47 protein-coding genes are annotated in these 48917 nt (G+C 64.0%); 24 read left to right on the forward strand and 23 right to left on the reverse strand.

Annotation, left to right across the window (positions count from 1 at the left end; translation table 11 throughout):
- From Q0Y42_RS05875 to Q0Y42_RS05925, 11 genes are all read right to left on the reverse strand, one after another.
- On the reverse strand, positions 1-219 hold a 219-nt coding region (locus Q0Y42_RS05875; protein ID WP_297801174.1), incomplete at its 3' end, for a hypothetical protein.
- A complete protein-coding gene (locus Q0Y42_RS05880; protein WP_297801176.1) occupies positions 216-1163 on the reverse strand; it encodes a nitronate monooxygenase in 948 nt (315 codons plus the stop codon). The genes Q0Y42_RS05880 and Q0Y42_RS05875, both read right to left, overlap by 4 nt.
- Entirely contained in the window at positions 1163-2878 is a 1716-nt protein-coding gene (locus Q0Y42_RS05885) for a class I adenylate-forming enzyme family protein (RefSeq protein ID WP_297801178.1), read from the reverse strand. Before Q0Y42_RS05885 ends, Q0Y42_RS05880 begins: the two co-directional genes overlap by 1 nt.
- 37 nt (positions 2879-2915) lie before the next feature.
- The gene (locus Q0Y42_RS05890) at positions 2916-4385 is read right to left on the reverse strand and encodes an AMP-binding protein (RefSeq protein WP_297801181.1); all 1470 of its coding nucleotides are present in this window, start codon (positions 4383-4385) and stop codon (positions 2916-2918) included.
- Positions 4382-5608, reverse strand: coding sequence for a thiolase family protein (locus tag Q0Y42_RS05895; RefSeq protein ID WP_297801183.1), 1227 nt, complete (start codon positions 5606-5608; stop codon positions 4382-4384). Before Q0Y42_RS05895 ends, Q0Y42_RS05890 begins: the two co-directional genes overlap by 4 nt.
- Positions 5605-7263 (reverse strand): aldehyde dehydrogenase family protein, encoded by a 1659-nt coding sequence (locus Q0Y42_RS05900; RefSeq protein WP_297801185.1) that lies wholly within the window; start codon positions 7261-7263, stop codon positions 5605-5607. Before Q0Y42_RS05900 ends, Q0Y42_RS05895 begins: the two co-directional genes overlap by 4 nt.
- A 1-nt stretch (position 7264) precedes the next feature.
- Positions 7265-8413 (reverse strand): acetyl-CoA C-acyltransferase, encoded by a 1149-nt coding sequence (locus tag Q0Y42_RS05905; RefSeq protein ID WP_297801187.1) that lies wholly within the window; start codon positions 8411-8413, stop codon positions 7265-7267.
- 9 nt (positions 8414-8422) lie between these two features.
- On the reverse strand, positions 8423-9883 hold the full coding sequence (locus tag Q0Y42_RS05910; RefSeq protein WP_297801189.1) for a carotenoid oxygenase family protein: 1461 nt from the start codon (positions 9881-9883) through the stop codon (positions 8423-8425).
- Between the two features lie 90 nt (positions 9884-9973).
- Positions 9974-10864, reverse strand: a complete 891-nt coding sequence (locus Q0Y42_RS05915; RefSeq protein ID WP_297801191.1) for an SDR family NAD(P)-dependent oxidoreductase — start codon at positions 10862-10864, stop codon at positions 9974-9976.
- Positions 10861-11592, reverse strand: a complete 732-nt coding sequence (locus Q0Y42_RS05920; protein WP_297801193.1) for a DUF1295 domain-containing protein — start codon at positions 11590-11592, stop codon at positions 10861-10863. Before Q0Y42_RS05920 ends, Q0Y42_RS05915 begins: the two co-directional genes overlap by 4 nt.
- Positions 11582-11914: a hypothetical protein gene (locus Q0Y42_RS05925; protein ID WP_297801195.1), complete on the reverse strand. Its 333-nt coding sequence runs from the start codon at positions 11912-11914 to the stop codon at positions 11582-11584. Before Q0Y42_RS05925 ends, Q0Y42_RS05920 begins: the two co-directional genes overlap by 11 nt.
- A gap of 43 nt (positions 11915-11957) precedes the next feature.
- Between Q0Y42_RS05925 and Q0Y42_RS05930 the strand changes: the two genes are divergently transcribed.
- Complete coding sequence (locus Q0Y42_RS05930; RefSeq protein WP_297801197.1) at positions 11958-14153, forward strand: TonB-dependent receptor; 2196 nt, start codon at positions 11958-11960, stop codon at positions 14151-14153.
- Positions 14154-14219: 66 nt separating this feature from the next.
- On the opposite strand, the gene Q0Y42_RS05935 is transcribed toward Q0Y42_RS05930, so the two are convergent.
- The 8 genes from Q0Y42_RS05935 to Q0Y42_RS05970 form a co-directional block, all read right to left on the reverse strand.
- A complete protein-coding gene (locus Q0Y42_RS05935; protein WP_297801199.1) occupies positions 14220-15155 on the reverse strand; it encodes a helix-turn-helix domain-containing protein in 936 nt (311 codons plus the stop codon).
- 130 nt (positions 15156-15285) lie between these two features.
- Entirely contained in the window at positions 15286-15957 is a 672-nt protein-coding gene (locus tag Q0Y42_RS05940; RefSeq protein WP_297801201.1) for a TetR family transcriptional regulator, read from the reverse strand.
- A complete protein-coding gene (locus tag Q0Y42_RS05945) occupies positions 15957-17051 on the reverse strand; it encodes a CaiB/BaiF CoA-transferase family protein (RefSeq protein ID WP_297801203.1) in 1095 nt (364 codons plus the stop codon). The genes Q0Y42_RS05940 and Q0Y42_RS05945 overlap by 1 nt, the downstream gene beginning before the upstream one ends.
- Entirely contained in the window at positions 17048-17842 is a 795-nt protein-coding gene (locus Q0Y42_RS05950; protein ID WP_297801205.1) for an SDR family oxidoreductase, read from the reverse strand. The genes Q0Y42_RS05945 and Q0Y42_RS05950 overlap by 4 nt, the downstream gene beginning before the upstream one ends.
- Before the next feature lie 73 nt (positions 17843-17915).
- Positions 17916-19106: an acyl-CoA dehydrogenase gene (locus Q0Y42_RS05955; protein WP_297801207.1), complete on the reverse strand. Its 1191-nt coding sequence runs from the start codon at positions 19104-19106 to the stop codon at positions 17916-17918.
- A complete protein-coding gene (locus Q0Y42_RS05960; RefSeq protein ID WP_297801209.1) occupies positions 19103-20164 on the reverse strand; it encodes a phosphotransferase in 1062 nt (353 codons plus the stop codon). Before Q0Y42_RS05960 ends, Q0Y42_RS05955 begins: the two co-directional genes overlap by 4 nt.
- Positions 20165-20288: 124 nt before the next feature.
- A complete protein-coding gene (locus Q0Y42_RS05965) occupies positions 20289-20714 on the reverse strand; it encodes a GreA/GreB family elongation factor (RefSeq protein WP_297801211.1) in 426 nt (141 codons plus the stop codon).
- A 27-nt stretch (positions 20715-20741) separates the two neighbouring features.
- Positions 20742-20921 carry a hypothetical protein gene (locus Q0Y42_RS05970; RefSeq protein ID WP_297801212.1) on the reverse strand — a complete coding sequence of 60 codons (180 nt, stop codon included), beginning with the start codon at positions 20919-20921 and terminating at the stop codon, positions 20742-20744.
- A gap of 322 nt (positions 20922-21243) precedes the next feature.
- On the opposite strand from Q0Y42_RS05970, the gene folP reads away from it, so the two are divergent.
- The 5 genes from folP to Q0Y42_RS05995 all read left to right on the forward strand — a co-directional run bounded on the left by folP (position 21244) and on the right by Q0Y42_RS05995 (position 24281).
- A complete protein-coding gene (folP, locus tag Q0Y42_RS05975; RefSeq protein ID WP_297801214.1) occupies positions 21244-22086 on the forward strand; it encodes a dihydropteroate synthase in 843 nt (280 codons plus the stop codon).
- Entirely contained in the window at positions 22086-22445 is a 360-nt protein-coding gene (locus tag Q0Y42_RS05980) for a DMT family protein (protein ID WP_297801216.1), read from the forward strand. The genes folP and Q0Y42_RS05980 overlap by 1 nt, the downstream gene beginning before the upstream one ends.
- Before the next feature lie 68 nt (positions 22446-22513).
- Positions 22514-22858, forward strand: a complete 345-nt coding sequence (locus Q0Y42_RS05985; protein ID WP_297801218.1) for an SMR family transporter — start codon at positions 22514-22516, stop codon at positions 22856-22858.
- Between the two features lie 65 nt (positions 22859-22923).
- The gene (gene thiD / locus Q0Y42_RS05990) at positions 22924-23709 is read left to right on the forward strand and encodes a bifunctional hydroxymethylpyrimidine kinase/phosphomethylpyrimidine kinase (RefSeq protein WP_297801220.1); all 786 of its coding nucleotides are present in this window, start codon (positions 22924-22926) and stop codon (positions 23707-23709) included.
- Positions 23691-24281 (forward strand): nucleotidyltransferase family protein, encoded by a 591-nt coding sequence (locus Q0Y42_RS05995; RefSeq protein WP_297801222.1) that lies wholly within the window; start codon positions 23691-23693, stop codon positions 24279-24281. Before thiD ends, Q0Y42_RS05995 begins: the two co-directional genes overlap by 19 nt.
- A gap of 101 nt (positions 24282-24382) precedes the next feature.
- On the opposite strand, the gene Q0Y42_RS06000 is transcribed toward Q0Y42_RS05995, so the two are convergent.
- Positions 24383-24763: a hypothetical protein gene (locus Q0Y42_RS06000; protein ID WP_297801224.1), complete on the reverse strand. Its 381-nt coding sequence runs from the start codon at positions 24761-24763 to the stop codon at positions 24383-24385.
- 311 nt (positions 24764-25074) lie between these two features.
- Between Q0Y42_RS06000 and Q0Y42_RS06005 the strand changes: the two genes are divergently transcribed.
- From Q0Y42_RS06005 to Q0Y42_RS06075, 15 genes are all read left to right on the forward strand, one after another.
- On the forward strand, positions 25075-25434 hold the full coding sequence (locus Q0Y42_RS06005) for a hypothetical protein (protein ID WP_297801226.1): 360 nt from the start codon (positions 25075-25077) through the stop codon (positions 25432-25434).
- A gap of 27 nt (positions 25435-25461) precedes the next feature.
- Complete coding sequence (locus Q0Y42_RS06010; protein ID WP_297801228.1) at positions 25462-26142, forward strand: response regulator transcription factor; 681 nt, start codon at positions 25462-25464, stop codon at positions 26140-26142.
- 5 nt (positions 26143-26147) lie between these two features.
- Positions 26148-27587, forward strand: a complete 1440-nt coding sequence (locus Q0Y42_RS06015) for a sensor histidine kinase (RefSeq protein WP_366108101.1) — start codon at positions 26148-26150, stop codon at positions 27585-27587.
- Positions 27588-27670: 83 nt separating this feature from the next.
- Positions 27671-29011, forward strand: coding sequence for a hypothetical protein (locus Q0Y42_RS06020; RefSeq protein ID WP_297801230.1), 1341 nt, complete (start codon positions 27671-27673; stop codon positions 29009-29011).
- 36 nt (positions 29012-29047) lie between these two features.
- A complete protein-coding gene (ccmI, locus tag Q0Y42_RS06025) occupies positions 29048-29875 on the forward strand; it encodes a c-type cytochrome biogenesis protein CcmI (RefSeq protein ID WP_297801232.1) in 828 nt (275 codons plus the stop codon).
- A gap of 63 nt (positions 29876-29938) precedes the next feature.
- Entirely contained in the window at positions 29939-30418 is a 480-nt protein-coding gene (ccmE, locus tag Q0Y42_RS06030; protein ID WP_297801234.1) for a cytochrome c maturation protein CcmE, read from the forward strand.
- A gap of 4 nt (positions 30419-30422) precedes the next feature.
- A complete protein-coding gene (locus Q0Y42_RS06035) occupies positions 30423-32414 on the forward strand; it encodes a heme lyase CcmF/NrfE family subunit (RefSeq protein WP_297801236.1) in 1992 nt (663 codons plus the stop codon).
- Positions 32411-32941: a cytochrome c-type biogenesis protein gene (locus Q0Y42_RS06040; RefSeq protein WP_297801239.1), complete on the forward strand. Its 531-nt coding sequence runs from the start codon at positions 32411-32413 to the stop codon at positions 32939-32941. The genes Q0Y42_RS06035 and Q0Y42_RS06040 overlap by 4 nt, the downstream gene beginning before the upstream one ends.
- A gap of 151 nt (positions 32942-33092) precedes the next feature.
- On the forward strand, positions 33093-34628 hold the full coding sequence (locus Q0Y42_RS06045) for a Do family serine endopeptidase (protein WP_297801242.1): 1536 nt from the start codon (positions 33093-33095) through the stop codon (positions 34626-34628).
- Between the two features lie 104 nt (positions 34629-34732).
- A complete protein-coding gene (locus tag Q0Y42_RS06050; RefSeq protein ID WP_297801245.1) occupies positions 34733-35404 on the forward strand; it encodes a response regulator transcription factor in 672 nt (223 codons plus the stop codon).
- A gap of 9 nt (positions 35405-35413) precedes the next feature.
- Positions 35414-36835 carry a HAMP domain-containing sensor histidine kinase gene (locus tag Q0Y42_RS06055; RefSeq protein ID WP_297801248.1) on the forward strand — a complete coding sequence of 474 codons (1422 nt, stop codon included), beginning with the start codon at positions 35414-35416 and terminating at the stop codon, positions 36833-36835.
- On the forward strand, positions 36832-39738 hold the full coding sequence (locus Q0Y42_RS06060) for a bifunctional [glutamine synthetase] adenylyltransferase/[glutamine synthetase]-adenylyl-L-tyrosine phosphorylase (protein WP_297801250.1): 2907 nt from the start codon (positions 36832-36834) through the stop codon (positions 39736-39738). Before Q0Y42_RS06055 ends, Q0Y42_RS06060 begins: the two co-directional genes overlap by 4 nt.
- Positions 39739-39955: 217 nt before the next feature.
- A complete protein-coding gene (locus Q0Y42_RS06065) occupies positions 39956-40519 on the forward strand; it encodes an RNA polymerase sigma factor (RefSeq protein WP_297801253.1) in 564 nt (187 codons plus the stop codon).
- Positions 40520-40526: 7 nt separating this feature from the next.
- Complete coding sequence (locus Q0Y42_RS06070) at positions 40527-40970, forward strand: hypothetical protein (protein ID WP_297801256.1); 444 nt, start codon at positions 40527-40529, stop codon at positions 40968-40970.
- A complete protein-coding gene (locus tag Q0Y42_RS06075; protein ID WP_297801259.1) occupies positions 40970-41461 on the forward strand; it encodes a periplasmic heavy metal sensor in 492 nt (163 codons plus the stop codon). The genes Q0Y42_RS06070 and Q0Y42_RS06075 overlap by 1 nt, the downstream gene beginning before the upstream one ends.
- On the opposite strand, the gene Q0Y42_RS06080 is transcribed toward Q0Y42_RS06075, so the two are convergent.
- The 3 genes from Q0Y42_RS06080 to Q0Y42_RS06090 all read right to left on the reverse strand — a co-directional run bounded on the left by Q0Y42_RS06080 (position 41458) and on the right by Q0Y42_RS06090 (position 45124).
- Positions 41458-43881 (reverse strand): ATP-binding protein, encoded by a 2424-nt coding sequence (locus tag Q0Y42_RS06080; RefSeq protein ID WP_297801262.1) that lies wholly within the window; start codon positions 43879-43881, stop codon positions 41458-41460. The two genes, Q0Y42_RS06075 and Q0Y42_RS06080, sit on opposite strands and share 4 nt — an antisense overlap.
- A gap of 95 nt (positions 43882-43976) precedes the next feature.
- On the reverse strand, positions 43977-44597 hold the full coding sequence (locus Q0Y42_RS06085; RefSeq protein WP_297801264.1) for a hypothetical protein: 621 nt from the start codon (positions 44595-44597) through the stop codon (positions 43977-43979).
- A 116-nt stretch (positions 44598-44713) separates the two neighbouring features.
- Positions 44714-45124, reverse strand: a complete 411-nt coding sequence (locus Q0Y42_RS06090) for a CBS domain-containing protein (RefSeq protein WP_297801267.1) — start codon at positions 45122-45124, stop codon at positions 44714-44716.
- A 169-nt stretch (positions 45125-45293) separates the two neighbouring features.
- Between Q0Y42_RS06090 and Q0Y42_RS06095 the strand changes: the two genes are divergently transcribed.
- The 3 genes from Q0Y42_RS06095 to Q0Y42_RS06105 all read left to right on the forward strand — a co-directional run bounded on the left by Q0Y42_RS06095 (position 45294) and on the right by Q0Y42_RS06105 (position 48913).
- Positions 45294-47138 carry a monovalent cation:proton antiporter-2 (CPA2) family protein gene (locus Q0Y42_RS06095; RefSeq protein WP_297801269.1) on the forward strand — a complete coding sequence of 615 codons (1845 nt, stop codon included), beginning with the start codon at positions 45294-45296 and terminating at the stop codon, positions 47136-47138.
- A 6-nt stretch (positions 47139-47144) separates the two neighbouring features.
- The gene (locus Q0Y42_RS06100; protein ID WP_297801271.1) at positions 47145-48455 is read left to right on the forward strand and encodes a nicotinate phosphoribosyltransferase; all 1311 of its coding nucleotides are present in this window, start codon (positions 47145-47147) and stop codon (positions 48453-48455) included.
- 86 nt (positions 48456-48541) lie between these two features.
- Positions 48542-48913, forward strand: coding sequence for an NADPH-dependent FMN reductase (locus Q0Y42_RS06105; RefSeq protein WP_297801275.1), 372 nt, complete (start codon positions 48542-48544; stop codon positions 48911-48913).
- Positions 48914-48917 lie beyond the last annotated feature (4 nt).

A 48917-nucleotide genomic window follows, 5' to 3' on the forward strand; every position in this document is an offset into this window, starting at 1 on the left:
CGACAGCCCGCCATGCACCAATCCCACAAAGTTCGAGTGACCCGCGTCTACGTCGCAGACCATCCGCATGAAGCCTCGATCCGCCTCAACGGGGTGGGCGGCTATGCGCTCTACAAACCCGCCGGGCGTCTTGGTGGCTATCCACTTACGAGCGAGCTCCAAACCGCTTTTGCTGGTGTCCAGCTGGAACGAGGGCGGGGTGATGATGGGCGCGGTCACGAAGTCATCTCCATTGCGCGGCTGTGGGCAGCGAAACGGTCGATAGCGGTCCAGTATTCGGCCTCGAGGCGATCGACAATCTGGGCGGTTGGCAGCACTGCGTCGATAGACTGAAGCCCCTGACCTGCAGCCCAGATATCTTGCCAGCGCTTGTGGGCGGCGTCCCCCGAATAGTCACGGGTGACGGGGGCGCTGAGCTCCTTCGGGTCCAGTCCTGCGGCGACCAGACTGGGGATCAGCCACGAGGCATTGGTGCCGGTGATGGCTGGTGACACCAGCAGGTCATCGGGACCGCTGTCGACCACCATGGCCTTATAGCCGTCTTGCGCGCGGCTCTCGGTCGCCGCAAGAAAGCGGGTACCCATATAGACGAGGTCCGCTCCCGCCGCGATGGCACCGGCCACGCCAGCGCCGTCGGCAATCCCACCACCCACAGCGATATAGCCGTCGAAGAAGTCACGGATGGCAGAGATGAAGGCGAACGGATTGAGGTGTCCGGTGTGGCCACCTGCGCCCGCGCTGATACAGGCCATGCCGTCAACGCCTGCCGCCGCCGCCTTGCGCGCAAGGGCCATGTTCACGACATCGGCAAACACCAGCCCGCCATAGCTCTTTACCGTTTCCATCACCGGCTTGGGGGAGCCCAGCGCCGTGATGACGATCTGCGGCTTGTATTCCGCCACGAGGGCGAGATCATCGGCCAGTCGGGCATTGGTGGAATGGGTAATCAGATTGGCGACCCACGGCCCGTTATCGGGTGACAGGGCATCGGTAATCTGGCCCATCCATGCGTCTAGCTCTGCGGATGTGCGGCAGTTGGGCGTGGGAAAGGCCCCGCCAATGCCGGCCTTCGCTGCCGCGATAACCAGTTCGGGCCCACTGACAAGAAACATGGGAGCAGAGATGACCGGAAGGCGCATCTTGAATGGGAAGGGCGCAGTCATCATTTTGCTCCCGTCTCGGTCAACTGAAGGCGCAGATCGCGTTTCAGCACCTTGCCGACTGGATTGCGCGGAAGGACGTCGATCACCTCTAGCCGCTCTATCTGCTTATAGACCGCCACTTGTTTCTCTTGCGTCAGATAGCGGTTGATCTCGACCATGTCGGCGACGTGGTCCGGTTTGAACACGACGAAGGCGCACAGGCGTTCGCCCAAATTTTGATCGGGTGCGCCCACGACGGCGACATCGGCGATCGCGGGGTGACCTTGCAGGTGGCCCTCGATCTCTTCGGAGGAGATGTTCATTCCGCCGCGAATGATCACGTCCTTCAGCCGCCCGACAAAGCGATAGAACTGTTTGCGATCGCCAGCGATCTCGAATAGGTCGCCGGTCTTGAACCAGCCATCTTCATCGAAGGCGCGGGCGTTGATGTCAGGGGCACGCCAATAGCCGGAAAACACGGTGGCCCCCTTCACCCGCAATTCGCCGGGGATACCGGCGTCGGTAATCTCGGCCTCAGTCTCGGGATCGACCAGTCGTGTGGCTAGGCGATCGTGCAGGATGGCTTTCCACTTAAAGTCTGGCCCTAGTCGCGGGAACAGGGCGGCGCGTTCGGCGGCGTCCGGCACATCCTTCTGGGCGCTGGGAAAGGAAGCCCCTTCGTTGGAGCCGAAATAGTTGACGATCTGGACCCCGTATTTCTCGTAGAAGGTCCGCACCATCCATTCCGACAGTGGGGCCGAGCCGGAACCGATCGAGCGCAGACGCTCGAAGTCGATGCCCCCTAACAGCCGCTCATTCTGGAGCAGAAGGTTGAGGACGGCGGGCGGTGCCACCGTATAGTCGATCTTCTCCTCGCGGATTTGCTGCAGGAAGACCGGCAGGTCGAACGGCTGGTGCTGGATCAGGCGTCCCCCGAGGATCAGCCATGATACATAGCTGGTGGAAATACCCGCCATATTCACCATCGGGAACGGGTTCAGCAGAACGGCCCCGTCCTGCAGGTCTGCGGCATCGCTAACGCCTAGACCCATGATAATCCATTCATTGTGACTGCGTGGTACGCCCTTGGGCTGCGCCTCCGTGCCGGAGGTCCAGCAGATGGTCACCACATCGTCGGCACAGATGTCAGCCGCGGTGGCGGCCTTCTGCCCGTTGGCCAGAGCCTCGCTGTCCTGATCATCGGCCAGCCGGTCAAGATCGAGCGTTCCGTCAGGGGCATTGCCGCCTATGACGAGCACATGCTCAAGGGTAGGAGCCGCAGCCTTTACGCCCATCATCATGGCCGCGTGCTCGTGCTTGCCGATACGGGCAGCCGTGATGATCGCCTTGGCATCGGTACGGGTAACAATCGAGGTCAGCTCATGCTCGCGATACTGGACCGGCGCGGGGGTGATGATGATGCCCAGCCGGATACAGGCGGCGTAAAGCAGGCACAGCTCGGCCACATTGGGTAACTGGAAGGCCACGATATCGTCCTTGCCCAGACCCAAAGCCGTCAGGGCGGCGACGTAGCGATCGACCCGGCTGTCAGCCTGAGCCCATGTCAGACGGGCCGGGGCCCCCCCTAAGATTGCGTCACGGTTGACGGGATCGACTACGGCGATCTCTTCGGGTTTGGCTGCCACGTGCTTCCGGAACAGATCGTCCAGCGTGGTGTCGCCCCACCATCCTTTGGCCTTGAATGCGTTGATCCGCTCTTCCGGCACAATAATCATCGCTGCCTCCTCCCTTGTACGAAATTTTGCCCAGCGGTCATTGGATTGCCGTCTGGATCATCTTGAGCACGTCGCTCCGCACCACCTTACCGACAGGGTTGCGAGGCAGGGCGGCCACGACATGGATGACTTTCGGTGTGCGGACCGCACCCACGCGATGTCGCACAAAGTCGCAGAGCGTGGCCGTATCGGCCTCCTCTTTGAGCGCAACCACGGCCTCCAGCCGCTCGCCCCACAACCCGTCTTCCAGTCCGAGTGCACAGGCTTCCTTCACGGCGGGATGGGCGCACAGGGCCGCTTCCACCTCTGCGGGATAGATGTTGTAGCCGCCCGAGATGATTATCTCCTTGGCGCGGCCCAGTAGATACAGATGCCCGTCGGCACCGCGCCTTCCCACATCGCCTGTACGCAACCAGCCGTTGATGCGTGCGGCTGCGGTCTGTTCGGGATCATCCAGATAGACAGTGGCACACAGATCGCCGCGCACCAGAATCTCGCCCTGACCGGTTTGACTTTGGATCACGCCGTCGTCGCTAAGGAAGGCGATGTCGAGGCCGGAAAATACCTTGCCCACACTGGACCGAAGGACTTCGTTCTGCATGTCGGCGGGCGACAGTCCGGCAATGGCCATTGGCGCTTCGGTCTGGCCGTAGAGGGTAGACAGCACCGGGCCGAAACGCGTGATGGCCTGTGCGATGCGCGGCGGCGGCATGGGGGCGGCGGAATAGGTCAGATGCCGAAGGCCGGGGAAGTCGGAAGGGGTAAACGCCGCCTCTTCCATCAGCAGATAGATCAGCGTCGGCGGCATGAAGGCACAGGTAACGCCCGCTTTCAGCGCCTGCAGAATGTCTGCCCGATCCGGCTTGCCCAGCAGGTGGTGACAGCCCCCCGCCGCCAGCACCGGCAGGATATAGTGGGAAGCGCCATGCGTCAGGGGCGCGACCGCCAGATTGAGGTCGTCTGCGCCAAACCGATAGAAAGCCTGCAAGGAGGCTAGCGCCGCGGCCGCGCTGCGAACGGTCTGCACTACGCCCTTGGGAACACCGGTTGATCCGCCGGTGAATTTGATGGCGAAAACGGCGTCGGGATAATCCTCTATGTCCGGGAGAACCGCAGCGCCCGCCGCCTGCCAGTCGTCCAGACAGAGGGACGAGCCAGACAGGCCCACCTGCTGGATCGAGGCGCGATCATGGAGCGTCAGTACCAGCTCCGCCCGTGCATGAAACTGTTGGTTCAGCGATAGTCCGTTGCGCGGATTGAGCGGAACCCACACCGCTCCGGCACGCAGTATCGCTAGATAGGCGCAGAAGTGGTCGATGCTGTTGTGGGCACACAGGCCGATGCGGTCCCCTGCCTGGATACCCCGCGCCATAAGGTCGGCGGCACGCTGCTCGACTGCGGCGACCAATTCAGCGTGGCTTAGAGTGCGTTCGCCGTTCGTCACAGCAGGGCGCGCGGCCTTTTGCTGCAGGTTGTCGTAAAGGGCGCGGACCGGATGGCGGATCATGGCGCGCGCTCTAGTACTGTCACGACCGTGGCGGCTTCTTCAACGCCGAGGAAGCCTCCGCCGTTTTCCGCTACGCCGATGCGGGCGTTTTCGACCTGTCGCTCGCCAGCCTCGCCGCGCAGGTGCTGGATGAGTTCATAGAGTTGGGCCAATCCGGTCGCACCGACGGGGTGCCCCTTGGCCACCAGCCCGCCGGAAGGATTGACCGGCGTGCCCCCGCCAAGAGCAAAATCGCCCCGTTTCAGTCGCCCGCTGACCGTGCCGGCCACCGCCAGGCCGAGGTTTTCTATCTGTTGGAGTTCGGCATAGCTGGTCGCGTCATGCACCTCGGCCAGATCGATATCGACAGGACCGACGGAGGCCTGTTCATAGGCCTTTAGCGCGGCGCGGCGGCCGATGTGGTTTTCGAAATCTTCCGGCGCACGCTGGCTGGCACTTACAAGGGCACAACTACGGACCCGCACGGCCCGCGATGCCGCCCCCAGTTTCGCCAGTCCCTTGGCGGTGCAGACGATGATAGCCGCCGCCCCGTCGCTGATCGGCGCGCACATGGCGCGGGTAAAGGGATGGACAATGGGTTTGTCGGCCAATACCTGCTCCACGGTCATCGGGGTGCGGTACTGGGACTTGGGGTTCAGGCGCGCCGCCGTGTGGTTCTTGGCGGCGATGCGGGCGAGGTCTTCCTGCGTCGAGCCATATCTTTCGGCATGGGCACGGGCCTGCGCGGCATAGAGGTCCATGAACAGGCTGCGCCCGTCACCGGGGGCTTCGCCTCCCATTGTAGCAATATAGTCAAGCACTGACTGACGGTTATGGATATCGGTCCCGCCCGCAAAGGCTGCGGCCACACGCTCGGGACGGTCGGGAAAGATCATCTTCTCCGCACCGACCACCAGGGCGATATCGCCCGCGCCCGCCTTCAGCCAGTTCATCGCCTGCCATAGGGCGGTCGAGCCGGACGCACAGGCATTCTCGACATTGGTCACCGGAAAGCCCGTCAGACCCAGGGGGCGCAGGGCGATCTGGCCGCGCACGGTGTTCTGGCCTTCCAGCATGGGCTGGCGGGTGTTGGAAAACCACGCCGCCTCGATGTGCGAAATCTCCGCGCCCGCATCGGCCAAGGCGTCACGCACGGCTTCGGCAGTCAGTGACTTCACGCTGTCGCCCAACCGCTTGCCCAGTGCCGTCATCGACGCTCCGGCGATGAAGACCCCGGTGCTCATGCGCCGGGCCGTCTGCGCTGGACGATGCGGAAGCGCGAGGCGACAAAGGCCAGATCGGCCAGACAGGCATTGCCTGCGGGGTTCAGTCCCGTGACGTGATAGTCGCTATAGGCGGCGGCAAAGTTGATCCACATCGCCCCCGTCAGATTGATCGTCAGATTGGCACCCGCCATTTCGTAAAGCGGGGCCGAGCGGGCGATGAAATCCTCGTCCGTCGAATACATGTAGGACGAGATGGAGCCACGGGTCTTGGCCAGTGTGGTGGCCTCTTTCACGGCCTCATCGCCGTCCATCGACACGACAAACAGAACCGGCCCGAAATGCTCCTCGGCATAGAGATCGGCTGCCGAGCCCTTGCTGGCGATGACCAGCGGCGTCAGGGTGCGTGCATCCGGAAACTGGGGGTGGTCATAGGGCGCGGCCTCGCGCAGCACCTGCACGCCGTCGCGGCCCTCGATGGCGCGGCGCACATCGGCCACAGCCTTCAGGCTGACCTCGCCCTGGATGGCCCCCATGATGCCGGCGGCCTGTGCGGGATCATCGGCGATGGCATCGATCTGGCGGACCAGTGCCTGTCCGAACGCCTCGGTAAGGGCAGGGGCCACATAGATGACCTGTGGACTGGTGCACATCTGGGCCGAGAACAGCGACGAGGCGCGGGCGATGGCGCGGGCGGTGTCCTCCAGATCGGCGACCGAATGGACTACCACGGTGTTGACGCCCGCTGTCTCGGTGAACAGCAGCTTGCCCGTCACCGTGCGTTCCAGATGGCCGCCGTAACGGGGGCTGCCCGTAAAGTCGATGATCTGGATGGCCGGATGGTCCACCAGCACCTGCGCGACGGGCTCCTCCAGCGTATCGGCGGCAAGGGTGATCAGGTTGGCATCAAACCCGTAATCCATCAGAACCTTGCGGCATTCGCGTACCACAATGGCCATCGGCAGGATGGCTATGGGGTGGGGTTTGACGATGACCGGATTGCCCGTCGCCAAAGAGGCGAACATGGCGGGATAGGCGTTCCACGTCGGGAAACTGGCGCAACAGATAACCAGACCGATACCACGCGGCACCAAGCTATAGGTCTTGTCCAACGCCACGCGTTCGGCCCCGAACAAACGCTCGTACCGTCCTGTGCGGGCCACGTCGCGTATGGCCTTGGCGGCGTAGGCCAGCGCCTCGATCCCCCGATCCAGCGCATTGGGACCGGACCCGCTGAAGGACTGGGTATAGCTCTGACCCGCCACATGCATGACGGCCTGCGCCATTTCGAAATTGGCGTCATACAGGCGCTCGGCCATCTCGACACACAGGGCAAGGCGCAGTTCGGGATCGGCCTCGCGCCACGCGGGCCACGCGTCCTCTGCTGCCGCGATCACGGTGTCGGGCGAACAGCGCGGATAGGTGATGCCCAGCGGCTTTTGCGTATAGGGCGACACCTCTGCCCCGACCCGGTCCACCACGCCGGGCTGGTCCAGATCGAAGGGCTTGCCCAGCTGGTTCTCGAACGCCGCCTTGCCCGCCACCGGCTTGTCCGGTCCGTGGATCTTGGTCGAGGGCGAGTCCTTGAAGGGCGACCAAGCGATGCGTGTCTCGACCGCCGCGATGGCTTTTTCGATCAGATCGGCATGACGGGCGACCAGAGCGTCACGGTCCATCTCAGCGCTCCAGACGCTCGACGATCATGGCTGCGCCCACGCCCTGAGCGCCCGCAGCCACCACCAGACCATAGCGCCCGCCGGATTCATCCAGCGCATCCAGCAGCGAGGACAGAAGTATGGCCCCCGTGGCTCCCATCGGGTGGCCTTTGGCCAGATGGCCGCCACCCACATTCACCTTGTCCGCATCGACTTCATAGTCGCGCAGGAATTTGGCGATGACGACGGCAAAGGCCTCCATGAACTCGATCCGGTCCATGTCGGCCAGCGTCAGTCCGGCCTTGGCCAGCACCCTGTCCATCGCATCGAAGCCTGCTGTCAGCGAGGCCGCCGGATCGCCGCCCACATCGACCGAGGCGATTATGCGGGCGCGCGCCCCCTCGGGCGATGCCGACACCAGTGCCAGTGCGGCACCGTCCGTCATGGGCGGAGCATGGGCGATGGTATGTCGAAAGTCGATTTTGCGGCCTTCCAGCGCATCGGCATAGGGCTCGGCCAAAGGCTCGAAAGCGGGCGGAAGGCTGGCGAGGAAGTCGGCATTGGTCCGGGGGCGGGCTGGCTCTTCCTTGGTCAGTCCATTCACGGCAATCCGCGACGCCACCAGCGGCGTACCCTCGGCGGCGGCGGTGCGCTGTTGCGAGGTCAGGGCCACAGCATCCAATTCCTCACGGCTGATACCGACATCCTCGGCCAGGCGGTCGGCGGCCACCGCCACCGGAATGAAGCGGGCGCGCGGCTCCAGTTCATTGTCCCGGTAATAGTCGGCCTTGTCGGCCATGAAGGCGACACGCGACATCATCTCGACTCCGCCCGCGAGGACCGATTTGGCACTACCGGACGAGACCATCTGTCCGGCCTGGGCGATGGCGGTCAGTCCCGAGACGCAATAGTTGTTCAGGCTGATGGCAAAGGCGCTGTCGTCCAGCTTGGCATGGAGTTTGGCTACCAGAGCGATATGGCCACCTTGTGCGCCCACCTGACCCACGCTGCCTAGTAGCAGCCCCTCGGCCTCGCGCGGGGTATGGCCACGGGCTTCCATGGCATCGATCAGGGCGGTCACCAGCTGCTGCGGCTTCAGCGCGGCCAGAGCGCCTTCGGGGCGGGCCTTGCCACGCGGCGTACGGACAGCATCAACGATATAGGCGGTCATACTTGCGGCTCAGCTCCGGGCAATCTGGTCGCCGCGTGCCCATGTGCCGTGGAAACCGGCAGGGACGCGTGCAGGCAGGAGGACGCGGGCGACCGGCCCGTCCTCGAAGTTCTTCGCATCGATGATCTGGACTTCGGATCGACCGGTATTCTCGTCGGTGGCAAAGGCGATGACATAGCCGTCGTCCTCGTCCCTGGCGTCGATGCGCGGGGCAAAGGCGGGCTCGGAGCCGAACATCTGCGGCTCATAGTCATAGGTCTTGGCCGCGCCGGTGGTCAGGTCATACTTGATCAGACCCTTGAACCGCTGAAGCTCCGTATTGGACATGGCGACGTGGTAGGACCATTTCGTCGGGCGGCTGGCATAGTCCAGATTGACGACGGGGAACTCGCCGATGCGGTCATCCAGCTGGCGCTTTCTTATTTCTCCGGTGCGCATGTTCATCCGCCACTCGACCGGCACGGCGTTCAGCGCCAGCACATTCACCATAGCGGCATAGGGGCCGTAGTCGGGGTTCAGCGGATAACCGTTGGACACCATCATACAGGCGGTCATCACCACCTCTTCGCCGTCCTCCCAGCTGTTGACGACATGGTAGATGTAGCAGCTGTCGGTTTCGAACCAGCGGATCTGGTCGCCCCTGCCTCTGCGCGGGACGACGCCGAAACGGGCGGGCTGGTCGGCAAAGTGGATGTTCCACTGGCTTTTGCGCAGTCCGCTGTCGGTAAAGACGACGGGCAGGTCGTGCAGGATGACGTAGTTCTCGGTCAGACCCATGTCGTGCGGCAGGCGCGGTCCGGGCAGTTCGACACGTTCGAAATGGGTCAGCTCGTTCCGGGCGCTGACCGTGCCGAAGGTCATCCACGGCTCGTAGAGGGAATAGTCGAAAAAGACGAACTCGCCGGTCTTGGGATCAACCTTGGAGTGGGCCGAAACATGGCGGGGCAACTTGCCGCCAAAGTTCTCGATGCCGATGGTTTCAAGCGTGCGGGCATTTACCCGCACCGGTTGGCCCGAGATGTACCATAGGGCCATTAGCGAGCCGTTGTGGACGACCACGTCAGTGTTGGCGGTATCCTTGTAGACCCGCTCGCCGCGCGTCGAGTGGGGATCAGCCCGCGTGGACGGATACATGACCCCGCCCGCGCCACAGCCACCGTTCAGGTCGGCGACATGGTCGGGGCTGCGGATGAAGCGGTTGCGATACTCCGCCTTACCGTTCTCGAAATAGATGGCGTGCAGCATGCCGTCGCCATCGAACCAGTGGTGCAGCCCCTCGGGGGCCTGCGCGGGGTTGGGGCCGTTGCGATAGAAGCAGCCGTAAAGATCGCGTGGAATCTCGCCGATGACGTCCAGTTCAAGCGCGGTGGTCTCTTTCGCCACCGGCTCATAGGCCCCCTGAAGATAGGGGTTGAGCTGGTTGAGCGGGCTGAGCAGTCCGGTCTCGATACGATGGGCATTATCGGCCATGGCGATATCCTTCCCTGTGCGCAAGCACCGTCATGGGCACCTACATGCTTTTATAACGCGACTATGCGGATATTAGTCTGTTAGTGCAAGTCACAATGGTGTGGGCAGATTGGCCATCAAATCTTCAAAGGCGATCTGGCCATCTCCGAATGTTTTCCATGCGGAGATATCGGTCAGGGCCTCCAGATCACGAGTGAGGTCTTCGGGCGAGAAATCACCTTCGTAGTGGATCCCGGGCCCCTCGATGCGGGCGGCGCGGCGGACCGTACCGCAGCCTGCGACGATGGATTCGCCGTTCAAGGGGCAGTCCGACGACATCAGCCAGCTGGCTACAGGGGCCACGCGTTCAGGGGACATCAGCTTGGCACGAGTATCTTCCAGATACTCTGCCGTCATACCTGTCGCGGCATAGGGAGCCAGCGCATTGCAGTGAACGCCGCGCGGCCCGCCCTCCAGCGCAATGGTCCGCATCAGGCCGATCAGCGCCGCCTTGGACGCCGAATAGCTGGCCATACCGTGAACCCCATGTAGCCCTGCTGCCGAGGTGGACATGACAATGCGGCCATAGCCCTGCTCGCGCATGTGTCGATAGATGGGCAGGGTCGGAGTTAGGCTGCCGAAGAAGTTGACCTCGAACACCTCGCGAAAGGCTTCGGTGGTCTGTTTGTGAAGGGTCTTGGCCTCAGGCGCGCCCGCATTGTTCAGCAAGCCATCCACGCGGCCAAAGGTGTCCAGCGCCGCTTGCAGCAAACGCTCGCCCGAATCCGCCGCCTCGACGGCCAGCGGGGCGGCGACAGCCTGTCCGCCGATGGCTTTGATCTCGGCGACGACGCCCTCTGCCGAGCCGGGAGCATCGGCGGGGCGGGCGCGGGTGTTAACAACGATCCTGGCACCGCGCTTCGCTAGATCTAGGGCATAGGCTCGGCCAAGGCCGCGACCGGCACCGGTGATGATGATGACTCTGTCTTTAAGGCCGCTCATGCGCGGGTCTCCGTGACTTTGGAACTGCGGGGGCGGGGGAACGGGAAGAAGCGCGGCGTGCGCGCGCAATAGGCGGCCCAGGCTTCGGGGCGCGTGCGGGCCATGTGGCCCTCCTTGAACGGCGCAGCCGAGGCAAAGCCCATGAAATAAGTGTTGTAGGCAGGGCCGATGATACTCAGCCAGCCGAAGGGGTGACTGAGCGCCATGACAAACCAGCCGGCCCACATCAGGCTCTCGCCAAGATAGTTGGGGTGACGCACAAAGGCCCAGACGCCCGTGTCCAAAAGACCGCCCCGATTGGCCGGGTTGGCCTTGAACGCAGCCAGCTGACGGTCCGCTGTCGATTGCAGGCCAAAGCCCGACAGCCAGACCAACAGGCCTGCCCCAGCGATCCACAGAACGTGCGGCGTCGGGGCGGTCAGGATGAAGGCGAACGGCGCACACCAGACCCAGATGGTCACGCCCTGCAGCAGGTGCACCTGAAAGGCACTCCACCACAGCCAGTCCTTGCCAAAGGTCTTGCGCCAGTGGGCATAGGGCTGGCGCTCTGAGCGGATGTTGTGGCCCCATGTCTGGACCGACAGCCGCACCGACCACAGGGTCAGGGTGGCCAGAAAGCCGAGCGACAAGAGGTCATTGGCCGGACGATGGATGGTGTAAAGCGCCCATCCTGCGACCGCGGGAGCCAGCGAATAGGCCACATCCATGATGCCGTGATTACGCTTCATCGTCCCCGCCGCCCATGCGAGCGCTGTGATAACTGCGATCACCAAGCCACACGTCAGCCAGTTCGTGATGCCCTCCGCTAAAAGTGGTGGAAGGTCCAGAAGCCGCACAGCAAAGACCAGAAGTGGCACCGACATTATTACGTAATGCCATGCTTTTCCGCGTGTTTTTTTCGGCATGGCAACCAGCCATAGCACGCAAACCAGCGCCCAAATTGTCAGACTCAATGCCCGTGCATCCATCGGCATAGTGCCCTCCCTTGTTATTACTTTTATAAAAAGACTTGCAATAAAGGTTCACTAGCGCAAGCTTCATTTTGACCAAGGAGCCTCCGATCAACGGATGCCGGGGAGGTCAGGGAGCGAACATGAAATACATTGCGTCCAGTGCGTCAGCTTTGGCCCTTGTCATCGGTGCAGGCATGGCTGCACCGGCTATGGCCCAGTCGAATACCCAGGATGATGCTGTCAGCCTTGGCGAGGTGGTAGTCACCGCCCAACGCCGCGAGCAGAGCCTGCAGGAAGTGCCGCTTGCCATTACCGCCTTTGGTTCCGAGGCGCTGGAGCGCACCGCCGCAACGGGCATTCAGGATGTCGCCGGCAAGGTGCCGGGCGTGACCCTGACCCAGTTCAATATCGGAGAGCCGCAAATCTTCATCCGCGGCGTCGGCACGACCAGTGACTCGGCGGCTAGCGACCCGTCCATCGGCGTCTCCATCGATGAAGTCTCGATCGGTCGTTCAGGCGGTTCGTCACTGGGCTTCCTCGACATCGAGCGCGTCGAGGTGCTGCGTGGTCCGCAAGGAACCCTGTATGGCCGTAACGCCTCGGGCGGCGCGATGAACGTCTATACCAAGCGTCCGCGCTTTGAGAACTCGGGCCAGATCACGGCCCGCGCCGGCAGCTTTGAGGAGTTCGGCGTCGAAGGCTATCTGAATGGCCAGATGGGCGAGGATACCGCAGGGCGCGTGGCCTTCCGCTGGAACACCAACGACGGCTACGCCAAGAATATCGACACGGGCGGCAGCCTCGAGGGCGGCGACCAGTTCGGTCTGCGCGCGCAGATCCTGCACACGGCGGGGGATTGGGCCTTCCTTGGCGGCATCGACTACTCCAAGGACGAAATGCAGGGCCATGCCCGTATTCCGGTGACGGCCTCGTCCACGCCTGCGGCCTTTGTCGCCCTGATCAATAACATCCGTGGAGACATGACGGTCCGCGAGAGCTTTTCCTCGGCGGATAACTATCAAAACCGCGAGAACTGGGGCCTGACGGGTCGCATCGAATATGCGGGGCACCAGAATTTCGACTTCGTGTCGCTGACCTCATACCGCAGCAACGACTATGAGTGGCGCGACAATCTGGGCGGTATTCCGTTCCCGGCCTTCCCGCTGGCGGTTGATAATGCCGCTAATGAAGCGGCAACCCAGTTCAGTCAGGAGTTCCGCCTGACGTCCAAGGCGGGGTCGCGCATCAACTGGGTCGCGGGGCTTTACTACTTCCAGGAAGATGTGGACCGGACCGAATATTATTTGGTCCAGACGGCCCTGCCGATCGCACCGCCCAGCTTCGGTGGTGATACCAAGTTCGATCAGGTCGCATCCAACACCAGCTATGCCGTCTTCGGTCAGGCCACCATTCCGTTCGCAGAAATCTGGGAACTGACTGTCGGTGCCCGCTGGACCCACGATGACCGCGAGGTCCATCAGGTGGCGATTGATCGCGATCCGCTTCTGCCGGTCGGTATCCCGCTGGGGCCGACGGGGGCACCCTATGATGTGAAGGCCAACACTTCGTTTGAAGAGCCGACGTGGAAGCTGGCTCTGTCGGTCGAGCCGGTCGATAACGTCCGCTTCTATGCCAGCTATGACCGTGGCTATAAGGCCGGTGCCTATTCGGCCGGTGCCCAGACTGATCTGCAGGCCCAGACCCCGCTGAAGTCGGAAATCCTCGACAACTATGAACTGGGGGCCAAGACGACGCTGGCCAATGGTCGTCTGCGCCTGAACGCGGCTGCCTTCAAGCTCGATTACAACGACCTGCAGGTCTATGAGCTGGCCGGTCTGGTGCTGGTGACGTCAAATGCCGAGGCCGAGGTCAGCGGTTTCGAAATCGAGACGGCCTTTGCCGTGAACCACAACCTCACCATCGGTGGTTCCTATACCTCGCTGGACGCCAAATACACTTCGGACGCGACCGCCTTCGGTGCGACCCTCCCATATAAGGGCAATGTCATGCCGCGCTCGCCCGAGAGCCAATTCACCCTCTATGCGGACGGTCAATGGGATGCCTTCGGTGGCATCCTGAGCGCCCGTGCCGACTATCAGTGGACGAACGATTTTTACTTCGATCCGTCCAACGCCGCCGAAGTGCGCGTTCCAGCCTATGGACTGATCAGCGCCTTTGCCTCTTGGGAAAATGCCAACGGCTTCAAGGTCTCGGTCTATGGCAAGAACCTCGGTGACGAGGAATACCGCCAGCACGTGATCAAGAACGCCAACATCGGTTTTAGCGTCTTTGGTGCGCCGCGCTCCTTCGGCATTGCACTGAGCAAGTCCTTCTAAGACCTGCCTACAGGGCGATCCTGACCGTGACCCGCCGGTGCGCCACCGGCGGGTTCTCTTTTGCCCTCAATCCGCCCTTTCGACGTCCCAGCGGGTGGCGCGCGGGTTCATGGGTTGGCCGGTTTCAAGGTCGCATACAGTCGGCTTCAGGGCCTTGCCGCTATCGCGGTCCTTGAGGATCAGTGGCCGCTCACGGGGAGACAGCAGCCACTTCTGGCTCCATCCCAGCATGGCCAGAACGATGGGGTACATATCGCGTCCGGCCCTGGACAGCCGGTATTCGTAGCGGAGCGGCGTCCTCTGGTAGGGGCGTTTCTCCAAAACGCCATGGGCCGTCAGACGGGCTAGTCGATCGGCTAGAATATTGGTCGCCACGCCCAGAACGCTGTGGAACTCGTCAAAGCGGCGCACACGGAAAAAGGCCGCCGACAGTACGGCCCAGCTCCAATAGTCGCCGATGATCTCGGTCGAACGGTCGATGATCGGACGGTCCGAGGACGCGGGAACTGAACGCCGCCGTCGCGAAGTGGGGGGATCAATAAGCTTCAGGCCCGGCCCCGCTTCCCACGTGACGCGAGTGGGGTCCACCGGCTTGCCAAAGGGTTCGGTCAGGACCACGGGCTGGATACGGCCACCGCTCTCTCGGTCGAAGAAGGCAATCTCGTATCGTTCCTGTAGCGCGGACGCCGCCCACACCCGCTCCCACTGGCCCTGCATGACCGCAACGCCGAACAGATCCAGCCCTCTATCTGTGAGGCGATATTCGGTTCGCAGTCCGGTCTCGGCCTGTGTCTGGACAAAGATGCCCGCCTCGACCAAACGGCCAAGACGGTCAGTCAGAACGCTGCGCGGGGTGCCCAGCCTTTCGCACCAGACGTTGAACCGCCGTACGCCGTAAAAGGCCTCGCGCAGGATGAGCTGGGTCCACGCATCGCCGACAATGGCAAAGGCCCGCGCGACGGGATTGCCCATGACCAGTAGTCGCAGATCGGGATGCTGCACGGTGCCTCTCAAGGGGTCAGGGGCAGTTAGGCGACGTCGGCAATGTTTGAACAGGAACTATTCAAGAAACGAAGCTATACGAAGTTTAGACGGTTTCCTTGGCGCCCGACAACATTAAACAGCTTGTAAATTAAGCTTTGCCGGATTTGATCACGACGGCGCTGTTGGCATCTGTCTTGTCGATCAGCAGGCCCTGCAGGACCATGTCCAGTACGGTGTCTGCATAGCGGCGGCGCAGATCGTCATCGATGCGGTCAACGCCGAAACAATGGTGCAGGATGTGCTGGCCAAAGAACAGGTGATCACACGCCCCCAGCACGATGAAATAGAACATCATCGGATCGATCTCGCGGATCAGCCCTGCCGCGACGGCTTCGTCGAGCAGCTGTTTCTGGGTGGCGGCCAGCGGTTTGGAAACGGCCTCGGTCACTTCCTTGGCCGTATCAGGCGTCTGGAACATGGCGTGGATCAGCCGGTTCACGAACGGATAGCGGAAATAGACCGTAATCACGCCCTTGATGTGCAGTTTCAGCTTCTGGACAGGATCGAGATCCATCTCGACCAGCTCGCCCATCTGCACGATGGCGCGTCCAAGGATGTCCTTCACCAGTTCCAGCAACAGGCCGTTCTTGCTGCCGAAGTAATACTTCACCAGCGCCGAGTTCAGCTGTGACTTCTGGGCAATCTCGCTGAGCGAGATATCGATCGTGCCGCGTTCGGTCATCAGGGCGGCGGCGGCCTGTAGCAGTTGGACCCGCGAAGAGGCCTTGGTGGTGTCGGCATCCATGGCGCGTTCCTTCATCAGTTCGAGGCCTGTTCGAACGCGGCCAGCAGGGTTGCGGCATCCGTCCGGACCGGTTCTGGCGGGCGCGGCGTATCGCACGGCGTCGCCGAATAGCGCGGGGCAGGGGCGGGCTGCGCCACACCGCCGACGGTGATGTAGGTCTGGCGCGCCTTGTTGTGCGGGTGCTCCAGCGTATCGGCCATGCTCAGCACAGGGGCGAAACAGGCGTCGGCATCGGCAAAGGCTGTTTCCCATTCGGCGCGGGTGCGGCTGGCGATGACCTCGGTCAGCTTCGCCTTCTGCGCGGCCCAATCGGGCGGGCTCATCTGGTTGGCGAACAGGGGATCGTCCGCCAGGCCGGTGCATTGCAAAAGCTGGGCGTAGAACTGGGGCTCGATGGAGCCCAGCGCGATGTATTCTCCGTCTGCTGTCTCATAGGTGTCGTAGAAGGGCGCGCCGGAATCGAGAATGTTCACGCCGCGCTTGTCCATCCAGAGACCATTGGCGCGGAAGCCCCACATCATACTGGTCAAAAGGGCCGAGCCGTCGGTCATGGCAGCATCGATCACCTGACCCGCAGCGCCGTTCCTGACGGCCAGAAGGGCGGATACCATGCCAAAGGCCAGCATCATGCCACCGCCGCCAAAGTCGCCGACCAGATTAGCCGGCGGCGTGGGCTTCTTGCCCGCCCGACCGCACATGCCCAGTGCCCCCGAGACGGCGATATAGTTGATGTCGTGACCCGCCTTATGGGCCAGTGGGCCGTCCTGCCCCCATCCGGTCATCCGCCCGTAGATCAGCGACGGATTGTCGGACAACAGCACGTCCGGCCCCAGTCCAAGACGCTCCATAACACCGGGGCGGAAGCCCTCGATCAGGCCATGGGCGTGTCGACACAGGGCGCGGAACTGTTGGCGATCCTCTTCCTTCTTGAGGTCGAGCGCGATCATGGTGCGCGAGCGCAGCAGGGGATCCTTGGCATCGAACGGCGCATTGGGGCGCTCAATCCGGATGACCTCTGCGCCATGGTCGGCCAGCATCATGGCGGCGAAAGGACCGGGGCCAAGGCCGGCGATTTCTATGATGCGAATGCCGCTGAGTGGTCCGCTCATGACAATGTCTGCCCGTCGTCGATGGTGAAGACCGAACCGGTGACCTGTGCCGCCGCGTCCGATGATAGATAGAGCACGGTCGCGTCCAGCGCGTTCGTATCCATGAAGCGCGGACGGGCGAATTTGGCGATCAGCGCCTGACCCGTGCGCGATTCCGGCAGGCCCTCGGTCAGGTCGGTGTGCATATATCCGGGCGAGATGACATTCACATTGATGCCCTTGCCCGCCCAGTCGCGGGCCAGAACGCGGCCCATCTGGGTCACCCCCGCCTTGGTCGCGCTATAGGGCCCAAGACCCGGCGAAATCTGTTTGTCGGTGATCGAGGAAATAATGACGATGCGGCCACGGCCCGACTGTTCGGAGCCGTGCTTCATCATCCGCTTGGCCCCTTCGCGGACCGTCAGAAAGGTGCCGCGCAGATTGACCGACACCACCTTGTCGAACTCTTCGATCGGCAGGTCGATGGCACGGCCCACGGCGCTGAGACCCGCATTGGCGATGACCGTATCGACAGGGCCGAAATGCGCCTCGGCGGCGTCATAGGCGGCGATGGTCGAGGCCTCATCGGCGACGTCCATGGCGACGCTGAAGGCTTCGATACGCTTGGATTTCAGATCGGCCTCAACCTCGGCCAGCACTTCGGCGCGTCGTGCGGCCAGAACCACGCGCGCACCGCTCAGACCCAGAACCTCGGCAAAGCGGCGACCGATACCGGCAGACGCGCCGGTAACCAGTGCGGTGCGCCCCGAAAGATCGAAATTGAAACCGGCACTGACGCCTTGGTCGGACATACGAACAGCCCCTCACTCCATCCCTTGAGGGGATTAGGGACGGCGAGGGGCTGAAAGTCAATCGATTGATTAATTACGCGGTCGCGACGGCCAGTGTCTCGCGCTTGATCTTCTTGGCGAGGCTCCATTTGTGGACCTCGGTCGGGCCGTCATAGATGCGGAAGGCGCGGACCTCGCGGAAAATTTGCTCGACCACGGTGTCTCCCGACACGCCGGTCCCGCCCATGATCTGGACGCAGCGGTCGGCAATGCGGAACAGGGCTTCGGAGACCGCGACCTTGGCCATGGAGCTTTCAGCCGTACCCAGCACGCCCGTGTCCAGGACGCCCGCGCACCAGTCGATCATCAGCTCGGCCTGTTTCAGCTCGATCAGGTTCTCGGCGAGCATAAAGCCGACGCCTTCGTGATCGATCAGCGGCTTGCCAAAGGCGTGGCGCTTCACCGCATAGGCCGAGGCGATTTCGTGTGCGCGGCGGCAGGCACCCAGCCAACGCATGCAGTGCGTCAGACGCGCGGGCGACAGGCGCACCTGCGCGTATTTAAAGCCCTGATGCGGTTCGCCGAGGATGGCGTCGGAGGAGACGCGCAGGTTGTCGATCTTCAGGATCGAGTGGCCACCGGGCATGGAGCTGTCGATCGTTTCCAGCACCCGCTCGACCGTGATGGCCGGATTGGGCAGGTCGATCAGGAACATGGTGGCGGCGACCTTGCCGTCACCGGCATCGGTCTTGGCCATGATGATGCCGACCGAGGCCCCCACCGCGCCGGTGATGAAGGCCTTGCGTCCGTTGATGACCCAGTGGTTGCCGTCCTGAACGGCGGTGGTCTTGATCATCGACGGATCGGCACCGGCTCCGCCATCGGCGGCGGGTTCGGTCATGAAGAAGGCCGAACGGGCGGTGCCCGCGATCATGGGCTTGAGGAAATGGTCTTTCTGGGCGTCGTTGGCGACCTGACCCAGCATGTAGATATTGCCCTCGTCGGGAGCCATCACATTCAGCGCCACAGGGCCCAGCGGTGACAGGCCCGCCGCCTGCAGGATCAGCGCCGTCGAGCGGTGCGAGACGTGGTCTATGCCGCCCGGAATATGCGGGGTCAGCAGACCTGCCGCACGGGCCTTGTCACGCATTTCCGCGACCAGTTCATCGGTCGGGCCATGGCTTTCGGCGCGATGGTCCTTCTCGTAGGGGATGATGGTTTCGCGCACAAAGGCTTCGACACGGGCGGCGATTTCGCGGCCACGTTCAAGGTCATTCATAGTCATGCGGCGGCTCCGGTCTGAGCCCAAGCGAGGGCAGCGAGTTCGGGGAAGTTATCGGCCATGGTCTGGGCGTGCTCGGATGCGGCACTGCCACGCAGCAGGCGTCCCTTGATGCCGTGGAAGATGGCGGCGAAGCGGAACATGTTGAACGCGAAATAGAAACGCAGTTCGGCGTCGCTCGGCACGGTGCGGCCCGTCCGCTCGCAATAGGCGGCCAGATAGTCTGCCTCGGACGGAATACCGAGTGCCGCAAGGTCCGCGCCTGCGAACCCGCCGATCATGTGCGGCGGCAGGCGGTACATCATCATGTGATAGATGAAATCGCCCATGGGATGACCCAGCGTCGAAAGCTCCCAGTCCAGAACGGCACGGACAGTGGGGCCATCGGGCGCGAAGATCAGATTGTCGGCACGATAGTCGCCGTGGATGATCGACGACGCGCCGTCGTCAGCTGGCATATTCGCCGGAAGCCATTCGATCAGGCGGTCCATATTCGGATCGCGGCCAGCCAGTTCATCGGCCAGATACTGCTTTGACCAGCGCTCGATCTGGCGGGCGAAGAAATTACCCGGACGGCCATAGTCACCCAGCCCGACCGCTTCGGGATCGATGCTGTGCAACTTGGCGATGGTGGCGTTCAGCGTATCGAAATGGGCGGCCCTTTGTTCGGGCGTCAGATCGGGCAGGGTCGGGTTCCAGAAGATGCGCCCCTCGACCAGTTCCATCACATAGAAGACGCTGCCGATGACGGCTTCGTCCTCGCACAGGGCGACGGCGCGGGCGACGGGAAAGCCCGCCTTGGCCAGACCGGAGATGACGCGGAACTCGCGCTCGACCGCATGGGCCCCTTTCAGGATTGCACCGGACGGCTTGCGGCGCAGGACATAGGCCCCCGAGGGCGTGTCCATGCGATAGGTGGGATTGGACTGGCCACCCTTGAACTGGCTCAGCCGGATCGGCCCCTTGAAACCCTCGGCATGGGCTTCCAGCCAGCGCGTCAGCTCTTCCAGTGGCAGTTCGAAGCCGGGGCGAACCTCACCAGCACCTTCAAAAACACTCATGCCCCACCCCTCTATTTAATCGTTCAACTAACACTATTCGCCCATTCGGGTGACTTCAACGAATAATGCATGTGAACCACCTCACAGGGGGTGGGGTGTCATAGTCAGTCTGTTTATGCAAGCCTTAGTGTTGCAGGGTCTCGACCAGATCGAGGTCCTCGACCATCACCACTGTCAGGCGGCGCGTCTCGCCCGACGGGTTCGGCCAGTCGATCGTCTCGCCCTCGCGCAGCCCGAGCAGGCCCGCGCCTACGAAGGACAGAACCGAAATCTTGCCCGTGTCGATATCTGCATCCTTGGGCAGCACCAGACAGACGCGTCGCACATCCTGTGCGCCACCGTCGGTGAAATGAACCCAGCGGTTCAGCCCCACGGTCCCCTTGGGCAGGTCGGTGTCGGCGACAACCTCGGCGCGGTCCATCTCCTGTTGCAGCAGACCTGCGGCCCCCGTGCCGGGCAGATCCCCGACCAGTCGTTCAAGGGCGTCGAAATCGCGTTCGGTGATGGTGATGGCGGGCGGCGGCTGGGCCTTGGTGCGGGGACGGGACATGTTTTCTACTCCGGTAATGTTCAGTGATCAGGCGGCGCTGGGGCCGTCCGGATCGTCTGGGATGATGGGTTTGGTGATGATGGTGGGGCGGGCCCTGAACGGGATCACCTCGGCCATTTGAGGGACGGGGCGAGCGTGGTCGCAGCTCTGGTGGGCGGGGTGCGATTGACCGCAGCGGTCGCAATCCAATTCGTCAGGTGCAGACATGACACCAACTCCTTTTCAGTCGCGCGAATGAAGCAGGAACCCGACAGCCGGACGCGGCGCATTGGCGCGCAGACACCCGTCAGGTGTCTTTCAAATCCGGATTGAAGAGGTCAGGAACGCACAGAGACGGCCCCCGTAGCGGGGACCCGCCGGAACATCGGCGCGGTAAACCGCTACGGGCTAAAGGCCTTCGACGCGGCGACCCGCGTGCGTGAGGCGTCGAGCTTGGCTGACGAACCGTTGCATAACGGCTAGAGGCTGATCCCGACGGGTGTAAAAGTCAAATCCGCACACCCCATTTGGTGCATGGAGCCACTAGCGTATGACCCTGACTGGCCTGTTGAACGCCCGCCGCCGTCCCTTGGTGATGGGCATCGTCAATGTGACGCCCGACAGCTTTTCCGACGGCGGCCAGTACAATGGGCTGGACGCCGCCGTGGCCCATGCGCACCAACTGATTGCCGATGGTGCCGACGTGCTGGACATCGGCGGCGAGAGCACCCGTCCCGGCTCCGATCCCGTCAGTGCCGAGGAAGAGATCGCCCGCGTGGTTCCGGTGATCGAGGCCGTGCGGGCCCTATGGGATGGCGTTATCAGCATCGACACGATGAAGCCGCAGGTGGCCCGCGCCGCCGTCGCCGCCGGAGCCACCGTCTGGAACGACGTGACGGGGCTGGGGTTCGACGCGGACAGCCCCGCCACCGCCGCCGAACTGGGCGTGGATGTCATCCTTATGCACATGAAGGGCGAGCCCAAGACCATGCAGGATGCCCCCGCCTATGAGGATGTGACCGCAGAGGTCATGGCTCATCTGGCGGCCTGTGCCGAGGTGGCCGTCGATGCGGGCGTCGATCCCGACAGGATATGGCTCGATCCGGGGATCGGCTTTGCCAAGACGACGGCCCACAACCTGCGCCTGACGGCGGACCTGCCCGTGCTTTGCTCGCTCGGCTATCCGGTTCTCTATGGTGCCAGCCGCAAGCGTATGATCGCCGAGATCGACCCGTCAGCCACCGATGCCGCCGATCGTCTGGGCGGCACTCTGGCACTTCATCTGGAAGCTGTCAGGCTGGGGGCTGATATGGTGCGCGTGCATGATGTGCGTGAAATGGTTCAGGCGCTGAAGGTTCAGGCCGCGCTGTGGTCGTGCGGGGAGGCGCTCTGATGTTCGGTGTATCGCCCTATATTGCCCCGATCCTGCTGCTGGCGGTGTCGAACGTCTTTATGACGTTTGCGTGGTACGGCCATTTGAAGGGCGACCCCAAGCCCTTGTGGATCGCCGTCCTGCTCAGCTGGGGTATCGCCTTTTTCGAATACTGGCTGGCGGTTCCGGCCAACCGGATCGGCCACACCGTCTATTCGGCGGCGGAACTGAAGACGATGCAGGAAGTCATCACCCTTGCCGTGTTCGCGGGGTTTTCGGTGCTTTATCTCGGCGAGAAGCTGACCATCAACCACTTGATCGGCTTTGCCTTTATCGCTCTGGGGGCGTGGTTCATCTTCCGCGGGCCGATCGGCTCGTGAGATAACACAGGGTTTCGCGCGCGACGCGAGCCTTGCACCCGACGGCGGCTTGGCCCATCAGGCGGGCCATGTCTTGGCTCCTCTCTCTCAATCCGTGGCTCGTGCTGATCGTGGCGGGCATGTTCGAAGTCCTGTGGGCGTCCGGCGTGAAGCACGTCGGCGTGCAGCGACCCTTCATCTCGCTGGGCGTGGCTCTGGCGCTGGCGGCCAGCATGATCGGCCTGTGGGCAGCGACGCAGAAGCTCCCCGTGGGCACCGCCTATGCGGTGTGGACGGGCATTGGCGCGGTCGGTGCCGCGGTGGTCGGGATCGTGGTCTATCAGGAACCCGCGACGGCGGTTCGCGCCGTCTGCATCCTGTTGATCGTGGCCGGCATCGTGGGGCTGAAACTGTTTTCGGGGGCAGGGGCATGAGCCAATCAGAGAATTCTCTCGCTCAAGCCGCGGGCGACCGCGTCGCACGCGATAGCGAAACTAAAATGGGTAGGGTGTTGGTTATTGCCGGATCGGATTCCGGCGGTGGTGCGGGCATTCAGGCCGACATCAAGGCCATCACCATGCTGGGCGGTTTTGCGGCCACGGCGATCACGGCGGTGACGGTGCAGAACACGCTGGGCGTTCATGGCGTCCATCCGCTGCCACTGGATGTCATCACCGCACAGGCCCGTTGCGTTCTAGAAGACATCGGCACCGACGCGGTGAAAACCGGCATGCTGGGCACGGTCGATGTGGTGGAAACCGTCGCCGCCCTGCTGGACGAGGCCAAGGCTCCCGCGGTGGTCGATCCGGTGATGATCGCCAAGGGCGGCCATCCCCTTCTGCCCGATCTGGCGGTCGAGGCGGTCAAGTCCCTGATGGTGCCGCGTGCGGCGCTTCTGACGCCCAATGCCCCCGAGGCTGAAGCTCTGACGGGTCTGTCCATCACCGACGCCGACGGCCAGCGCCGCGCGGGCGAGATGCTGCTGGGCATGGGCGCCAAGGCCGTGCTGATGAAGGGCGGCCACGTCGAGGGCGATACCGTCATCGATATCCTGATGACCCCCGACGGCGAGACGGTTCTGGAAAGCGAGCGCGTCGATACCCGCCACACCCACGGCACCGGCTGTACCCTCGCCAGCGCCTGCTCGGCAGGCTTGGCCAAGGGGCTTCCGGTCCATATCGCGGTGGCTGAAGCCTGGGCCTATGTCGCCGAGGCCATCCGCCGCGCGCCGGGTCTTGGCGGGGGTCACGGCCCGCTGGACCACGCATGGCCGGTCCGCAAATGACCGAGGCCGAACGCGAGGCGCGTCTGGTCGAAATCCTGCGCGATAACGACACCCTGATGCAGGTGCTGCGGACGGTGCGCGATATCGGCCTGCCGGATTGGCGGCTGTTTTCCGGTTCGGTCTATCAGTCGGTGTGGAACGCGCAGACGGGGCGTCCGGCGGGGTTCGGCACCAAGGACTATGACATCGGCTATTTCGACCCCGACACCTCGTGGGATGCAGAGGATGTGTGGATCAAGCGCGTGGCCGCCGCTTTCGACGAACCGCTGAAGTCGCAGGTCGAGGTCCGCAATCAGGCCCGCGTCCACCTGTGGGCCCCGCAGAAGTTCGGCGAGGATTTCGCCCCCCTGCTGTGCACGGATGATGCGCCCGCGCGCTTTGTGGCACCGGCCTTTGCGGTGGGCGTGCGTCTGGAAGCCGATGACAGCATCAGCGTCCACTCCGCCTATGGTCTGGCCGATGTGTTCGACATGGTGATCCGCCCGACGCCCCGCCGTGGAAAGGCCAAGGGCTGGGACAAGATTATCGCCAAGCTGAAAGACCGCTGGCCCGAACTGACGGTCGCGGACTGATATAAGGAAAAGGGCGCGGCTCCTTAGGGAAGAGCCGCGCCCTTAAATCCGGCGCGAAGCTGGCGGGGCTTAGGGACCGCGCCGGACTTATGGTCTAGCCCTTAGCGACGACCCGGCTGCGGGCGGAACTGCGGGCGGCTTTCACGTTCCAGCTTTTGCTCGAAACGGTCCAGCTGACGGTCCAGAGCCTGACGCTCCTGACGGCTCAAGCCGTTACGCATCGAGGCGCGGGCCTGACGTTCGATTGCGGCCAGTTCTCGCTTGAAGTCACGGGCCTCGCGGGCCGTCAGACGGCGCTGGGCGGCGGCACGGTCAACGCGGCGTTCCAGCTCGATCTTGCGCTCGACAAAGCTGTTCAGGCTTTGGGCCGAGGCATGAGCAGGTCCGCGCGGCATCGGCTGGGCCGAAGCGGCGACCGGCATGGCCGTGGCAAACGAGGCCAGCGCCAGGGCGGGAACGATCATCATCTTCAACTTGCTCATCTGGATCTCCTTTCGAGCGTTACGCCTTGGAGGGTTTCGGGGAGGGAGGTCTCCTCGGCGTTGAAGACAGAAAAACACGCCGTGGCTGATCCGAAGCTGAACGGTGCCAGACAGGTTCCATTCATCTGGGACGGGCCAAATCGCCCCTGTCAGAGGCCCTGGCAGAGCTTGAACGCGCGCGCGATACGCGGGGTGGTCACCTACGGCTTCTGCCGCTAAAGTTTGCAGGCAGGGGATGAAAGCGTTGTGGTAAGATTACATAACGGTCACGTTCAGCCCCTGTTCAGAGGCGTGGGTTTAGAAAGATGCACATGATGATCTCTCGTGCCCTTCTTATGGCTGCCCTGATTGCCGTTGTTCCGGTTACGGACGCGGTCGCACAGTCGCGCGACCGTGGTCAGGGCCGCTACGAACAGAGCGACAACCGTCGCGGCGCTCCGCAACGTGATAGCCGTGGCGATGATCGCCGTGCGCCCGAACGTGGTGGTGATCGTGATGGTGGCCGCCGTGCCAACCCCGCTGACGTCGCCCGTCAGGTCCAGAACGGCCGTCCGGGTCGTATGCTGGGCATGCGCGAAAACGGTCGCGGCGACTACACTGTACGCTGGGAATATCCGGGTGGCCGTGTCGATGATATCGACGTCGACGGCCGTTCGGGTCGCCCCCGCTAATCCTCCCTTTTCAGGATAAATGACTTCATGCGTGTTCTGCTGGTTGAAGACGATGTCGACCTGTCTCGCCAACTCAAGGCAGCCCTGACCGACGCGGGCTATGCCGTAGATCACGCGCCGGACGGCGAGGAAGCCTGGTTCCTGGGCGATACCGAGCCGTACGATGTTGTCGTGCTGGACCTTGGCCTGCCCAAGATCGACGGCGTGTCCGTGCTGGAGCGCTGGCGCCGCGAGGGCAAGACCACGCCGGTGCTGATCCTGACGGCCCGTGCCGCATGGTCGGACAAGGTGGCGGGCTTTGATGCCGGTGCCGACGACTATCTGACCAAGCCCTTCCACACCGAGGAACTGCTGGCCCGCCTGCGCGCCCTGCTGCGTCGCTCGGCCGGTCACGCTACTTCGACCCTGTCGTGCGGTGGTCTTCGCCTCGATCCGCGCGCGGCCCGCGCCACGGTCAATGGCGAGCCGCTGCGCCTGACCTCGCTCGAATACCGCCTGCTGCACTATCTGATGATGCATCAGGGCCGCGTCATCAGCCGTACCGAACTGGTCGAGCATCTCTACGATCAGGACTTCGACCGCGATTCCAACACCATCGAGGTGTTCGTCGGCCGCCTGCGCAAGAAGATCGGTTCGGACCGTATCGAAACCGTTCGCGGCCTTGGCTATCGCCTGTCGCCGCTGGCCGGTGAAAGCGACGCGGGCTAAGGCCCGTGAGCGATACCGAAAACACACCCGCAAAACATACCGCGCGTCAGGCGTGGATGCGCCTGCGCCCTAGCCGATCCCTGACCCGTCGCCTGATCTGGCTGGCGGCGGGCTGGATCTGTCTGGCGCTGATCCTGACAGGTCTGGTGCTGACCTCGCTGTTTCAGGAATCGGCGCTTCGCCGTCTGGGCAGCACGCTGAATGACACCATTGATGAAGTGGTGGTGGCCGCGACCTTTACGCCCGAAGGGCACCTGTTCATCGGCGAAATCCGCGATGCGCGGACCGAACGCCTGTTGTCCGGCAAATATTGGATGGTGGCAGAGCCAACCGCCGATGGATCGCTGGAAGTGGTGGCGGGCTCCGAATCGCTGGGTGGGTCGCAGCTGACCTTTAGCCCCGACCTGCTGGATCGGCTGCAAGGTGCTTTTGGCCAGACGGTCAGCTACAGCACCGACGATGGCCCCAAGGGCGAGCCGCTGCGCATTGCCGCCAGCATCAAAACCCTGCCCGGTCGCGAGACGCCGATTGTCTTTTTCGCGGGCGTGGACCGGACCGACGTTGACGCCGATACCCGCCAGTTCGCGACGGTGACGTGGCTGGCCCTGCTGATGCTGGGGCTGGGTCTGGTGGCCGCCGTGTTCGTTCAGGTGCGCATCGGCCTGCGCCCGCTCTATGATCTCGACCGCGCCATTGCGGCGGTTCACCTTGGCCGCTCCAACCGCGTCGAGGGCAGCTATCCACGCGAAATCCAGCCTCTGGCCGATCAGGTCAATCTGCTGCTGGACCACTCGCAGGAAACGGTCGAGCGCCAGCGGACCCACGTCGGCAATCTGGCCCATGCGCTGAAAACGCCGCTGGCCGTCATGCTGGCCGAGGCTGGCACCAAGGAAGGCCCGCTTCAGGACATCGTGCGCCGTCAGGCACAGGTCATGCGCGATCAGGTCGAACACCACCTGCGCCGCGCCCGCGCTGCCGCCCGCGCCGCCCATGGGCTTGGTGAGAGCACCCCCGTCGAGGAGGTGCTGGACGAACTGGCCGTGATGATCGAGCGCGTGTTCGAGGAAAAGGGCGTCGAGATCGACTGGCGCGCGCCCGAGAGCCTTGCCTTCCGTGGCGAGCGTCAGGACCTGCAGGAAATCTTCGGCAATCTGATCGAGAATGCGGGCAAGTGGTGCAAGCGCCGCGTCCGCGTTCTGGCTGGCCCGTCGGTGCCCGGCCAGATGGTGGTGGTGGTCGAGGACGACGGCCCCGGCATCCCCGAGGAACAGCGCGACGCAGCCCTGAAACGCGGCACCCGCATGGACGAGGCCACGCCGGGGACGGGTCTTGGCCTGTCTATCGTGGATGAGCTGGTGCGTGCCTATGGCGGTCGCGTGACCTTGGGGGCCAGCGATCTTGGCGGCCTGAAGGTGGTGCTGGAACTGCCCTCGTCCGAAGGCTAGGTCTGGTGAGGCGGCGTTAACCGAGCTCACGGCACACTGCCGGACTTATTGCGCCACCCCCACAGGAGCCGACGGACCTCTTCATGGCGGAACTGAAATCCGCACACAGGGCTGCCCTGACCGAGGTAATCGCACGTTCTCCGGACCGCATCCTGTCACTGCTCGAAAGCGCAGTCGGGGAGATGTCGGGAGAACGGGCCGAAGCCGTGCGCGTCATGATCGCCGAAGAGATTCAGGATCGGGGCCGCCGAGACAAGGTGCTGCGCCCGCTTTTGGCCCTGTTCCGCGAGCGTCAGGACGGGATGGAGGGCTTTACGCTTCCGCCCACCTTGCTGCCCTTGTTGTGGACGGCGGCCAAGCGCAATGAGCCGGAGCTTCTGCCGCAACTGGATCGCGATGACGATCTGGCGCGGATGATTGCCGACCGTCTGACCAATACCGCCGCTGCCGCTGTCCGCGACCACGGGGCAAAGCTGTGGCCGGGCGGGACGGCGGAGCAACGCGCGCGGCTGGCGCGCATGCTGGATCTGGCGCCGACGGCCCGCACCACCTTGAGGCGGCTGGCCGACTGGCAGGGCAGGATGGGGGCCGAGGAAGCCGCCGAGATGAAGCTCGCCTTCCGTCAGGCCGCGGCCATCGGCGAGGACGGTCCCGACTGCCTGATGGAAATCTACTTCGCCCATCTGCGCGAAGGATTGCAGATACTGCGGCTGGCCTCGCATGCCGCGGCGCTGGAAACGCCGTCGCGCTTCCTGTCCCAAGGCCACTATGGTCTGTTCGTCGAGCGCGTTCTGGCGGCGCTGGTCACCAAGACCGAGGCAGTGGTCGGCTTTGATCTGGCCGAGGGGCCGTCGGGCGTCCTGAAATATCGCGACAACCTTCAATGGATCGCTGCCGCCCTGCAGGAATTCGAGATGGTGGTCTCGCCCCGTCCCGACAGTGTCTGGGCTCGGACCATCCGCCATCAGAAGCTGCGGCTGACCACAACTCTATCCGATCATTTCCGCAGGGCCGATGACGCTGTCGACGCCCTGTTGCCGCAGGAGAAATCGACCCTGGTCGGTCGCATGACCCGCGCCGTGCCCCATCTGACCGCACCCATGGACGACAAGGATGTCGAACAGGCCCGCCTTCTGGTCGGGATGATGTTCACTGCCCGTGGTCCTGCGGCGGTCATCGGCTGCGAGACGGAGCGGCGCCAAACCTCTGAAGGCTTGGTGGGGCGTATCTCCAACTGGTCCGGCGAGGCGCTGGATCGCCTGAACCGAAGTGCGCCCGATGACGGGGGGCAGATGGCGCGGCGCAGACTTCAGGTCATGGTCGATCTGTTGCAGCTGGCAGGGGCCAAGGAAGCGGCGCGTACCGTCCGCAGACGCCTGTCCGTGCTGGGTGCGTCACAGGGCGTCTCGCTTCGTCAGGCTTGATCCGCTACAGCGACAGCTATGATATTTTTTTGGATCATGACCGCTGTTTTGACAGCCGTGACCGGACTGCTGGTTCTGAGCGGTGCGCGTCGCGGTCTGAACCGTGTTCAGGTCGCTACAGAGACGCAGACAGACCGCCTGTCCGGTGCGCGTGAACTGGCCGAACTGGATCGGCTGAAGGCAGCGGGCCAGATGGACGAGGCATCGTGGACGGCCGCCCGCGCCGAGGCCGCGCGCCGCATCCTTGCCGCCCGCCGTGCCGATGTCGAACTCAAGACCGGCAGTCGTGACGGCTTTTGGGTGCTGGTCGGCGTGGGCGTGGCCGCGGCTCTAGCGCTTGTGATCTATGTCGTGATCGGTACGCCCGGCTATGGCGACCGTGCCTATAGCGACCGTGTCGCCGAATGGGCGGCCCAGCCCGACAGCCTGTCTCCCGATCAGGCCGCTGCCGTGCTGTCCGAGGTCGTGGCCAAAACGCCCGAGGATGTCCAAGCCCTGTCCATGCTGGGGGCGGCCCGTTTCGAGGCGGGTGATGCTCTGGGCGCGGCCTCGGCCTTCCGCAAGGCTCTGTCGATCCTGCCGGACAATGCCCAGAACTGGGCGCGTCTGGGGGAAAGTCTCGTGCGGGCCAGCGACAACCGTATCGGTCCCGATGCCGAAGCGGCCTTCGCACAGGCCCTGAAACTGGATGACAACCAGCTCGGTGCCCATTTCTTTATGGGGGATGCGGCGCTGGGCCGTGGCGATGTCGCGCAGGCCGAGCGTCACTGGAACCGTATTCTGGCGGCGCTTGATCCGGCGGACCCGCGCCGTGCCGAACTTCAGAAATCGCTCGCCGAGGCGCGGGCCAAGGCGGCCCGATGACGGGCCGCACTGTTTTCATTTCCTGTGCGGGCCAAAGTCCCGCCTCTTGCGTGTGTTGACGAGATGAGCTGGCTTCCAAAGTCACCCAAGGCCCGCCGACGTCTGTGGGTGGTCATTGCCGCCGCGCCCGTGCTGGCGCTGGCGGTCGGCCTGTCGCTGTGGGCGATGCGGGACAATGTCACCTATTTCTATTCGCCGTCCGAAGTGACCGTCGAAAAGGTGCCGGCGGGCCAGATGATCCGTCTGGGCGGGCTGGTCGAGGCGGGCAGTGTGGTCAAGTCGCCCGACGGATCGGTGCGCTTTACCGTGACTGACAATGCCGCCAGCGCGGTGGTGCATTTCAAAGGGGATCTGCCGGACCTGTTCCGCGAGGGGCAGGGCATTGTGGCACAGGGCCGCTATACGCCCGACCGCACCTTCGAGGCGACGCAGGTTCTGGCCAAGCACGACGAGACCTATATGCCGCGCGAAGTGGCCGACCGTCTGAAGGAAACCGGTGAGTGGCGACCGGAATCCGGCTCCTATACGCCGTCGGAGAAATAGTCGCGTGATCGTCGAGTTCGGCAGTTTTGCACTGATACTGGCCCTCGCGCTCAGCGTGCTGGGGGTGGGGCTGGCCTGTTGGGGGCGGATCGCCCGCAGCCCTGTCGCGGCGGGCGGGGCCTATGCGGCGCTGCTGGGTTCGGCCATCGCTATCGTCGTCGCCTTTGCGGCGCTGATCTGGGCCTATGTGACGTCCGACTTTTCGGTCGCCAATGTTGCGTTGAACAGCCATACCGACAAGCCGCTTCTCTATAAGGTGGCGGGCGCGTGGGGGAACCACGAAGGCTCGCTTCTGCTGTGGTGTCTGGTGATGACGGCCTTCGGCGCGGTGCTGGGCCTGTCACGCGGATTGCCGTTTGGCCTCAAGACCTCGGCGGTGACGGTGCAAGGGGCGCTGTCGGCCCTGTTTCTGGCCTTTGCGGCCTTTGCCTCCAACCCGTTTGTGCGTCTGGTTGAGCCTCCGGTTCAGGGCAATTCGCTCAATCCCCTGTTGCAGGATCCGGCGCTCGCCTTCCACCCGCCGCTGCTCTACGGCGGCTATGTCGGCTTTTCCGTCTGCTTCTCTCTGGCTGTCGCCGCGCTGATTGAAAAGCGCGTGGATCCGGCGTGGGGCCGTTGGGTGCGTCCGTGGGCGCTGGCCTCGTGGGCGCTACTGACGGTCGGTATCGGGCTGGGCAGTTTCTGGGCCTATTATGAGCTGGGCTGGGGCGGCTGGTGGTTCTGGGATCCGGTCGAGAACGCCTCCTTCCTGCCGTGGCTGGCGGGCGCGGCCCTGTTGCACAGTGCCATCGTGACCGAGCGGCGCGGGGCCTTGGCGGGCTGGACGGTGTTTCTGTCCATTCTGGCGTTCAGCTTCTCCATGCTGGGGGCCTTCCTTGTGCGCTCGGGTGTGCTGACGTCGGTTCATGCCTTTGCCGTCGATCCGGAACGCGGCCTGATGCTGCTGGCCATTCTGGGCGTAGCGTCGGGTTCGGCGCTGGCCCTGTTTGCGGTGCGCGCGCCGGCCATCCGTTCGATGGCGACCTTTGCCCCTGTCAGCCGCGAGGGCATGCTGGTCCTCAACAACCTGTTCCTGACGGCGGCGGCGGCGACCGTCCTTTTGGGCACCCTTTATCCGCTGGTGCTGGAAGCCGTGACGGGCGCGACCATTTCGGTTGGCCCTCCCTATTTCAACGCCGTGTTCGCGCCCCTGATGGCGGTCGCCTGCCTGTTGCTGCCCGCCGGACCGATGATGGCGTGGAAGCGCGGCGATGCGCGCGGGGCCTTCCAGCGTCTGCGCTTTGCCATTGTGCTGGCGGTGGTCGGGGCGGGCATTTCCTATCTGCTGTTCGATCCGAAAAAGGCACTGGCAGCAGCCGGTGTCGCCTTGGGCCTGTGGCTGATCTTTGGGGCACTGTTTGAACTGGGTGACCGTATCAAACTGGCCCGCGTCCCGTTTGGTGAAAGCCTGCGCCGTGGTCGCGGCCTGCCGCTCGGCGCATGGGGGATGGCGCTGGCCCATGCGGGTCTGGGCGTCTTTATCCTCGGGGCGGTGGTCGAAACCTCGTTCAAGGTCGAGGCCGCCAAGGCCCTGCCGCTGAATGGCGAGCTGTCGGCGGGGCCGTGGAAGGTCACCTTGCGCGATGTGAACATCATCGAAGGCCCCAACTATCTTGCCGAACAGGGCAGCCTCGCTGTCAGCGCCGTAAAGGAGAACCGTATCGAACGGACGGTAACGTCCGAGCGCCGCTTCTTCCCTGCAGGCGGTCAGACGACATCGGAAGTGGGCCTCGACTTCCGTGGTCTGGACGATGTCTATGTCGTCATGGGCGAGCGGACAGCCACGGATGCGGGCGAACCCGCGTGGATGGTGCGCCTGTACTGGAACCCGTGGGCGCGTCTGATCTTCCTTGGCCCGCTGTTGATGGCACTTGGTGGCCTGGTGTCGCTGCTGGATCGCCGTCTGCGCGTGGGGGCCGGTGCCGGTCATCGCCGCCGCAAGGAGGCCTCGGCATGAAGATGCGCGCTCTGGCTGCAATGTCTGCTGCTGGCCTCTTGGCCCTGTCTGCGGCTCCGGTGATCACCGCTTCCGCATGGGCCGAGCCTGCCGCCATCCCCGACAAGGCCCTGTCCGACCCCGCACAGGAAGCCCGCGCCCGCGCCCTGTTCGCCGACATCCGCTGCGTCGTCTGCCAGCACGAATCCATCGCCGACAGTCCGGCCTCCATCGCCGCCGACCTGAGGCGTCTGGTGCGCGAACAGATCGCTGCCGGAAAGAGCGACGAAGACATCCGCGCCGATCTGGTCCGCCGCTATGGCGACTATGTGCTGTTCACCCCGCCGTTCAGGGCGGGCACGCTGTTGCTGTGGCTGGGTCCGGTCGCACTGGTGGTTCTGGTCGGTGGTGTGCTGCTGGTCCGCAGTCGCCGTGCGGGAAAGGCCGCAGACGCACTGACCCCCGAGGAAGAAGCCGCTCTGGCCGAGTGGATCGCGGCTGGCGACAACGGCGCATCCCCCGCCCAATCTGACGACAAAGACATCTAGGGCCGTCCTTTCGCCCCAGTTGGGCCTTGGCTTTACCTTCGTCCGTACAGAACCATTGTTTTGAGGGCAGGCATTGGCTTTCGCGAATGCGCCCTATATCCGTTGGATGTGGAATCCGGTGGATTCCGAAACAGGACGACAAAGGACGACGATGCTGAAACGCAAGGAGTTCATTCTGGGGGCCGCTGTCGGCCTGACTTTCGCTGCTGCCGCAACGGCGGGCGGGGTCATCCAGTGGCCGGGAGCCGAGGCGGCACCGGCGTCAGCCTCACGGCTGGTGCCTTCTGCCGGCGCATCGGGCCTGGCGTTTGCGCCGCCGCAGGGCGCGCCGCTCAGCTTTGCCGATATCTTCGAACAGGTCTCGCCTGCCGTAGTCCAGATCGACGTCAAGACGCGGATCGAGCGCCGTCGCGCCATCCGCATTCCGGGCCTGCCTTTCCCGTTCGGCGATCCGCGTGAAGGCGGAGCTGACGCCGAGCCCGAAACCCAACTGGCACCGGGCACCGGCTCGGGCTTCTTTATCTCGGCTGACGGATTTATCGTCACCAACAATCACGTTGTCGCCAATGCCGAGGAAATCACCGTCAAACTCAGCGATGGCCGCAGCCTGAAGGCTTCGCTCGTGGGGCGTGACGAAGCGTCCGATCTGGCCGTGATCAAGGTTGAAGGCAGCGCCTTCCCGTTCGTGACCTTTGAGGAAACGTCCGAGCCGCGCGTGGGCGACTGGGTTATCTCGGTCGGTAACCCGTTCGGTCTGGGTGGCACGGCTACGGCCGGTATCGTGTCGGGCAAGTCGCGCGACATCGGCGGCGGTGTGGCCAACGACTTCCTGCAGATCGACTCGGCCATCAACCGTGGCAACTCGGGCGGTCCGACGTTTGACATCTATGGTCGCGTGATCGGCGTGAACACCGCCATCTTCACCCCGTCGGGCGGTTCGGTCGGTATCGGCTTTGCCATTCCGGCCAAGACGGCCAAGGAAATTACCGACCGCCTGATCCGTGGCGAGAAGATCGAGCGCGGCTACCTCGGCGTCCAGATCACCGATCTGAGCGCAGAGATGAAGGAGGCTCTGGGTCTTGATGCCGACACCAAGGGTGCCTTTGTGGCCCAGGTGACGGCGGGCTCGCCCGCGGCCGAAGGTGGCCTGCGCGAAGAGGACATTGTCGTCTCGATCAATGGCACGGCTGTGGATGGCAGCTCGGCCCTGACGCGCCGCGTGGCAGCGGCCAAGCCGGGTGACCGTCTGCGTCTGGAGGTCCTGCGTGAGGGCCGCAGTATTACGGTGGATGTCCGCTCGGGCCGTCGTCCCTCGGAAGAGGAACTGAACCGCGAGCTTGAGGGCGAAGGCCCGCAGGCCGAAGCCCCGTCGGCACCGTCGGGCACCGAGGTCGAGGGCATGACTGTCACCGCCCTGACGTCGGCGCTGCGGGACCGCTATGACCTGCCGTCCAACGTCAACGGCGTGGTGGTCACCTCGGTCGAGCCGGGCTCTGAAGCGGGCAAGATCGGTCTTCCGGCGGGCATCGTTATCCTGCGCGCCAACAACCGTCCGGTGACGACGGCACAAGAGTTCCGTGCCGCTGTTGATGCCGCCCGCAGCGCAGGCCGTCCGTCGGTCCTTCTGATGGTCCGCTATCAGGGCAGCAACCGCTCTCTGGTTCTGCCGCTGGCCAAACGCAACTAGGCGTCAATTGTGCCCGAAAGGGGATCAAACCTGACGAGGGATTAACTCGGGATTTCGGCGGTGATCTGTTAAGGTTGCCGCCGAAAGTCCGATTGGAGGGGTTCATGCGTATTCTGGTTGTCGAAGACGACGCCGAGGCAGCAACCGCAATGGTGCGCGGCCTTACCGAGGCCGGTCACGACGTCACCCATGCTGTGGATGGCGCATTCGGTCTGCTGGAGGCCCAAAAGGGCGGTTACGACGTCTATGTCGTCGACCGTATGATGCCGCGTCTGGACGGTATCGGCATGGTTGAGACCCTGCGCAAGGGCGGGGACCAGACGCCGGTTCTGTTCCTGTCGGCCCTTGGCGAGGTCGAGGACCGCGTGGTGGGCCTGAAGGCCGGTGCCGACGACTATCTGGTCAAACCCTACGCCTTTGCCGAGCTGATCGCCCGCGTCGAGGCCCTGTCGCGCCGCCGTGAGACGGGCGGTGTCCAGACCGTGCTCAAGGTCGGCGAGCTGGAAATGAACCTGATCGCCCGCACCGTGACCCGCGAAGGTCAGGACATCGACCTGCAACCGCGCGAGTTCCAGCTGCTGGAGTTCCTGATGCGCCACGCTGGCCAGTCGGTGACCCGCACCATGCTGCTGGAGAAGGTGTGGGAATACCACTTCGACCCCCAGACCAACGTCATCGACGTCCACATCAGCCGCCTGCGCTCGAAGATCGACAAGGGCTTTGACCGTGCCATGCTTCAGACCGTGCGCGGCGCGGGGTACCGGCTTGAGGCCTAAGGGCCTCCTATGCGGCTAAAGACACTTTTCCGGCGTACGCCATTCCGCCTGACGCTGCTGTTTCTGGCCCTGTTTGTGGGGATCGCCAGCGCGGTGATGGCCTATGTCTATATGGCATCGGCCGCAGAGGCGCGGGCGCGCGCGGAAGTCAGTGTCAGGGCCGAGGTTGAAACTCTGGTGGGCATCTATGGCGCGCGCGGCCTTGATGCCCTCAACCAGTCGCTGATCGACCGCACACTGCGCGGCGACAAATATCTGTATCGCCTGCGCGATGCCTCGGGCGAGGTGGTCACGGGCAATATCTCCGAACTGCCGCCCGGCGTGGACAGCGGCAATTGGGAAATCTTCCGCCTGACCGACACCGATCCCGAAGGGCGGGTCGAGCACCGCAAATCCATCGGCATCGATACGGCCCTGACCGGCGGCGAGCACCTGTTCGTCGGCGAGGACATCGGCGACATCGAAGCCTATCTGGATCGCCTGACACAGGCGCTGTGGATGGCGATGATCATCGTGCTGGCGCTGGGTATCGGCGGTGGTCTGCTGGTCAGCCGCCGTGTGGAAATGGCCATGGGACGGCTGAACCGCGTGGTGACGGCGGTTCAGGAAGGCGATCTGAAAAAGCGGGTCGCCGTTCGCAATTCCGGCGACGAACTGGACGAGCTTTCCATCGGCTTGAACACCATGCTGGACCGGCTGGAAGGCTCGATGGCGTCCATCCGCCATGCGGGCGATGCCATTGCCCACGACCTGCGCTCGCCGCTGACCCGTATGCGCGCCAAGCTGGAGGTCGCGCTGATCGACGCCGAGGCCGGTCGCATCTCGGGCGTCGATGCGCTGGAACTGGCGCTGGGCGAGGCGGACAGCCTGCTGAAAACCTTCAACACCGTTCTGGCCATCGCCCGCCTTCAGGCCGGTGGTGCGCCCGACCCGCGCGTGTTCGATGCGGCCTCTCTGGGCCGTGACATGGCTGAACTCTATGAGTTCGCCGGTGAGGAAAAGGACATCGAGTTTGCCTCGGAGATCGAGGACAATCTGATGGTCGAGGCCAACCAACCCTTCCTTGCACAGGCGCTGGCCAATCTGATCGATAACGCCATCAAATATACCCCCGCCGGTGGTGCGGTGATGTTCCGCGCCCGCCGCAAGTCCAATGGCGAGATCGAATATTCGGTCACCGACAACGGGCCGGGCATCCCCGAGGAAGACCGCGAGCGCGTGCTGCAACGCTTTGTGCGTCTGGACAGCAGCCGCACCGAGCCGGGGTCGGGCCTTGGCCTGTCGCTGGTTACCGCTGTGGCGGAGGCCCACGGTGGACGGATCGAATTGGCCGAGGGACCGGGGGCTTTTGATGGACGCGGGCCCGGACTTCGTGTTGCATTGGTGCTGCCTCCCGCACCTGAAAACGCCACATCTTCCGATAGCGAATGACTGAAACAGCCCTGCCCCTGATCGCCCGTATCGGCCCTTGCGGCCCCGTCAGCGATCAGGATGCCGCCGCCCGTCTGTATGAGCGACTGTCGGAATCGGCTGCCGAGGCAGGGTGGAAATCCGATCTGGATCAGGCGTGGGACGCGCTGGCTCCCGTCTTTGCGGCGTCCTCCTATCTGGGGGGGATTGCCCGCCGCTGGCCCGCGATGTTGCACCGTGTCCTGACCAGTGTGCCGGAAGAGCGGCTGGAACAGATACTGGCCGAAACCACCGCGCTGGAAGGCGGGCCGGACGAGGCCAAGTCTCCGCTGCGACTGTTAAAGGCCGAGCTTCACCTGCTGACGGCATTGTCCGATCTGGGCGGCGTGTGGGACCTTGATCAGGTCACCCGCGCCATCGCCCACTTTGCCGATGCGGCGGCGCAAGCGGCCCTGAAAGCCACGGCGGCCGACTGGCGCAGGCGCGGTAAGCTGACGTCGCAGCCGGATGATCCGCGCGGTCCTGTGCCGGGGCTATTTGTGCTGGCCATGGGCAAGGGCGGCGCGTTCGAGCTGAACTATTCGTCCGATATCGATCTCAGCCTCTTTTATGACCCCGAGGTGCTGGGCGCGGTTCTGGACGACAGCGTGGAAATCCAGAACTTCTGCAACCGTCTGGCCCAAGGTCTGGCGACCCTGCTGACCGAGCGGACGGGCGAGGGCTATGTCTTCCGCGTGGACCTGCGCCTGCGGCCCGACCCGTCATCGACGCCGCCTGTTGTCGCTGCGCCCATGGCTCTGGCCTATTACGAGAGCGTCGGACAGAACTGGGAACGCGCCGCCTTCATCAAGGCGCGGGTGTGCGCGGGCGATATCGCGGCGGGGCAAGATTTCCTGTCCCAGCTCAAGCCCTTTGTCTGGCGTCGCAGCCTCGACTATCAGGCCGTGCTGGACATCCAGTCGATCAAGAAACAGATCCACGCCTATAAGACGGGCGACGGTCTGGATGCGGCGGGGGCCAATTTGAAACTCGGTCGCGGCGGCATCCGCGAGATCGAATTCTATGTGCAGACCCAGCAACTGATCCTTGGCGGTCGTAATCCGGCGCTACAATCCTCGCGCACGCTGGAGGCGCTGGAGGCGCTGACCAAGGCGGGTCATGTGACGCCCGAGGCGTGCGATCAACTGAAAGCCGCCTATGGCATTCTGCGCGATCTGGAACACCGCGTTCAGATGCTGGAGGACGAGCAGACCCACGCCCTGCCCGAGGATGACACCCGACGCGCCAAGGTGGCGGCCCTCTATGGTCAGGATGATCTGGCCGAGTTCGACCGCTCGATCGAAAACCTTCTGGTCAGCGTCAACCGCATCTATGGCGAGCTGTTCGATGACGGCGAGCAGCTGTCATCGGACATGGGCAGTCTGGTGTTCACTGGCGTCGATAATGACCCCGGCACGCTGGAGACCCTGTCGCGCATGGGCTTCACCGAACCCGCCAGTGTTTCGGACACCATCCGAAACTGGCACCACGGCCACATTCCCGCGACCCGTTCGGCGCGGGGGCGCGAACTGTTCACCCGTCTGGCCCCGCGTCTGCTGGAAGCGGTGGCGGCGACGGGCGCACCCGATGCGGCGTTCCGGCGCTTTGCCACCTTCTTCTCGGGTCTGAAGGCAGGGGTGCAGGTACAGGCCCTGTTCCTGAACCAGCCGCACCTGTTCGAAATGGTGGTGGGCATCATGGCCTTTGCGCCGAGGCTGGCCCGCAGTCTGGGGCGACAGCCACAGGCGCTGGACGGTATTCTGGACGCCCGCTTCTTTGTGCCGCTGGGCGAGGATACGGGTGTCGCCGACCAGTTGGTGGCCGAAACCCGCGCTGCCGGCGATTTCGAGGAGGCGATGAATGCGGCCCGCCGCCTGCATCGCGAACAGGCCTTCCGCATCGGCATGAACATCATCACGGGGCGCACCTCGCCGGTACAGGCGGGCCTGACGACGACCTCGCTGGCCGATGCCTGTATTCGCGGTCTGGCCCCTGCGGCCCTGGCCGAGGCCGAGCGCATGGGCGGGCGTCTGGACGGGGGCGAGGTGGCCGTGGTGGCCCTTGGCAAGTCTGGCTCGCGCGAGATGACGGCGGGATCCGATCTGGACCTGATGACCATCTACATGGCCCCGTCCGATGCCATGAGCGCGACCAAGGGCTGGGGCGCGGAAACCTTCTATGGAAGGTTCACCCAGCGCCTGATCGCGGCCCTGTCCTCCCACACCGCCGAAGGGGCGTTGTACGAGGTCGATATGCGGCTGCGCCCGACAGGGTCAAAGGGACCGGTGTCGGTGCGGCTGAACACCTTCGTCGACTACTATGCCGAAGAGGCCGACACGTGGGAGTTCATGGCCCTGACACGCGCCCGCGTGGTCTGGGCGACCACGGACGCCTTTGCCCAAGAGGTCACTGCGACACTGGAACAGGTGCTGCGCCGTCCACGACCGGGCGTCGATATCGCTGCCGATGTCCGCAAGATGCGCGACCTGATGGATCGCGAGCGGCGCCCGAAAGGGTTCTGGGACAACAAACTGTCGGCAGGGGCGCAGGTCGATGCCGAGTTCGTGGCCCAATACCGCCAGTTGATGGGTGCACCGCACGGCAAGCCTCTGACTGTATCGACGCTGGAAGCGCTGGCCGATGATCCGGTGCTGCGCGAAAGCTGGCTGACCCACCAACAGCTGGGGCAGGTCATGGCCTGCGCCTTCGACGGTCGGGGCGATCCGGACGAGGAGCCGGCCGGCTTCCAGCAGCGACTGGCCATGGCCGCGGGCCAGCCGGACTATGATGCGCTGAAAGCCCATCTGATTGATCTGCGCCGTCGGGCGCGTGAAGCCTTCGAGGCTGTTCTGCCGCCGGTGACCGACGCCACCTCCGAACATTGATGTCTGCCGCGCGACGGAAAACCGTGACTGTCGCGTTTAATCCGTCGTTCTCGCTATCGACGGGTGGATCACATGCAGACGTCAGGAAGATGGAGGTCCGTGCGCAATGCGCCGTCGCGGTCTCTTGGCGTATGCGTCGATGTGCGGCAAAGGAGGGCGGACTCCCCCGTGGTCCATCCGGTCTGGCTGGTCTCCACATCTGCGGCAAGAGGTAGCCTTGGCACGGATCGACGATCCCGACGAAGACTTGCTATGCCGCGTCGCGCAGGGCGACCCAGCGGCCATCCAGTCCATGGTATCGCGCAAGCTTCCGCGATTGCTGACCTTGGCGACGCGCATGCTGTCCGATGCGGTCGAGGCCGAGGATGTGGCGCAGGAAGCCATGCTGCGGGTCTGGAAACAGGCCCCGCGATGGAAGCCCGGAGAGGCCAGGTTCGACACCTGGCTGCATCGTGTGGCGATGAACCTCTGCTACGATCGTTTGCGCCGTCGCCGCGAGACGCTGATGGACACCGTGCCGGAAACGGTGGACGAGGGGCCCGCACCGGATCGGGGATTGCTGGCTGCAGAGACGGGGGCACGGGTTCAGGCCTGTCTGATGCGCTTGCCGGATCGGCAGCGCGAGGCCATCGTCCTGTGTCACTATCAGGAACTGGGAAATATAGAGGCCGCCCGCATCATGGATGTCAGCGTGGAAGCCTTGGAAAGCCTGCTGTCGCGGGCCCGTCGCAGCTTGCGGGCATCACTGGCCGATATGGCTCCGATGCGTCGTGGAGGGTAATGTCAGCATGACCCCTGACCGTTTTTCTTATCTGTTGGACGCCTATGGAGCCGACTTTGCCCGCTGGCCGCAGGCCGAGCGCGATGCGGCGCGTCTGGCGCGGGATGCCGATCCGGCCATCAAGGTCCTTTGGGATGAGGCGCAGGCGTTTGACGACCTGATCGCCCTGCCGCGCGTTGCGCCCGACGCCGATCTGCGCGAGCGCGTGATTGCCATGGCCGCCACCGCAGGCCTTCGTCCGCGCGCGCCGCTCAATCGCTGGTTCTCCCTGTGGTCGGGGGCGGGCATTGCCGCAACCGGCGTGGCGGGCGCTTTGCTGGGTGTCGTCTTGGCCAATCACCTCAACGCACCGATGCGCGCCGAGACCGTCCTTTATCAGGCCAGCCTGCAGGCCACCGACGATGTCGATGTGCTGGGCATGGATGTCGCCTCGCTGGAGGATATGCACTGATGCGGCGGATGAAATTTGCCTTGGCGGCTTCGGTCGCGCTCAACGTCTTTCTGGTCGCGGGCGGCGTGGCTTTGTGGCTGAGCGTGCAGGAAGGCCGCAAGGCCGAACAGCAGCACAAGCTGTCCCGATCCGAAATGGTCATGGAGCTGGTGAGTACCCGTTCGCCCGCCGTGGCCGAACCGATCAAGGCACGTCTTCGCGAGATCGCACTGGCCGCGCGTCCTGATTTTCAGGAAGCCCGCAAGGCGCGTCTGGCTGCCATCGAGCAAACCGAATCCGATCAATTTGACGCTGCCGAGGTTGCGGGCCTGCTGGAGCAGTCGCGCGCTTCGGAAATGCGCGGTCGTGCACGTCTGGAAGCGGGGGCGGTAGCCGTTCTGGCCGATCAGGCCCCAGAGGATCGCAAGGCCCTGGCGCGCATCCTGTCACGGCACCATCCCCATGCCCCGTTGCAGCGGACGCCTTCACAAGGCCAAGCCAAGGCGGATTAAGCGGTCTGGTGAGACCGGACGGGTCGGGTTTGCATCTCGTCGTGGCGGATCGCGGGTTGGGCTTTCTGACCCTGGACCTGCTGTGGCCTTGCGGGCAGGTCGAACCAGACGGTGGTGCCGGTACCGATTTCGCTGTCGATGACCATCTGGCCGCCGTGCATCTCGATCAGTGACTTGGTCAGCGCCAGACCCAGACCCGTTCCTTGGGTGGTTTTGGCGTGCTGGTTCTCGACCTGAACGAAGGGCTGGGCGAGGCGGGCGATATCCTCTTGGGAAATGCCTATGCCGGTGTCACTCACGGCGATGCGGATATGGCCCGGACGGTCGGTCAGGGGCTTCATCTCCACCGTCACCCGCCCGTTGCGCGGGGTAAATTTGATGGCATTGGAGACAAGGTTCAGCAACACCTGTTTCATGCCCCGCAGGTCCACCTCTGCCTCCAACAGATCGGGCGTTTCCAGCGTCAGGACCTGACCGGCCTCTTCGGCGCGGCCCCGCATCAGGCGCAGAACATCGCGCCCCAGAGCACCAAGGTCGATCCGCTCGTAATAGAGGTGCAGCTTGCCCGCCTCGATCTTGGCCATGTCGAGGATGTCATTGATCAGGCTCAGCAAATGCTTGCCCGAGTTATGGATGTCCGAGGCATAGCCACGATAGCGGCTGTCACCCAAGGGGCCGAACATCTCCTTGGCCATGATTTCCGAGAAGCCGTTGATGGCATTCAGCGGGGTCCGCAGTTCATGGCTCATATTGGCCAGAAACTCGGACTTGGACTGGCTGGCGGCCTCGGCACGGATCATGGCCGCCTCATATTGTTGGGCGAGGGTGGTCAGGCGGCTGCGGCTGGCCTCCAGTTCATCGACCGTGCGTTGCAGCTCCTCGGCGGCCTTGCGGCGCTCGCTCTCTTGCTGGCGGATCAGGGTGACGTCGGCCCCGATCACCACCGTCCCACCATCGCCCGTGTAGCGCTCCGTCAGCTGCAGCCAGCGTCCGTCGAGCAACTCCACCTCGCGCACGCCGGCGCGGCGTGCCTCGGCACGGTGTTCGGACCGGATGGCCTTGGCGGCAATACGGTTCAGTTCGCTCTTGTGCGCCCCGCGATAAAGCGCGGTCGGCGGGAAGTGGAAGGTGTCGGCAAAGGCCTGGTTCCACATCACCAACAGCCCCTGTCGGTCGAACAGGACAAAGGCGTCCGACACGCTCTGGATGCCGTCGATCAGGCGGTCCTCGGCGGCCTGGGCACGGGCCTTGGCGCGGCGGGCCTCGGTGATGTCGATGGCGATGCCCATGAAATGCAGCGCCTCGCCATTGATGGGCAAGCTGCGCGATCGGCCCCGCGCATCGAGCCAGATCACATCGCCGTCGGGCGAGGGAACAGGGAAGGCGGCCTCGAACTGTCCGGTGGTGCGGGCGCGGGCGATGGCCCCTGCGAACTCGTCCCGGAACAGCGGATGCACGCGGTCGATCATCGCCTCGGTCGTCAGGACCGTACCTGCGGCCAGGTCCAGCATCTTGGCCATATAGTCCGACAGGATGATCCGGCCCGCTTCCAGATCCCATTCCCAGACCCCGCAACGCGCGGCCTCGACCGCGATGCGGAAACGGCGCTCGGTGTCGGCCCATTCGCGCGTAGCCCGATCCTGCCGGAAGGTCCGCAGCGCCAGATAGATCATCAGCGCCAGACCCAGCGCCAGCGGGATTAGCATCAGTCGGGCATCATCGCGCCAACGCACCCACAAGGCGCGCGCGGGACGATCTGCCACCACCGCCAGCGGGCTGTCCCCCACGCGCACGGCAAGGGTGACGCGGCTCTGCCCTTGCGGATCGGGCAGGACCACATGCCGGTCATGGTCGAACAGGGTGTCCGGAAGCTGGCGGGCCTGACGCAGGTCCAGCCGGACCGAAGGGTCACTGGGCACAAGTTCAGGGGCGGGCAGGGCCGCGGCGATGATCTGGCGGTTGGCGCGGGGGCGGGCCAGATTGATCTTGCCCTCGGCAAGGGTGATGCCGTTGGTGGTGGATGCGCCGCCCGCATGGACGGCTAACGGATTTCCGCTGGGGCTGGCCAGAACCAGCACGGCGTCGGGGGCTTCTTTAGCCGCGGCCTCCAGCGCGCTCAGCGTCTTGTCGCCCGCGCCCGACAGTTCGGCGTCGGCGCGGTCCAGCACACGCTCTAATTGGTTGAGTTTGTATCCGACCTGTTCGGCATAGAGCCGTGCTTCCAGCGCCAGGGCTTGACGGTTGCTGGCCTCGATCTCGCGTTCGGGTCTGGATCGGTCCCGCGCCACCAGCAGTAACGCCATGGCGAGGATCATCAGGGCTGTCAGAAACAGGGCGCGTTCATGGGGGCGTCCCCACAGACCCGGGTGGTCCGTGGAACGGCGTCCCCGACTGTCCTTGCGCCGCTCTGTTCCCCGCACGACGAAGGCTCCCTCCCCCAGACCTGCTAGGGAAACAACCTAGGCTGTTTCGCGTAACGCTGTCGAGAGCTTCGCCCTATCGAAGATAACGGGGGTCAGGCGACGCGTTCGTCTAGTTTCACCACGGCAGAGGGCGTCGCATCGGCGGGCTCGGCCAGCTGCGGGCGCTCGGTCGGCAGGGCACGGCGTTGCGGCATGGGCTGGCTGTGGATGCGGCGCAGGATAGCCTTGGCGGCATCGGCCAGACGGCGCGCTTCGGGCGGGGCATCGCCCGGGGCCTCGTCCACGCTGTCGATCAGTTGGGACAGGACGGACAGCATTTCCGGCGCAGCGGCGATAATGCGGGCCTGTTCCTCGATACGTTCGGGCATGCGGTCGTATTCGGCACCCGGAACGCGCCAGCCGCCCCAGTCGGCCTCGTCGGTCACGACGACCGGATAGCTGCCGGGGAAGGGGTGGTGGGCACAGTCGTTCTGGTCCTGCCACTTGTTGCGGGCGCGCAGGACACGCCAATTCCCCAGACCCGAGGATGTCGCGCTTTCAGGCAGCTGCAGTTCGTGGCCCTGGAACTCGCGGCCCAGTCCGACCTCATAGGTCACGCGGACCGGCTCGTCGAAGCCCTTGGCCCACACCGGAATGACCCGTTCGATCTCGGCCCACAGGCCGACAGCCTCGACCCAGACCTTCTGACCTTTTTGAAACTGTGCGCGTGCCATAACCAGCCCCTTCACTCGGGCAGAAACCTAAACGAAAGCCGTTAGCAGGCTCTTGGTAGAAATGGTTACTGCCAAGGTTTGGGGCTGGCTAGATTAAAACGCGGTTATTCAAAGCTTTAGCTTTGGGAAATGCTCTCCAGCGCCTCGCCGGCATAGCGTTCCTTAACCTTGACCGACAGGTCGCCCAGAGACACCACGCCCACAAGGCGGGTATTCTTGTCGACGACAGGCAGGCGGCGGATACGCGCACGGCTCATCAGGTCGAGAGCGATCTTCAGGTCATCGCTGTCCAGCACGGTGATGGCGTCGCGTGACAGGAACTCGCTGACGGGGCTGGACGGACCCGCCCCCTTGGAGACGGCGCGGACGGTGATGTCGCGGTCGGTGATGGTGCCGATCAGGCGGTCACCCTCGACGACCGGCATAAAGCCGAAATCGCCGGTGGCCATGCGTTCGGCAACCTGTTGAAGCGTATCGTCTGGGCGGGCGATATCGACGTCGCGGCTCATGAGGTCTTTGATCTTCACAGGCCATCTCCTTGGGATCGATGAAATCAGGGACCTGATGAAAGCGCCGGATTACAAGGTTCGGTTCCTGACGGGCGCGGTGGGGTGAAACAAATCCGCGTGCGCGCGGTTGTAAGGCTGGCGGTTGTGTGGGCGACTGTCTTTCAACCACGATAGGGGCAGGGCGTAGATGGCCACCGAGGCAGCATCGTTTGGACTGGGGCACGTTGCGGCTCTGCTTGGGGCGGGCGTCGTCGCCGTGTCGGTGGCCCGCAAGGTCGGGCTGGGCGCGGTGCTGGGCTATCTTCTGGCGGGCGTGGCTCTCGGGCCGTTCGGGCTGGGGTTGGTGAAAGAGCCCGAGACCATCCTGCATGTGGCCGAATTCGGGGTCGTCATCTTCCTGTTCATTATCGGGCTGGAGATGCGGCCATCACGGCTGTGGGCGATGAAGGGCGAGATATTCGGCCTAGGCACCGCGCAGGTGGTGCTGAGCGGACTGGTTCTCACCGGCATTGCCTATGCGGCGGGCGTGTCCCTGCCGGTCGCCTTTGTGGGGGCGATGGGCTTTGTCATGTCCTCCACCGCCGTGATCATGCAGATGCTGGAAGAGCGAGGACAGATGGCCAGCGCGGGTGGGCGCCGTGCCGTCTCCATCCTTCTGTTTGAGGACTTGGCCATTGTGCCGCTGCTGGCCATTGTCGCCCTGATCGGCGCGCATATGGCCCCTGTCGAGACGTCCGGCCCGCCTATGTGGATGACGGCGGGGCTGGCCATTCTGGCAGTGGCGCTGGTGCTGGTGGCGGGGCGCTATCTGGTCAATCCGTTCTTTGGCTTCCTCGCCCGCAATGGCGGGCGCGAGGTGATGACGGCGGCGGCGCTGCTGGTCGTGACGGGCACGGCATGGCTGCTGAATGCGGTGGGCCTGTCGATGGCCATGGGCGCGTTCCTGGCCGGTGTCCTGCTCTCCAACTCGACCTTCCGCCATCAGCTTGAAGCCGATGTCGAGCCATTCAGGGCCATTCTGCTGGGGCTATTCTTCCTGTCCGTCGGTATGGCGCTGGACCTGTCGGTTATTGCTACAGACTGGAAGATCGTGCTGGCGGGCCTTGCGGCCTTCATGATCGCCAAGGCGGCGGTGATCTATATTGTGGGGCGGGTATTCCGCGCCTCCCACCGCGAGGCGATCGAGCGCGCGGCCCTGTTCGCACAGGGGGGCGAGTTCGCCTTCGTCCTCTATAGCGCTGCCGTCACGGCAGGCGTTCTGGACGGTCAGGCCAGTGCCGCCCTGTCGGCCATTGTCATCCTGTCCATGGCCCTGACGCCGCTGACCACACTGGCCATCAGCCGCCTCCTGCCCAAGGAGACCGGCGTCCGCTTCGAGGATGCCGATGATGTCGAGGCGGCCAAGGATCTTGTGGGCCGTGTTCTGGTGATCGGTTTTGGCCGCTTTGCACAGGTCGCCTCGCAGCCGCTGCTGGCGCAGGGGGTCGATGTCTCGATCATCGAAAAAGACATCGAGATGATTCAGGCCGCCGCCAATTTCGGCTTCAAGGTCTATTACGGCGACGGCACGCGACTGGACACCTTGCGGGCCTCGGGTCTGGAAAAGGCCGAGGCGGTCCTGATCTGCGTCGATGATCAGGAGGCGGCGGACCGGATCGTCGAACTGGTCCACCACGAATTCCCCGGCACCAAGATATTCGCCCGCGCCTATGACCGCGGTGCGACCCTGCGCCTGCTACAGGCGGGGGTCGATTTCCAGATCCGCGAGACGTTTGAATCCGCGCTGGTGTTCGGTGGTGCGGTCCTGCGCGAACTGGGCACGCCCGATGTCGAGATCGAGGAGGTGCTGGAGGATGTCCGTACCCGTGACGCCCAGCGCGTCGATCTGGAACTGGTCGGCGGACTGGATGCGGGCCGCGCCATGATCCGCGGGAACATGACAACGCCCAAGCCTTCGCCCTATATCAAGCCGGAAAAGGAAGGGCAGGTCTTCACCGTTGATCCTGCTGTCTCCCAAGGTCCGGAAAGCTGATACCCCATGGTCAATGTCGATCTCGCCAAGCGTGCCTATGATCATAGCTGGCGACTGGACCCGATAGTTCGCAGCCTGTTGGACACAGACTTCTACAAGCTGCTGATGCTGCAGTTGATCTGGCGGCGGTTCCGCGATGTGCCGGTGACCTTTACCGTCATCAACCGCACCAAGACCGTGCGTCTGGTGGATGAGATCGACGAGGCGGAACTGCGCGCCCATCTGGATCACGCCCGCACCCTGCGGTTCACCAACAAGGAGCTGATCTGGCTGGGCGGTAACACCTTCTACGGGGTGAAGCAGATTTTCACGCCGGACTTTCTGGCGTGGCTGGCGACATATCAACTGCCGGAATACGACCTGAAAAAGGGCGAGGACGGCCAGTTCCTGCTGACTTTCAGCGGGACGTGGGCCGATGTGACGCTGTGGGAAATCCCCTCCCTGTCGATCATCAACGAGCTTCGCGCCCGTAAGGCCCTGCGCCGTATGGGGCGGTTCGAGCTGGATATCCTCTATTCCCGTGCCAAGACCAAGCTGTGGGAGAAGATCGAGCGCCTGCGTAAACTGGACGGCTTGGTGATCTCGGATTTCGGCACCCGCCGCCGCCACGGCTTCCTGTGGCAGGACTGGTGCGTGGCCGCGATGAAGGCGGGGTTGGGCAATTCGTTTATCGGCACCTCCAACGTCCTTCTGGCCATGAATAACGACATGGAGGCCATCGGCACCAACGGCCATGAACTGCCGATGGTGGTCGCGGCCATGGCGGGCGAGGATGACGACGCCCTGCGCGCCGCGCCCTATCGGGTGCTGGAGGAATGGCGTCAGACCTATGACGGCAATCTGCTGATCGTCCTGCCCGACGCCTTTGGCACCAAGGCGTTTCTGGATGACGCGCCCGACTGGTTGGCCGACTGGAAGGGCTTCCGCCCCGACAGCGCTCCGCCCATCGAAGGCGGCGAGATCATCATGGACTGGTGGAAGTCCAAGGGTGTCGATCCAAAGGACCGCCTGCTGGTGCTGGCCGACGGGCTGGATGTCGATACGATCGAAGAGGCTCACAACCATTTCAAAGGCCGCGTCCGCACAAGCTTTGGCTGGGGCACCAATCTGACCAATGACTTCCGCGACTGTGCGCCGATAGAGGCCCCCGAACTGACGCCCATCTCTCTGGTGTGCAAGGTGACGGCGGCGGCGGGCCGTCCGGCGGTCAAGCTGTCGGACAACCGCGCCAAGGCCACCGGCGATGCCGACGAGGTCGCCCGCTATCAGCGCGTGTTCGGCGAGGTCGGCCGCGACCAGCGCGACGTGCGGGTTTAAGGCCCCGCTCACAGCAAACTCAGGAACAGGCCCGTGCGGCGGGCATTGATGGGGGTGACCTTCAACGCGAACGGAGCCCCCGTCCCATGTCCGCACTCAAGATCGGCGTCATCGTCGGCAGCCTGTCCAAGGCGTCCATCAACCGCAAACTGGCCGAGGCCCTGAAGGGGCTGGCCCCCGATGGCGTGTCGTTTGAAGACATCAGCATCGACCTGCCGCTCTATTCGGCGGACTATGACGCCGACTATCCGCCCGCAGGCAAGGCGCTGAAAGCGGCGGTCGAAGGGGCCGATGCCATCCTGATCGTGACGCCGGAATATAACCGCTCCATCCCCGGTGGTCTGAAGAATGCGCTGGACTGGGCCAGCCGCCCGTGGGGCAACAGATCAAGCCTGGCCAGTGCCACGCCGAAGATCGGAACAGCTAAGGGGACACGTAGGGCTTCGGTCGCACAATAGGGCA

Source organism: uncultured Brevundimonas sp., from assembly GCF_947305955.1.
GTDB lineage: Bacteria > Pseudomonadota > Alphaproteobacteria > Caulobacterales > Caulobacteraceae > Brevundimonas.

What these genes read in the sequence shown, in the direction of transcription:
- Q0Y42_RS05880 (WP_297801176.1), bottom strand. Translation starts at nt 1,163, where the DNA reads ATGACTGCGCCCTTCCCATTCAAGATGCGCCTTCCGGTCATCTCTGCT.
- Q0Y42_RS05885 (WP_297801178.1), bottom strand. Translation starts at nt 2,878, where the DNA reads ATGATTATTGTGCCGGAAGAGCGGATCAACGCATTCAAGGCCAAAGGA.
- Q0Y42_RS05890 (WP_297801181.1), bottom strand. Translation starts at nt 4,385, where the DNA reads ATGATCCGCCATCCGGTCCGCGCCCTTTACGACAACCTGCAGCAAAAG.
- Q0Y42_RS05895 (WP_297801183.1), bottom strand. Translation starts at nt 5,608, where the DNA reads ATGAGCACCGGGGTCTTCATCGCCGGAGCGTCGATGACGGCACTGGGC.
- Q0Y42_RS05900 (WP_297801185.1), bottom strand. Translation starts at nt 7,263, where the DNA reads ATGGACCGTGACGCTCTGGTCGCCCGTCATGCCGATCTGATCGAAAAA.
- Q0Y42_RS05905 (WP_297801187.1), bottom strand. Translation starts at nt 8,413, where the DNA reads ATGACCGCCTATATCGTTGATGCTGTCCGTACGCCGCGTGGCAAGGCC.
- Q0Y42_RS05910 (WP_297801189.1), bottom strand. Translation starts at nt 9,883, where the DNA reads ATGGCCGATAATGCCCATCGTATCGAGACCGGACTGCTCAGCCCGCTC.
- Q0Y42_RS05915 (WP_297801191.1), bottom strand. Translation starts at nt 10,864, where the DNA reads ATGAGCGGCCTTAAAGACAGAGTCATCATCATCACCGGTGCCGGTCGC.
- Q0Y42_RS05920 (WP_297801193.1), bottom strand. Translation starts at nt 11,592, where the DNA reads ATGAAGCGTAATCACGGCATCATGGATGTGGCCTATTCGCTGGCTCCC.
- Q0Y42_RS05930 (WP_297801197.1), top strand. Translation starts at nt 11,958, where the DNA reads ATGAAATACATTGCGTCCAGTGCGTCAGCTTTGGCCCTTGTCATCGGT.
- Q0Y42_RS05940 (WP_297801201.1), bottom strand. Translation starts at nt 15,957, where the DNA reads ATGAAGGAACGCGCCATGGATGCCGACACCACCAAGGCCTCTTCGCGG.
- Q0Y42_RS05945 (WP_297801203.1), bottom strand. Translation starts at nt 17,051, where the DNA reads ATGAGCGGACCACTCAGCGGCATTCGCATCATAGAAATCGCCGGCCTT.
- Q0Y42_RS05950 (WP_297801205.1), bottom strand. Translation starts at nt 17,842, where the DNA reads ATGTCCGACCAAGGCGTCAGTGCCGGTTTCAATTTCGATCTTTCGGGG.
- Q0Y42_RS05955 (WP_297801207.1), bottom strand. Translation starts at nt 19,106, where the DNA reads ATGACTATGAATGACCTTGAACGTGGCCGCGAAATCGCCGCCCGTGTC.
- Q0Y42_RS05960 (WP_297801209.1), bottom strand. Translation starts at nt 20,164, where the DNA reads ATGAGTGTTTTTGAAGGTGCTGGTGAGGTTCGCCCCGGCTTCGAACTG.
- Q0Y42_RS05965 (WP_297801211.1), bottom strand. Translation starts at nt 20,714, where the DNA reads ATGTCCCGTCCCCGCACCAAGGCCCAGCCGCCGCCCGCCATCACCATC.
- Q0Y42_RS05970 (WP_297801212.1), bottom strand. Translation starts at nt 20,921, where the DNA reads ATGTCTGCACCTGACGAATTGGATTGCGACCGCTGCGGTCAATCGCAC.
- folP (WP_297801214.1), top strand. Translation starts at nt 21,244, where the DNA reads ATGACCCTGACTGGCCTGTTGAACGCCCGCCGCCGTCCCTTGGTGATG.
- Q0Y42_RS05980 (WP_297801216.1), top strand. Translation starts at nt 22,086, where the DNA reads ATGTTCGGTGTATCGCCCTATATTGCCCCGATCCTGCTGCTGGCGGTG.
- Q0Y42_RS05985 (WP_297801218.1), top strand. Translation starts at nt 22,514, where the DNA reads ATGTCTTGGCTCCTCTCTCTCAATCCGTGGCTCGTGCTGATCGTGGCG.
- thiD (WP_297801220.1), top strand. Translation starts at nt 22,924, where the DNA reads ATGGGTAGGGTGTTGGTTATTGCCGGATCGGATTCCGGCGGTGGTGCG.
- Q0Y42_RS05995 (WP_297801222.1), top strand. Translation starts at nt 23,691, where the DNA reads ATGGCCGGTCCGCAAATGACCGAGGCCGAACGCGAGGCGCGTCTGGTC.
- Q0Y42_RS06000 (WP_297801224.1), bottom strand. Translation starts at nt 24,763, where the DNA reads ATGAGCAAGTTGAAGATGATGATCGTTCCCGCCCTGGCGCTGGCCTCG.
- Q0Y42_RS06005 (WP_297801226.1), top strand. Translation starts at nt 25,075, where the DNA reads ATGATGATCTCTCGTGCCCTTCTTATGGCTGCCCTGATTGCCGTTGTT.
- Q0Y42_RS06010 (WP_297801228.1), top strand. Translation starts at nt 25,462, where the DNA reads ATGCGTGTTCTGCTGGTTGAAGACGATGTCGACCTGTCTCGCCAACTC.
- Q0Y42_RS06020 (WP_297801230.1), top strand. Translation starts at nt 27,671, where the DNA reads ATGGCGGAACTGAAATCCGCACACAGGGCTGCCCTGACCGAGGTAATC.
- ccmI (WP_297801232.1), top strand. Translation starts at nt 29,048, where the DNA reads ATGACCGCTGTTTTGACAGCCGTGACCGGACTGCTGGTTCTGAGCGGT.
- ccmE (WP_297801234.1), top strand. Translation starts at nt 29,939, where the DNA reads ATGAGCTGGCTTCCAAAGTCACCCAAGGCCCGCCGACGTCTGTGGGTG.
- Q0Y42_RS06040 (WP_297801239.1), top strand. Translation starts at nt 32,411, where the DNA reads ATGAAGATGCGCGCTCTGGCTGCAATGTCTGCTGCTGGCCTCTTGGCC.
- Q0Y42_RS06045 (WP_297801242.1), top strand. Translation starts at nt 33,093, where the DNA reads ATGCTGAAACGCAAGGAGTTCATTCTGGGGGCCGCTGTCGGCCTGACT.
- Q0Y42_RS06050 (WP_297801245.1), top strand. Translation starts at nt 34,733, where the DNA reads ATGCGTATTCTGGTTGTCGAAGACGACGCCGAGGCAGCAACCGCAATG.
- Q0Y42_RS06055 (WP_297801248.1), top strand. Translation starts at nt 35,414, where the DNA reads ATGCGGCTAAAGACACTTTTCCGGCGTACGCCATTCCGCCTGACGCTG.
- Q0Y42_RS06060 (WP_297801250.1), top strand. Translation starts at nt 36,832, where the DNA reads ATGACTGAAACAGCCCTGCCCCTGATCGCCCGTATCGGCCCTTGCGGC.
- Q0Y42_RS06070 (WP_297801256.1), top strand. Translation starts at nt 40,527, where the DNA reads ATGACCCCTGACCGTTTTTCTTATCTGTTGGACGCCTATGGAGCCGAC.
- Q0Y42_RS06075 (WP_297801259.1), top strand. Translation starts at nt 40,970, where the DNA reads ATGCGGCGGATGAAATTTGCCTTGGCGGCTTCGGTCGCGCTCAACGTC.
- Q0Y42_RS06085 (WP_297801264.1), bottom strand. Translation starts at nt 44,597, where the DNA reads ATGGCACGCGCACAGTTTCAAAAAGGTCAGAAGGTCTGGGTCGAGGCT.
- Q0Y42_RS06095 (WP_297801269.1), top strand. Translation starts at nt 45,294, where the DNA reads ATGGCCACCGAGGCAGCATCGTTTGGACTGGGGCACGTTGCGGCTCTG.
- Q0Y42_RS06100 (WP_297801271.1), top strand. Translation starts at nt 47,145, where the DNA reads ATGGTCAATGTCGATCTCGCCAAGCGTGCCTATGATCATAGCTGGCGA.
- Q0Y42_RS06105 (WP_297801275.1), top strand. Translation starts at nt 48,542, where the DNA reads ATGTCCGCACTCAAGATCGGCGTCATCGTCGGCAGCCTGTCCAAGGCG.